This is a genomic window from Acidovorax sp. LjRoot38, from assembly GCF_964252975.1.
Lineage (GTDB): Bacteria > Pseudomonadota > Gammaproteobacteria > Burkholderiales > Burkholderiaceae_C > Acidovorax > Acidovorax facilis.
On sequence record NZ_CAXUPT020000006.1, the window covers coordinates 1 to 57,671 of the forward strand.

At 65.8% G+C, this 57,671-nt stretch carries 42 protein-coding genes and 2 pseudogenes; 27 read left to right on the top strand and 17 right to left on the bottom strand.

The features are described 5' to 3' along the window. Nucleotides 1-4 precede the first annotated feature (4 nt). Together recJ and ACSQ22_RS12450 are read right to left on the bottom strand one after the other, a co-directional pair. Nucleotides 5-1,720, bottom strand: coding sequence for a single-stranded-DNA-specific exonuclease RecJ (gene recJ, locus ACSQ22_RS12445; RefSeq protein ID WP_436130481.1), 1,716 nt, complete (start codon nucleotides 1,718-1,720; stop codon nucleotides 5-7). Then, the gene (locus ACSQ22_RS12450) at nucleotides 1,717-2,673 is read right to left on the bottom strand and encodes a phosphoglycerate mutase (protein ID WP_436130482.1); all 957 of its coding nucleotides are present in this window, start codon (nucleotides 2,671-2,673) and stop codon (nucleotides 1,717-1,719) included. The genes recJ and ACSQ22_RS12450 overlap by 4 nt, the downstream gene beginning before the upstream one ends. A 346-nt stretch (nucleotides 2,674-3,019) precedes the next feature. On the opposite strand from ACSQ22_RS12450, the gene ACSQ22_RS12455 reads away from it, so the two are divergent. After that, nucleotides 3,020-4,273 (top strand): lipoprotein-releasing ABC transporter permease subunit, encoded by a 1,254-nt coding sequence (locus tag ACSQ22_RS12455; RefSeq protein WP_121422572.1) that lies wholly within the window; start codon nucleotides 3,020-3,022, stop codon nucleotides 4,271-4,273. Then, nucleotides 4,266-4,955, top strand: coding sequence for a lipoprotein-releasing ABC transporter ATP-binding protein LolD (lolD, locus tag ACSQ22_RS12460; protein WP_121422573.1), 690 nt, complete (start codon nucleotides 4,266-4,268; stop codon nucleotides 4,953-4,955). The genes ACSQ22_RS12455 and lolD overlap by 8 nt, the downstream gene beginning before the upstream one ends. Nucleotides 4,956-5,846: 891 nt before the next feature. On the opposite strand, the gene xdhB is transcribed toward lolD, so the two are convergent. Then, nucleotides 5,847-8,279, bottom strand: coding sequence for a xanthine dehydrogenase molybdopterin binding subunit (xdhB, locus tag ACSQ22_RS12465; protein ID WP_436130483.1), 2,433 nt, complete (start codon nucleotides 8,277-8,279; stop codon nucleotides 5,847-5,849). Further along, the gene (gene xdhA, locus ACSQ22_RS12470; protein WP_436130484.1) at nucleotides 8,276-9,784 is read right to left on the bottom strand and encodes a xanthine dehydrogenase small subunit; all 1,509 of its coding nucleotides are present in this window, start codon (nucleotides 9,782-9,784) and stop codon (nucleotides 8,276-8,278) included. Before xdhA ends, xdhB begins: the two co-directional genes overlap by 4 nt. Before the next feature lie 104 nt (nucleotides 9,785-9,888). On the opposite strand from xdhA, the gene ACSQ22_RS12475 reads away from it, so the two are divergent. From ACSQ22_RS12475 to ACSQ22_RS12530, 12 genes are all read left to right on the top strand, one after another. After that, nucleotides 9,889-10,821 carry a LysR family transcriptional regulator gene (locus tag ACSQ22_RS12475; protein ID WP_431152146.1) on the top strand — a complete coding sequence of 311 codons (933 nt, stop codon included), beginning with the start codon at nucleotides 9,889-9,891 and terminating at the stop codon, nucleotides 10,819-10,821. A 79-nt stretch (nucleotides 10,822-10,900) separates the two neighbouring features. Then, the gene (locus tag ACSQ22_RS12480; RefSeq protein WP_436130485.1) at nucleotides 10,901-12,487 is read left to right on the top strand and encodes an ABC transporter ATP-binding protein; all 1,587 of its coding nucleotides are present in this window, start codon (nucleotides 10,901-10,903) and stop codon (nucleotides 12,485-12,487) included. Further along, on the top strand, nucleotides 12,480-13,550 hold the full coding sequence (locus ACSQ22_RS12485; protein WP_055401941.1) for an ABC transporter permease: 1,071 nt from the start codon (nucleotides 12,480-12,482) through the stop codon (nucleotides 13,548-13,550). Before ACSQ22_RS12480 ends, ACSQ22_RS12485 begins: the two co-directional genes overlap by 8 nt. Beyond that, on the top strand, nucleotides 13,550-14,470 hold the full coding sequence (locus ACSQ22_RS12490) for an ABC transporter permease (protein WP_409883971.1): 921 nt from the start codon (nucleotides 13,550-13,552) through the stop codon (nucleotides 14,468-14,470). Before ACSQ22_RS12485 ends, ACSQ22_RS12490 begins: the two co-directional genes overlap by 1 nt. A 110-nt stretch (nucleotides 14,471-14,580) precedes the next feature. Continuing rightward, on the top strand, nucleotides 14,581-15,747 hold the full coding sequence (locus ACSQ22_RS12495) for a BMP family ABC transporter substrate-binding protein (RefSeq protein ID WP_055401936.1): 1,167 nt from the start codon (nucleotides 14,581-14,583) through the stop codon (nucleotides 15,745-15,747). 159 nt (nucleotides 15,748-15,906) lie between these two features. Further along, nucleotides 15,907-16,887 carry a Rieske 2Fe-2S domain-containing protein gene (locus ACSQ22_RS12500; protein WP_431152151.1) on the top strand — a complete coding sequence of 327 codons (981 nt, stop codon included), beginning with the start codon at nucleotides 15,907-15,909 and terminating at the stop codon, nucleotides 16,885-16,887. Beyond that, entirely contained in the window at nucleotides 16,887-17,939 is a 1,053-nt protein-coding gene (locus ACSQ22_RS12505; RefSeq protein WP_121507273.1) for an adenosine deaminase, read from the top strand. Before ACSQ22_RS12500 ends, ACSQ22_RS12505 begins: the two co-directional genes overlap by 1 nt. A 224-nt stretch (nucleotides 17,940-18,163) precedes the next feature. After that, entirely contained in the window at nucleotides 18,164-19,738 is a 1,575-nt protein-coding gene (locus ACSQ22_RS12510) for a methyl-accepting chemotaxis protein (protein WP_436130486.1), read from the top strand. Between the two features lie 158 nt (nucleotides 19,739-19,896). After that, entirely contained in the window at nucleotides 19,897-20,997 is a 1,101-nt protein-coding gene (locus ACSQ22_RS12515; protein ID WP_436130487.1) for a BMP family ABC transporter substrate-binding protein, read from the top strand. Nucleotides 20,998-21,086: 89 nt separating this feature from the next. Beyond that, nucleotides 21,087-22,385, top strand: a complete 1,299-nt coding sequence (gene guaD, locus ACSQ22_RS12520; protein WP_436130488.1) for a guanine deaminase — start codon at nucleotides 21,087-21,089, stop codon at nucleotides 22,383-22,385. Nucleotides 22,386-22,466: 81 nt separating this feature from the next. Next, nucleotides 22,467-23,039: a dCTP deaminase gene (gene dcd, locus ACSQ22_RS12525; RefSeq protein ID WP_055401412.1), complete on the top strand. Its 573-nt coding sequence runs from the start codon at nucleotides 22,467-22,469 to the stop codon at nucleotides 23,037-23,039. A 153-nt stretch (nucleotides 23,040-23,192) separates the two neighbouring features. Further along, on the top strand, nucleotides 23,193-23,561 hold the full coding sequence (locus ACSQ22_RS12530) for a hypothetical protein (protein ID WP_436130489.1): 369 nt from the start codon (nucleotides 23,193-23,195) through the stop codon (nucleotides 23,559-23,561). A gap of 71 nt (nucleotides 23,562-23,632) precedes the next feature. Here ACSQ22_RS12530 and ACSQ22_RS12535 read toward each other — a convergent pair whose 3' ends face one another. From ACSQ22_RS12535 to pcp, 3 genes are all read right to left on the bottom strand, one after another. Further along, a complete protein-coding gene (locus ACSQ22_RS12535; RefSeq protein WP_436130490.1) occupies nucleotides 23,633-25,330 on the bottom strand; it encodes a diguanylate cyclase in 1,698 nt (565 codons plus the stop codon). Next, the gene (locus ACSQ22_RS12540; RefSeq protein ID WP_436130491.1) at nucleotides 25,327-26,292 is read right to left on the bottom strand and encodes a delta(1)-pyrroline-2-carboxylate reductase family protein; all 966 of its coding nucleotides are present in this window, start codon (nucleotides 26,290-26,292) and stop codon (nucleotides 25,327-25,329) included. Before ACSQ22_RS12540 ends, ACSQ22_RS12535 begins: the two co-directional genes overlap by 4 nt. A 66-nt stretch (nucleotides 26,293-26,358) precedes the next feature. After that, the gene (gene pcp / locus ACSQ22_RS12545) at nucleotides 26,359-27,036 is read right to left on the bottom strand and encodes a pyroglutamyl-peptidase I (RefSeq protein ID WP_436130492.1); all 678 of its coding nucleotides are present in this window, start codon (nucleotides 27,034-27,036) and stop codon (nucleotides 26,359-26,361) included. A gap of 144 nt (nucleotides 27,037-27,180) precedes the next feature. On the opposite strand from pcp, the gene ypfJ reads away from it, so the two are divergent. From ypfJ to ACSQ22_RS12560, 3 genes are all read left to right on the top strand, one after another. Then, the gene (gene ypfJ, locus ACSQ22_RS12550; RefSeq protein ID WP_121422587.1) at nucleotides 27,181-28,053 is read left to right on the top strand and encodes a KPN_02809 family neutral zinc metallopeptidase; all 873 of its coding nucleotides are present in this window, start codon (nucleotides 27,181-27,183) and stop codon (nucleotides 28,051-28,053) included. A gap of 168 nt (nucleotides 28,054-28,221) precedes the next feature. Then, a complete protein-coding gene (locus tag ACSQ22_RS12555; RefSeq protein WP_436130493.1) occupies nucleotides 28,222-30,357 on the top strand; it encodes a SulP family inorganic anion transporter in 2,136 nt (711 codons plus the stop codon). A gap of 162 nt (nucleotides 30,358-30,519) precedes the next feature. Beyond that, nucleotides 30,520-32,010 carry a DEAD/DEAH box helicase gene (locus ACSQ22_RS12560; protein WP_121422589.1) on the top strand — a complete coding sequence of 497 codons (1,491 nt, stop codon included), beginning with the start codon at nucleotides 30,520-30,522 and terminating at the stop codon, nucleotides 32,008-32,010. 81 nt (nucleotides 32,011-32,091) lie between these two features. Here ACSQ22_RS12560 and ACSQ22_RS12565 read toward each other — a convergent pair whose 3' ends face one another. From ACSQ22_RS12565 to ACSQ22_RS12600, 8 genes are all read right to left on the bottom strand, one after another. Beyond that, nucleotides 32,092-32,733 carry a nitrous oxide reductase accessory protein NosL gene (locus tag ACSQ22_RS12565; RefSeq protein ID WP_436130494.1) on the bottom strand — a complete coding sequence of 214 codons (642 nt, stop codon included), beginning with the start codon at nucleotides 32,731-32,733 and terminating at the stop codon, nucleotides 32,092-32,094. 19 nt (nucleotides 32,734-32,752) lie between these two features. Continuing rightward, a complete protein-coding gene (locus tag ACSQ22_RS12570; protein ID WP_055393506.1) occupies nucleotides 32,753-33,328 on the bottom strand; it encodes a nitrous oxide reductase accessory protein NosL in 576 nt (191 codons plus the stop codon). Continuing rightward, nucleotides 33,325-34,140, bottom strand: coding sequence for an ABC transporter permease (locus ACSQ22_RS12575; RefSeq protein ID WP_436130495.1), 816 nt, complete (start codon nucleotides 34,138-34,140; stop codon nucleotides 33,325-33,327). The genes ACSQ22_RS12570 and ACSQ22_RS12575 overlap by 4 nt, the downstream gene beginning before the upstream one ends. Nucleotides 34,141-34,142: 2 nt before the next feature. Further along, on the bottom strand, nucleotides 34,143-35,087 hold the full coding sequence (locus ACSQ22_RS12580; protein ID WP_436130496.1) for an ABC transporter ATP-binding protein: 945 nt from the start codon (nucleotides 35,085-35,087) through the stop codon (nucleotides 34,143-34,145). Further along, nucleotides 35,062-36,339: a nitrous oxide reductase family maturation protein NosD gene (locus ACSQ22_RS12585; protein WP_436130497.1), complete on the bottom strand. Its 1,278-nt coding sequence runs from the start codon at nucleotides 36,337-36,339 to the stop codon at nucleotides 35,062-35,064. The genes ACSQ22_RS12580 and ACSQ22_RS12585 overlap by 26 nt, the downstream gene beginning before the upstream one ends. Continuing rightward, nucleotides 36,339-38,960, bottom strand: coding sequence for a 4Fe-4S binding protein (locus tag ACSQ22_RS12590; RefSeq protein ID WP_436130498.1), 2,622 nt, complete (start codon nucleotides 38,958-38,960; stop codon nucleotides 36,339-36,341). Before ACSQ22_RS12590 ends, ACSQ22_RS12585 begins: the two co-directional genes overlap by 1 nt. A gap of 206 nt (nucleotides 38,961-39,166) precedes the next feature. Then, the gene (gene nosZ, locus ACSQ22_RS12595) at nucleotides 39,167-41,092 is read right to left on the bottom strand and encodes a TAT-dependent nitrous-oxide reductase (RefSeq protein ID WP_436130499.1); all 1,926 of its coding nucleotides are present in this window, start codon (nucleotides 41,090-41,092) and stop codon (nucleotides 39,167-39,169) included. A 21-nt stretch (nucleotides 41,093-41,113) separates the two neighbouring features. Next, entirely contained in the window at nucleotides 41,114-41,470 is a 357-nt protein-coding gene (locus ACSQ22_RS12600; protein WP_436130500.1) for a DUF2946 family protein, read from the bottom strand. A gap of 238 nt (nucleotides 41,471-41,708) precedes the next feature. Here ACSQ22_RS12600 and ACSQ22_RS12605 point away from each other — a divergent pair, with 238 nt between their 5' ends. Together ACSQ22_RS12605 and ACSQ22_RS12610 are read left to right on the top strand one after the other, a co-directional pair. After that, on the top strand, nucleotides 41,709-42,119 hold the full coding sequence (locus tag ACSQ22_RS12605) for a c-type cytochrome (RefSeq protein WP_055393536.1): 411 nt from the start codon (nucleotides 41,709-41,711) through the stop codon (nucleotides 42,117-42,119). Nucleotides 42,120-42,130: 11 nt separating this feature from the next. Continuing rightward, complete coding sequence (locus ACSQ22_RS12610; RefSeq protein WP_436130501.1) at nucleotides 42,131-43,177, top strand: FAD:protein FMN transferase; 1,047 nt, start codon at nucleotides 42,131-42,133, stop codon at nucleotides 43,175-43,177. Nucleotides 43,178-43,193: 16 nt separating this feature from the next. Here the strand turns inward: ACSQ22_RS12610 and ACSQ22_RS12615 are convergent, their stop codons facing one another. Next, nucleotides 43,194-44,036 (bottom strand): symmetrical bis(5'-nucleosyl)-tetraphosphatase, encoded by an 843-nt coding sequence (locus ACSQ22_RS12615; RefSeq protein ID WP_436130502.1) that lies wholly within the window; start codon nucleotides 44,034-44,036, stop codon nucleotides 43,194-43,196. 113 nt (nucleotides 44,037-44,149) lie between these two features. Here ACSQ22_RS12615 and ACSQ22_RS12620 point away from each other — a divergent pair. The 3 genes and pseudogenes from ACSQ22_RS12620 to ACSQ22_RS12630 form a co-directional block, all read left to right on the top strand. Further along, nucleotides 44,150-44,369, top strand: a pseudogene (locus ACSQ22_RS12620) (hypothetical protein); the annotation flags it as partial. 156 nt (nucleotides 44,370-44,525) lie between these two features. Continuing rightward, nucleotides 44,526-44,936: pseudogene (locus ACSQ22_RS12625) on the top strand (hypothetical protein); the annotation flags it as partial. Further along, nucleotides 44,933-45,235 (top strand): H-NS histone family protein, encoded by a 303-nt coding sequence (locus ACSQ22_RS12630; RefSeq protein ID WP_055393525.1) that lies wholly within the window; start codon nucleotides 44,933-44,935, stop codon nucleotides 45,233-45,235. The pseudogene ACSQ22_RS12625 and the gene ACSQ22_RS12630, both read left to right, overlap by 4 nt. A 276-nt stretch (nucleotides 45,236-45,511) precedes the next feature. Here the strand turns inward: ACSQ22_RS12630 and ACSQ22_RS12635 are convergent, their stop codons facing one another. Next, nucleotides 45,512-46,393, bottom strand: coding sequence for a helix-turn-helix domain-containing protein (locus ACSQ22_RS12635; protein WP_121508796.1), 882 nt, complete (start codon nucleotides 46,391-46,393; stop codon nucleotides 45,512-45,514). 114 nt (nucleotides 46,394-46,507) lie between these two features. Between ACSQ22_RS12635 and ACSQ22_RS12640 the strand changes: the two genes are divergently transcribed. The 5 genes from ACSQ22_RS12640 (at nucleotide 46,508) to ACSQ22_RS12660 (ending at nucleotide 57,368) form a co-directional block, all read left to right on the top strand. Then, nucleotides 46,508-46,915, top strand: coding sequence for a hypothetical protein (locus ACSQ22_RS12640; protein ID WP_436130503.1), 408 nt, complete (start codon nucleotides 46,508-46,510; stop codon nucleotides 46,913-46,915). A gap of 214 nt (nucleotides 46,916-47,129) precedes the next feature. Beyond that, on the top strand, nucleotides 47,130-50,069 hold the full coding sequence (locus ACSQ22_RS12645) for an aconitate hydratase (protein ID WP_121507255.1): 2,940 nt from the start codon (nucleotides 47,130-47,132) through the stop codon (nucleotides 50,067-50,069). 160 nt (nucleotides 50,070-50,229) lie between these two features. Beyond that, complete coding sequence (locus ACSQ22_RS12650; protein ID WP_436130504.1) at nucleotides 50,230-53,550, top strand: EAL domain-containing protein; 3,321 nt, start codon at nucleotides 50,230-50,232, stop codon at nucleotides 53,548-53,550. Next, nucleotides 53,547-56,060, top strand: a complete 2,514-nt coding sequence (locus ACSQ22_RS12655; protein WP_055401741.1) for a putative bifunctional diguanylate cyclase/phosphodiesterase — start codon at nucleotides 53,547-53,549, stop codon at nucleotides 56,058-56,060. Before ACSQ22_RS12650 ends, ACSQ22_RS12655 begins: the two co-directional genes overlap by 4 nt. 96 nt (nucleotides 56,061-56,156) lie before the next feature. Then, nucleotides 56,157-57,368: an FAD-dependent monooxygenase gene (locus ACSQ22_RS12660; protein WP_436130505.1), complete on the top strand. Its 1,212-nt coding sequence runs from the start codon at nucleotides 56,157-56,159 to the stop codon at nucleotides 57,366-57,368. Nucleotides 57,369-57,671 lie beyond the last annotated feature (303 nt).

A 57,671-nucleotide genomic window follows, 5' to 3' on the forward strand; every position in this document is an offset into this window, starting at 1 on the left:
ACTCCTAGATCTGAGCCCCTTCGACCAAAAACTGTACCTTCCGCTCGCCTTTCCACTCGTTCACATCGAGCCGAAAGGCCAGCAGCACGCGCGCAGGCAGCTGCTCGGTGTGGCCGAACCAGATGGCGTCCACCGGGTTGCCCTGGTGCATGAGCTTGATCGACAGGTGATTTTTGGCCTCGCCCACCAGGCGCTGGCTCACGATCTGCACTTCCTCGCTGAAGGTGGGGGGCGCAAAGCCCTGGCCCCACACCTCGTGGTGCAGGGTGTCCACCATGTCGGCGCGGCAGTATTCGGGCGATAGAGGTCCGTCGGTCTCGATGCGGCGGGTGAGGGTGGCGGCGTCCAGCCATTCCTGGGCGACCTGGGCCAGCGCCTGCTCGAAGGTATCGAACGAGTCTGCGTCCACCGTGCAGCCGGCAGCCATGGCGTGGCCGCCAAATTTCAGCAACACGCCCGGGTGGCGTTTGGCCACCAGGTCGAGCGCGTCGCGCAGGTGAAAGCCGGGGATGGAGCGGCCGGAGCCCTTCAGCTCGTGCTCTTTGCCCGGCGCGCTGCTGGCCGCGAACACAAAGGTGGGGCGGTGCAGTTTGTCCTTGATGCGGCTGGCCACGATGCCCACCACACCTTCGTGAAAGTCCGGGTCGAACACGCTGATGGCCGGGGGCGGTTCTTCGTCTTCCTGGAACAGGCTTTCGGCCATCAGCATGGCCTGGTCGCGCATGCCGCCTTCGATCTCGCGGCGCTCGCGGTTGATGCCGTCGAGCGTGCCCGCCAGTTCGGCGGCGCGGCCTGCTTCGTCGGTGAGCAGGCATTCGATGCCCAGCGTCATGTCGGCCAGGCGCCCTGCGGCGTTGATGCGCGGTCCTAAGGCGAAGCCAAAGTCGAAGGTGGTGGCCACGGGCGCCTTGCGGCCGGCAGCGGTGAACAGCGCGGCTACCCCGGCGGGCATTTGCCCTGCGCGGATGCGCTTCAGGCCCTGGGCGACCAGGCGGCGGTTGTTGGCGTCGAGCTTGACCACGTCGGCTACCGTGCCCAGCGCCACGAGGGTGAGCAGCGGGTCGAGCTTGGGTTGGGTGGCCGCATCGAATATCCCGCGTGCCCGCAGCTCTGCCCTTAGCGCCAGCAGCACGTAGAACATCACGCCCACACCGGCCATGGACTTGCTCTCGAAGGTGCAGCCGGGCTGGTTGGGGTTGACGATGGCATCGGCCGCGGGCAGCTCGGGGCCGGGCAGGTGGTGGTCGGTGACGACGACCGTGAGGCCCAGCGCCTTGGCCTCGGCCACGCCGTCCACGCTGGCGATGCCGTTGTCCACGGTTATGAGTACGTCGGCGCTGCGTTCGGCTACGCGGCGGGCGATGGAAGCAGTGAGGCCGTAGCCATCGGTCACGCGGTCGGGCACGAGGTAATCCACGTTCTGCGCGCCCAGCAGCCGCAGCCCGCGCACGCCCACGGCGCAGGCCGTGGCGCCGTCGCAGTCGTAGTCGGCCACGATGACGAGGCGCTTGTTCTGCGCCATGGCGTCGGCCAGCAGGCGCGCGGCGGTGTCAATGCCTTTGAGGCCCGAGGGGGGCAACAACCTGCCCAGGCCGTCGTCCAGCTCGTCTTTGGCACGCACACCGCGCGCGGCATACAGGCGCGCCAGCAGCGGGTGCACACCGGCCTGTTCCAGCGCCCAGGCGGCACGGGGGGGAATGTCTCTTGCTACTATTTTCATAGCTTATCGCACATGTCTGTAAAGCGCTGGGGCCTGAAAAGGCTTTGAAAACGCTGGGCCAGGGTGCGGGGGGCGGTGTGGAAGGCCAGCGTATTGCGCTCGCCGCACAGGGTCAGCTGCACCGGCACGCCGCCTTCGGACTTGCGCAGCAGATCGGCCACCGGGCCTGCGTCCAATGCGGTCCACGCGGCGGCCCAGGCGCGCCAGTCCTCGTTCAGTGCCGCATCGCGCAAGGTGGTGGGCACCGTCGGCGTTGGGAGGGCAGACGGGGCTGGGGTGGGAATTGGGCCGGTACCATGCACCCAGAACGAGTTGATCACCGGCAGCCCGCGCTCCGAGCGCTCGTCGTTGAAGGCGTGGGTGTAGAGCAGCATCTGCATCTCGCTGTGCAAACGGTGCAGGGTCCGGGCCGCCTTGGCGTCCGGCATCCAGGCGCGCACGTCGCGCTGCAGCACGCGCTCCAGCGAGGCGGTGGCCAGGTCGGCAAACAGGGGGCTGCTGGCCAGCCAGCGTGTGGGCTGGTCGTAGTGCAGGGTGATGCCGTCTTCGGCAAACCAGGGTGAGACGATGGCCAGCAGCGCGCGCGACGCGGCTTCATCCAGCGCGAGGTGCTCGGGATTGCGCAGCGTGACGTGGTCGGTGCTGACCTGCCACTGGCAGGGCGTGACAAACGCCCAGGCGTCACCGTTGGGTGACTGGCCTTGCTGGTGGCGGTGCCACGCGGCCCAGGGGATGCGCCCGTCCTGCGCTGGCAGTCCCAGCGCGCGCGCCAGGGCGCGTTCGTGGGGGGCGGAGAAGCTGGTCTCCTCGCCGCTGTCACTGTGGGTGGGATGGGGGCTGAGCCGGGCCAGAAGCCGGTCCAGGTGGGGCAGGGCCAGGCCCTGCAGGGCTTGCTGGCATCCGGTGGCTGCGCTGGCGGCGTAGGGAATGAGCAAATGGTTGGTGTCCGACATGGCTAGAGCGAGTGGAACACTTTTACGTGCCCACGAAAGCCGGGGAAAGGCCCGGCAACAAGGCGCAGGACGCGCAGCGGTTGGGATACCGCAAGCGGACTGCAACGCAGTGGCCGGGCCTTTCCCCGGCTTTCCCGAAGGGTTGGGCCTCCAGGCCAGCGCTCGCGGCGTTGCGGACCTTGCCAAGGCATCCAGCCTTGGCAGCGGTCCGCGCCTTGCGATCACTGGCCTGGAGGCCCAACGTGGGTATGTAAAAGTGTTTCACTCGCTCTATTGTCCGGGATGCCACAATCTGGCCGGCCTGTGGCGTGCATTCCGCACTCTGCAGTGCCTTCTTTCCTTATCCATGCAAATCCCCTACGAACTGGCCCTGGGCTGGCGCTACACGCGCGCGGGCCGCGCCACGCGGCGCAATGGCTTCATCTCGTTCATCTCGGGCGTGTCCATGTTGGGCATTGCGCTCGGGGTGGCGGCGCTCATCATTGTGTTGTCGGTGATGAACGGCTTTCAGAAAGAGGTACGCGACCGCATGCTGAGCGTGGTCTCGCACATCGAGATTTTTGCGCCCCAGGGCGCTGCGTTGCCCGACCCGGCGCGCACGCTCGCCGAGGCGAAGCAAAACCCCAACGTGGTGGGCGCCGCACCGTTCGTGGCCGCGCAGGCGCTGCTGGCGCGCGGCGAGGACATGAAGGGTGCGCTGGTGCGCGGCATCGACCCGGCGCTGGAAGGCGCCGTGACGGACCTGGCCGCCACCAACGAAAAGACACTGAATCTGCTGGTGCCCGGCGAATTCCGCGTTGTGCTGGGGGGCGAGCTGGCCCGCATGCTGGGCGTGCGCGCTGGTGATGTGGTCACCCTGATCGCGCCCGCAGGGCAGGTCACCCCGGCGGGCGTGGTGCCGCGCCTCAAGCAGATGACCGTGGCGGGCACGTTTGATTCGGGCCACTACGAATACGACTCGGCCTTGGTGCTGCTGCACCACGAGGACGCGCAGCGCATCTTTCGCCTGGAAGGCCCGACGGGCGTGCGGCTGAAGCTCAAGGACCTGCACCAGGCGCGCGAGGTGGCCCAGCAACTGGCGGGCAGTCTGAGCGGCCAGTTGCTCATCCGCGATTGGACGCAGCAGAACCGCACCTGGTTTGCGGCCGTGCAGCTCGAAAAACGCATGATGTTCATCATCCTCACCCTCATCGTGGCGGTGGCGGCGTTCAACCTCGTATCGACCCTGGTGATGACGGTGACCGACAAGCGCGCCGACATCGCCATCCTGCGCACCCTGGGCGCCAGCCCCAAGAGCATCATGGGCATCTTTGTGGTGCAGGGCGCCATGGTCGGCGTGATCGGCACGGCCGTGGGCCTGCTGCTGGGCCTGGGCATCGCGTTCAACATCGATGTGATCGTGCCCGCCATCGAGAAGGCGCTCAACGCGAGCTTCTTGCCCAAGGACATCTACCTCATCAGCAAGATGCCGAGTGAACCCCAGAGCAGCGACATCATGCCCATCGGCATCATCTCGCTGGTGTTGGCTTTTGTGGCCACCCTGTACCCCAGCTGGCGCGCCAGCCGTGTGAACCCCGCCGAGGCGCTGCGCTATGAGTGATCAGAAAGTTGGAGTGGTGGTATTGGAGGCCAAGGGCCTCACCAAGCGATTCACCGAAGGCCGCCTTGATGTGACGGTGCTCAAGGGCGTGGATCTTCAGATCCGCGCGGGCGAAACGCTGGCCATCGTCGGCGCATCGGGCTCGGGCAAGAGCACGCTGCTGCACCTGCTGGGCGGGCTGGATGCGCCCACGGCAGGCACCGTGCGCCTCAAGGGTGAAGAGATGTCTTCGCTGTCAGCAGAGCGCCAGGGCCAGCTGCGCAACCAGCACCTGGGTTTTATCTACCAGTTCCACCACCTGCTGCCCGAGTTCAGCGCGCTGGACAACGTGGCCATGCCGCTGCGCATCCGTCGTCTGCCGCTGGCGCAGTGCCATGCCGAGGCTGAGCGGGTGCTCACCTCTGTGGGTTTGAAAGAGCGTCTGATGCACCGGCCCGCCGAGCTATCGGGCGGCGAGCGCCAGCGTGTGGCGATTGCGCGTGCCTTGGTGACGCGGCCCGCGTGTGTGCTGGCGGATGAGCCCACGGGTAACCTGGATCGCAGCACCGCCGACGGCGTGTTTGACCTGATGCTGCAGCTGGCGCGCGACCAAGGCACGGCGTTTGTGATGGTGACTCACGATGAGTCGCTGGCGGCGCGGTGTGATCGCGTCTTGCGGCTGGTGTCTGGGGTTCTGGGCTGATTTTGGACCCTGGCGCTTGTCTGGAGAGCGCTGGGTGCTATTGTTTTTGTAGTCTTGTGGTGCCCTCCTGTCCGTTCGGGCTGAGCTTGTCGAAGCTTGTTCTTGCTGGTTGGGACAGCATGCTTGGGTTGAGTGCGGAGGCCGGGAGTCGCCCGGCATGCGAGTAACTTTCTTTTGCTTCGCCAAAAGAAAGTCACCAAAGAAAAGGCGACCCCCAGTCTGCGACCCCTGCGCTTCGCTACGGGGCAAACCTGCGTCGGGGCGGTTGCGGGGTGCGCCGCAGAACTCACTGCGCGCCTGCGGCGCTCCGCTCGAACAACTGCGGCGAGTCAGAGCACGAAGCATGGGCGCTCCGACGCCCATGCCACCCCGCAACCGCCCCGCCGCAGGCGCAGCCAGCAGGGGGTTGGGCACCCGAATATCCAACAGCCGAACAGCCACACGGGCCTTTGTTTCGCTCGGCCTCACCTCGCGGGCGCAAGCGCCACGCGCTGCGCAAACTGGGCCGAGCGAAGCAATGGCCCGAACGGATGTCCGCTCCCCGGGTTCCCTTCAGGATGCGCCGAGGAGCGCAGCGGCCAGCGGATCAGGGCTCGCGATTGTCTGAGCGCAACGAAGTGGAGCGAGTTCGAGCGAGACCCCGCTGGACGCGAGCACCGCAGGTTTCCCCACACGCCCGCAAGGGCGTGTGGGGACGCAGCGTGTAGGGTCGCCTTCTCTTTGGTGACTTTCTCTTGGCGACGCAAGAGAAAGTTACTGCGCCGCCGGGCGCACACCCCGGCCTCCGCCCTTCAACCGGGCATGCTGCCAGATTAGCGAGCGTGCCTGCCCTGGCTTCGACCAACTCAGCCCGAACGGATCGTGCGGTGAAACGGTCGGGAGGCAGGCCCTTCACGCGCCCAATTTACCCAAGGCGCGCAACACATTCTCCGCAGTCGCCGGTGCCATCAACACCACGGGCTCCGTAGCGTCCCGCCCCTCACGTCCCGCAGCCACCGCATTGCGCAGCGCCTCGTACACACTGATCGCCAGCATGAACGGCGGCTCGCCCACCGCCTTGCTGCCTCCCACGTTGTCTTCCTGGTTGGCCTCGGGCCACAGTTCCACCTTGAAGTGTTGGGGGATGTCCCCCGTCGCCGGGATCTTGTAGGTGCTCGGCGCGTGCGTGGCCAGATACCCTTTGTCGTTCCACACCAACTGCTCCGTGGTCAGCCAGCCCATGCCCTGCACAAAACCACCTTCTATCTGCCCGATGTCGATGGCCGGGTTGATGCTGTGGCCCACGTCGTGCAGGATGTCCACGCGCGCCACGCGGCTTTCGCCGGTCAGCGTGTCGATGACCACCTCGGAACAGGCTGCGCCGTAGCTGAAGTAGTAGAACGGCCGGCCCGTGAGCGTGGCCTTGTCGTAGTGGATCTTTGGCGTGCGGTAAAAGCCATCGCTCCACAGCTGGATGCGGTTGGCGTACGCCTCCTTCACCACATCGTCGAACGGGCGCACCTTCTTGGGCGAGATCACCTGGCCGCCCTCGAAGCGGATGGCGCCCGCGCCGCAGCCATCGAGCCCGCACACGAACGAGGCCAGGTTGTCCCGCACATTGCGGGCTGCGAACTGCGCCGCGCGGCCGTTCAGGTCGGTGCCGCTGCTGGCGGCGGTGGCGCTGGCGTTGGGCACCTTGCTGGTGTCGCTGGCCGTGACCAGCACGCGGTGCAGCGGCACACCCAGCTCGTCGGCCACGATCTGCGCCACCTTGGTGTGCAGGCCCTGGCCCATTTCGGTGCCGCCGTGGTTCACCTGCACGCTGCCGTCGGTGTACACATGCACCAGCGCGCCCGCCTGGTTGAACAGCGTGGCGGTGAAGCTGATGCCGAACTTGACGGGCGTGATGGCCAGGCCGCGCTTGAGCACCGGGCTTGTGGCGTTCCACGCAGCGATGGCGGCCTGGCGCTGGCGGTAGTGGGCATCGCGCTCCAGCTGGGGCATCAGCGCGTGGAGGATGTTGTCCTCCACCGTCATCTGGTAGTGCGTCACGTTGCGGCCGCTGCTGGCGTCCTGGCCATACAGGTTGACCATGCGCACGTCCTGCGCATCGCGACCCAGCGCGCGGGCGATGTCGCCCAGGATGGCTTCGATCACGATCACGCCCTGCGGTCCGCCGAAGCCGCGAAACGCCGTGTGGCTCTGCGTATTCGTCTTGCAGCGGTAGGAGGCGATTTCCACATCGCTCAGGTAGTACGCGTTGTCGGCATGGAACACGGCCCGGTCGGCCACCGGGCCGGACAGGTCGGCGCTGAAACCGCAGTTGGCGGCCATCTGAAGCTTCAGGCCCGTGATGCGGCCGGTGTCGTCAAAGCCCACGTCGTACTCGTACGCAAACGGGTGGCGCTTGCCGGTGACCATGAAGTCTTCATCGCGGTCCAGCCGCAGCTTGACGGCGCGGCCGAACTTATTGGCAGCCACGGCGGCCCACACGGCCAGGTGACCGGCCTGGGTCTCCTTGCCGCCAAAGCCGCCGCCCATGCGGCGGCATTCCACCTTGACCGCGTGGTTGTCGATGCCCAGCGCGTGCGCCACCCAGTGCTGCACCTCGCCGGGGTGCTGGGTGCTGGAGTAGATCCACCACTGCTTTTGCTCCAGCGGCAGCGCGTAGGCGATCTGGCCTTCCAGATAGAAGTGCTCTTGCCCGCCCACCTCGAACGCGCCTTGCAGGCGGTGCGCCGATTGGGAAAGGCCTGTCGCAGCGTCGCCCCGGCGCACGAACACGGGGGGCAGCACGTAGCTTTCGGCTTTCAGTGCCTCGTGCACGGAAAGCACGGCGGGCAGTGGGGCGATGTCGAGCTTCACGGCACGCACCGCACGCCGCGCCTGCATGACCGAGTCGGCCACCACCAGGCCGATGACCTGGCCGATGTGCTGCACGGTGTCGACTGCAAAAACGGGCTCGTCGTGCGCAAAGGCGGCCAGCAACTTGTCGCCTGGCACGTCGGACGAAAGCACCACGCCGCGCACACCGGGCAGGGCCAGGGCGGCGCTGGCATCCACGCTGTTCAACGTGCCGTGGGCCACGGTGGAGAGGATGGGCGCAGCGTACAGCGTGCCCTTCACCTCCGGCAGGTCGTCGATGTAGTGGGCGGCACCGGCCACCTGGGCGCGCGCGCTTTCATGGATGTGCGACTGGCCCATGGCGCGGGGACTGGCGGGTGCGCTGGTCTGCTGCGGGGCTTGGGGCTCGGCGGCGTGGGCGTCGGCGGTGGCAGCCACCGGGTCGTCCACGGCGTCGCGGCTCACCGGGAGGCCCGTGGGGAGAGATTCGCGCTGGTTCATATCGCAGCCTCCAGTCGTAAGTTCTCCACGCTCACGGCCTCTTCGCCCTGGCTCTCCAGCCAGAAGCGCTGCAGCAGGCTGGCCAGCACCGTGCGGCGGTAGGTGCCGCTGGCGCGCATGTCAGAGATGGGGTTGAACTCGCCTTGCAGCGCTTGCGCAGCGCGGGCGATGGTGTCGGCATTCCAGGGCTGGCCGGTCAGCGCGGCTTCGGTCTGGCGCGCGCGGGCTGGTGTGGCAGCCACACCGCCCGCGCCGATGCTGGCGCGGCGCACCACGTCGGCTTCGATGTCCAGGTTGATGACAAGGCAGACGGCAGAAATATCGTCGTCGAAGCGCTTGGAAATCTTGTAGGCCCGAAGCACTTCCGTGACACCCGGCCTGGGCACCACGATGCGTGCCAGCAGTTCGTCGGGCGCCATCACGTTCTGCCGGTAGCCGGTGTACAGGTCTTCCAGCGCCATGGCGCGTTCGCCGCGCACGCTGGCTAGCACCACCTGGGCGCGCAGTGCGATCAAAAGCGGCATCGAGTCGCCAATGGGCGAGCCGTTGGCCACGTTGCCCCCCAGCGTGCCCGAGTTGCGCACGGGCAGGCCCGCAAAGCGCGTGGCAAAGCTGTGCAGCTGTGGCCACTGCGCGGTCAGTGCCGCAAAGGCGTCGGTCAGCGTGACGGCGGCGCCGATGGTGATGTGGTGTGCGTCCTGCTGGATCTGCTGCAGCTCTGCCGCGCGAGTCACATCCAGAATCTGCGCGTACTGTTTGTGCTGCTTGGTCACCCACAGGCCCACATCGGTGCAGCCTGCCACGACCTGCGCCGCAGGGTGCGCGGCGCGTGCGGCCAGCAGGTCGGGCAGCGTGGTGGGTGAAATATAAGAAGAATTGGCATCTGGCGCTTGATGGTCAAGCGCAAGCAGCTCTAATTTTTGTAGCAAAAGCGGCTCGTTCACCGCCATCGCTGGCAGGGCGGCCATCTGCTGTGCGGCGTCCAGGATGGGGCGGTAGCCGGTGCAGCGGCACAGGTTGCCCGAGAGTTCTTCCTGCGCCAGCTCGCGGGTGATGGGTTGGCCATGGCACACATGGTTTTGGTACATGCCAAAGAGGCTCATCACGAAGCCGGGGGTACAAAAGCCGCATTGCGAGCCGTGGCACTGCACCATGGCTTCTTGTGCTGGATGGAGCGTGATGGTTTGACCAGGAGCCGTTGCGGCATCGCCCACTGGCTGGATCAGTGGGTCTTCCGCCAGGTCCTCCACCGTCCACAGCGCCATGCCATCCACCGAATGCGCCAGGCGGATGCAGCTGTTCACCGCGCTGTAGTGCAGCTTGCCGTCCCGCGCCTCGCCCAGCACGACGGTGCAGGCGCCGCAGTCGCCTTCGCCGCAGCCTTCCTTGGTGCCGGTGCAGCCCAGGTCTTCGCGCAGCACCTCCAGCAAGGTTCGGTCGGGTGGTACATTGCCCAGCGCCACGGGCTGGCCTCGGCGCAGGAATTGCAAGGGTCTTGTTGTCATGACAAACGCCACTTCGATCTTGGATGGAAAGGTTCAGCAGAGGGTAGAACGCAGTACCGTTACCGGCATATGCGCAAGCTTATGGCACCCATGCCCACACCGCTATGAGAGACCACGCCCTTTTCGACAAGATAGACCTCCATCTCATAAGGGTCTTGCACACCGTGCTCACAGAACGCAGCGTATCGAGGGCCGCCGTCCGCCTGGGCATGCACCAGCCGGCGGTGTCGGCTGCGCTCAAGCGGCTGCGCGACCTGGCGGGCGACCCGCTGCTCGTGCGCTCGGGTGCCAGCATGATGCCCACCGATGCTGCGCTGCGCATGGTGGAGCCTGCAGGGGCCATCCTGCGTTCCGCAGAAGCCTTGTTTTCGGATGCACGGGGATTTGATCCGCGCACTGCCACCCGCACCTTCCGCGTCGCCGCCAGCGATTACCTCGACCCCCTTTTTCTACCCCAGCTCGTGGCCCGCATCAAGGTCGAGGCCCCTTTGTGCCCCATCGAGATCCTGCCCCTGTCGGCCGACACGCACTATCACGCGCATCTGGCGCAGGGCGAGGTTGACGTGGTGATCGGCAACTGGCCGCAGCCGCCGGACGACCTGCACATGGGCCGCCTGTTTGGTGACGAAGTGGTCTGCCTGGTCGGCAAAGACCACCCCGCCGTGCGGCGCGGCTGGGACGTGGAAAACTGGCTGGCCGCCGAACACATCGCGCCCACGCCCACCCACCCCGGCGCGCGCGGCGTGATCGACGCCCACCTGGACAGCCTGGGCATGCAGCGCCACATCACGGCGCGCTGCGCACATTTCAGCCTCATCCCCAGCATCGTGGCATCGAGCTTGCTTGTGCTGACCACCGGCCGCCAGTACTGCGAGCGGTATGTGGAGCAACTTCCGCTGGCCATATTGCCGTGCCCGGTGCCGTTTCCTCGGCTCATGTACTACCAACTGTGGCACGCCCGCACGCACCACTCGGCCGCAGCGGCCTGGCTGCGCGACTGTGTGAAAACCGTGGCTGCTTCGCTACGAAAAGAATAGCTGCTTGGGTATGCTGAACAAGCGCAAGAAGGCTTTTTCATTCTTATAACAAGTTGTAAAACTGAGAGACAATCCCCGCATGAGTTCTCCCTCCAATCCTTCAGCGCCTGGTGCGGCGCCGCCACGGCTGCAGCTGGTGGGCATCACCAAGCGCTACCCGGCCGTGGTGGCCAACAGCGGCGTGTCGCTCACGGTGCTGCCGGGTGAAATCCACGCCGTGCTGGGCGAAAACGGCGCGGGCAAGTCCACGCTGATGAAAATCATCTACGGCTCGGTCAAGCCCGATGAAGGCAGCGTGTTCTTCAACGGCCAGGCCGTGCAGGTGCGCAACCCGCAAGAAGCGCGGGCCCTGGGCATCGCCATGGTGTTCCAGCATTTCAGCCTGTTCGACACCCTCACGGTGGCCGAGAACGTGTGGTTGGGCCTGGACAAGAGCCTGACGCTGGCCGAAGTGACCGGCCGCATCAGCGCCAAGGCCGCCGAATACGGCCTCGACATCGACCCCCTGCGCCCCGTGCACACCCTGAGCGTGGGCGAGATGCAGCGGGTGGAGATCATCCGTGCGCTGCTCACCAACCCCAAGGTGCTGATCCTGGACGAGCCCACCTCGGTGCTCACGCCCCAGGCGGTCGAAAAGCTTTTTGTGGTGCTGCGCAAGCTGGCCAGCGAGGGCTGCAGCATCCTCTACATCAGCCACAAGCTGCACGAAATTCGCGCGCTGTGCACTGCCTGCACCGTGCTGCGCGGCGGCAAGGTGACGGGCGTGTGCAACCCGGCCGAGGAATCCAATGCATCGCTGTCGCGGCTGATGATCGGCGCCGAGCCGCCGGCGCTGGAACACCGTGCCGTGCAGACTGGCGCCACGGTGCTGCGCGTCAAGGGCCTGTCGCTGCCGCGTGCCGACCAGTTCGGCGTGGACTTGATCGACCTGCAGTTCGAGGTCAAGGCGGGCGAAGTGGTGGGCATTGCCGGCGTGTCGGGCAATGGGCAAAAAGAGCTGCTGTATGCGCTGTCGGGTGAAGACCAACGGGCCGAGCCTGCGAGCATCCAGGTCTCGGGCCAGAACGCAGGCCGCATGGGCCCCGGCCAGCGCCGTGCGCTGGGCCTGCACTTTGTGCCCGAAGAGCGTTTGGGCCGGGGCGCCGTGCCCACCATGGGGCTGGCGCACAACCTGCTGCTCACGCGCACCAATGCGGTCAGCGGCAGTGGCTGGATCAAGGTGGGCGCGCTGCAAAAGCATGCGGCGGACATCATTGCCCGCTTCAACGTCAAGGCGGGCGGCCCCAATGCAGCGGCCAAGTCGCTGTCGGGCGGCAACCTGCAGAAGTTCATCGTGGGGCGCGAGATTGATGCCAACCCGAAGCTGCTCATCGTCTCGCAACCCACCTGGGGTGTGGATGTGGGCGCCGCCGCACAGATCCGGGGCTCCATCCTGGCCCTGCGCGATGCGGGCTGCGCCGTGCTTGTGGTGAGTGAGGAGCTGGACGAATTGTTTGAGATCTGTGACCGGCTGCACGTGGTGGCCAAGGGGCATTTGTCGCCTTCCGTGCCGCGCGCCGAGGCCACGGTAGAGCGCATTGGCGAATGGATGAGCGGGCTGTGGCATGCCGATGTCCAAGCGCACCTCGCACAACAGGCCCAGGCAGCGGAGGTGCAGCATGCTTAAGCTGGAACCGCGCCCCCAGGCTTCTGGCTGGTGGACCTATGGCTCGCCGCTGCTGGCGCTGGCCGTCACGGTGTTGATTGGTGTGGCCTTGTTCGTGGCGCTGGGCAAAGACCCGGTGCGCGGGCTGCAGGTCTTCTTCTGGGAGCCGATCAAGACGCCCTATGCCGTCGGTGAACTCATGGTCAAGGCCACGCCGCTGTTATTGATTGCGCTGGGGCTGGCCGTGTGTTTTCGCTCCAACGTGTGGAACATCGGCGCCGAGGGCCAGTTCGTAATCGGTGCCGTGGTGGCGGGCGGCGTGGCGCTGCTGGCCGACAAGACCACCGGGCCGTGGATCGTGCCCGCCATCCTGCTCGCCGGGGTGCTGGGTGGCATGGTGTGGGCGGGGCTCACGGCACTGCTGCGCGACAAGTTCAACGCCAATGAAATCCTGGTGAGCCTGATGCTGGTCTATGTGGCCACGCTGGTGCTGGGCTACCTGGTCTATGGCCCATGGAAAGACCCCATGGGCTACAACTTTCCGCAGACCAAGACGTTCGAGAAAGTCACGCAGATCCCGCGCCTGATGCAGGGCTCGCGCGTGTCCATCGGGCTGCTGCTGGCGCTGGCGGGTGCTGCGGCCTTGTGGGTGTTTCTGTTCCGCACGCGGGCCGGTTTTGCCCAGCAGGTGGGCGGACTGGCCCCCGCTGCGGCGCGCTACGCGGGCTTCTCGTCGCGCAAGGCGTTGTGGACGGCGCTGCTGATCTCAGGCGGCGCGGCGGGCCTGGCGGGCGCGCTGGAGGTGGCCGGGCCCATTGGCCAGCTCACGCCGTATGTGCCCGCAGGCTACGGCTTTGCCGCCATCATCGTGGCCTTTGTGGGGCGGCTGCACCCGGTGGGCATGATTTTGTCGGCCATCCTCATGAGCATGTTCTACATCGGCGGCGAGCTGGCGCAGTCGCGCATGGGCCTGCCCAAGTCGCTCACGGGCGTGTTCCAGGGCCTGCTGCTGTTTACGCTGCTGGCCTGTGACACCTTGATCGCCTACCGCATCCGCTGGGTGGCCGCGAAGGGAGGCAAGTAATGGAATCCTATGCACTCCTGATTGGCGCCACGCTGAGCGCGGGCACCGTTCTGGCCATCGCGGCCCTGGGCCTCTTGATCAATGAAAAAGCTGGCATCGTCAACCTGGGGGCCGAGGGCATGATGCTCTGCGCCGCCATTGCAGGGTTTGCCACCGTGGTGCACACGGGCAACACCTGGCTGGGGTTTGCGGCGGGCATGGCCGCTGGCGCGCTGCTGGCGGCCATCTTTGGTGTGCTGGTGATCTGGCTCAACACCAACCAGTACGCCACGGGGCTGGCGCTCAGCCTGTTCGGCGTGGGTTTTTCGGCCTTTGCGGGCATCAGCTACGTCCAGGCCAAGCTGCCAGAGCTGCCCAAATACGTGATCCCGGTGCTGGGCGATGTGCCGCTGCTCGGCCCCGCGCTGTTCCGGCAGCACCCGCTGGTGTATATCACCATGCTGCTGGTGGTGGGGATGATCTGGTTCCTGTACCGCACGCGCGCCGGGCTGGTGCTGCGCTCGGTGGGGGAATCGCCCGAGTCGGCCCATGCACTGGGCTACCCCGTGCGCCGTATTCGCTTGGCCGCCGTGGTGGCCGGTGGCTCGCTGTGCGGGCTGGCCGGTGCGTACATCTCTACTGTTTACACCCCGCTGTGGGTGGAGGGCATGGTGGCCGGGCGCGGCTGGATCGCGCTGGCGCTCACCACCTTTGCCACGTGGCGCCCGGCACGGGTGTTGCTTGGTGCTTACCTGTTTGGCGGCGTGACCATGCTGCAGTTCCATTTGCAGGCCACGGGCGTGCAGGTGGCCAGCCAGTTGCTGAGCATGCTGCCCTATGTGGCGACCATCGTGGTGTTGGCGCTGATCTCGCGCAATCCGGCGTGGATCCGCATCAACATGCCGGCATCGCTCGGCAAGCCGTTTTATCCGGGCTCGTGAACAAGCACTGGTCCCAAGAATTGCTGGTTACCCGGTGGTAGATCGCCCCATAATTAGTGTTTTCGTCCCTCAACCTTTGCAAGTCTTACTTCTTCAATAAGGAAACCGACATGACTGATCTGCAGAAACGCTCCATGCTCAAGGTGGCAGCGCTCTCCGCCGTGGCCGCTGCTGCCCTCGTGGGCTGTGGCAAGAAGGAAGAACCGGCACCGGCCCCCGCGCCCGCACCGGCTCCCGTGGCAGAAGCACCGGCGCCCAAGCCCGAGCCTCTGAAGATCGCGTTTGCCTACGTCGGCCCGGTGGGCGATGGTGGCTGGTCGTTCGCCCACGACAACGGCCGCAAGGCCATCGAAAAGGAATTCGGCGACAAGGTCGTGACGAGCTTTGTGGAAAGCGTGCCCGAGTCCGCCGACGCCGAGCGCGTGCTGCGTGACCTGGCCGGCCAGGGCAACAAGCTGATCTTCGGCACGACCTTCGGCTACATGGAGTCCATGCTCAAGGTCGCGGAAGACAACAAGGGCGTGAAGTTCGAGCATGCCACCGGCTACAAGACGGCCGAAAACATGCGCACCTACGACAGCCGCACCTACGAAGGCGCGTACATGGCGGGCATCATTGCCGGTGCCATGACCAAGTCCAATACTCTGGGCGTGGTGGGCTCGGTGCCGATTCCTGAAGTGATCCGCAACATCAACAGCTTCACGCTGGGTGCGCAGTCGGTCAACCCCAAGATCAAGACCAAGGTGGTCTGGGTGAACGAATGGTTCAGCCCACCCAAGGAAACCGAAGCCGCCACCAGCCTGATCAACGGTGGCGCGGACGTGTTGTTCCAGAACACCGATTCGCCTGCTGTGCTCAAGACCGCACAAGAGAAGGGCAAGCGCGCCTTCGGTTGGGACAGCGACATGACCGCCTACGGTCCCAAGGCCCACCTGGCTTCGGCCGTCATCAACTGGGGCCCGTACTACATCAAGGCCACCAAGGACGCACTGGAAGGCCAGTGGGCCACCGGCCAGAGCTGGTGGGGCGTGAAGGAAGGCGCCATCGACATCGTCTCCATCGCCGAAGACGTGCCTGCCGACACCAAAGCCAAGGTCGAAGCCGTGAAGAAGGGCCTGGCCGACGGGTCGTTCCAGATCTGGAAGGGCCCGATCGTGGGTCAGGACGGCAAGGAAGTGCTGGCCAAAGACACGGTGGCCGATGACAAGTTTCTGGGCGGTGTGAACTTCTACGTCAAGGGCGTGGAAGGCAAGATCCCCGGCGGCGAGAAGAAGTAAGTCCATGGGTTGGTCAGCGGGCCTGACGGCTTGCTGCATACAGTGAGGGGGCCGCCTGCGGGTGGCCCTTTTTCATTTCTGTTTTGTTTTTAGAGCCTGTTTACGATCTCGCAGCGGTCGCCTGGGAGATCGTAAACAGGCTCTTAGAGGTACTGGCAGATGGTCGAATCAAGCTTGTGGCATCCGGTGGCCTTGGTGGGCAATGTGGCGCAGGCCACTGTTGCCGTGCGGCTTCTGGAACAACCGGTGGTGGTGTGGCGCGACGCGGCGGGTGCGGTACAAGCTTTTGCCGACCAGTGTCCGCACCGTGGAGCCCGGCTTTCGCTGGGCCGCGTGACACCGCAAGGACAACTGGAGTGCCCGTACCACGGCTGGCAGTTTGCGGCGGGCGGCCGCTGCACCCACGTGCCAGCGCTACCCGCGTTTGTTCCGCCGCCCGGGCACTGCGCACGGACCTTTGAGGCGCGGGAGGCCTATGGCCTGATTTGGGTGCGCATGGAGCAGGGCAGTGCAGCGCTCCCCGAGTTTGTGGCCGAAGGCGACGCGCGGTTGCGCAAGCTCAACTGCGGGCCGTACGATGTGGCGGCCAGTGCTCCGCGCATCATCGAGAATTTTCTTGACATGTCGCACTTTGGTTTTGTGCACGAAGGCTGGCTGGGCAGCCGCGACGTCCCTGCGATTGATGACTACCGCGTTGAGGCCACAACCACTGGCTTGCTGGCCACCGGCTGCAAGGCCTGGCAACCCCAGTCCAACCTGCACTCCACCGCCCCGGCCCAGGTGGAGTACACCTACGAAGTCACGGCACCCTACGCGGCCGTGCTGACCAAGGTGCCCGAGGCGGGCACCACGGCCGTGGATGGCTGGCGGGAGTCCATAGCGCTGTTCATCTGCCCGATCACCCCGGTGCGCAGCCGCGTGTGGTTTCGCCTGGCCGTGGCAGATTTCGATTCGCCCGATGAGAAGCTGCAGGCCTTTCAGCACACCATCTTCACGCAAGACCAGCCCGTGCTGGAGTCGCAGACGCCACAGTGTCTGCCGCTGGACCTGCGGGCGGAGTTGCATACCGCCGCCGACAAGGCATCATCTGCCTACCGCCGCTTTTTGCGCCAGAGCGGCATCACCTTTGGAGTCTGCTGATGTTTAAAGTGCCCCCCATTTCCGCCGAGCGCCTGCCCACGCTGCTGCGCGCCATGCCCAAGGCCGAGCTGCATATCCATATCGAGGGCTCCCTGGAGCCTGAGCTGATCTTTGCACTGGCGCAGCGCAACGAATTGACCTTGCCCTATGCCAGTGTGGAGGCACTGCGCAGCGCCTACGCGTTCACCAACCTGCAAAGTTTTCTGGACATCTACTACGCGGGTGCCAGCGTGCTGCTGCACGAGCAGGACTTTTATGACATGGCGCGCGCCTACCTGGGGCGAGCAGCGCGCGACAACGTGCTGCACGCTGAAATCTTCTTCGACCCGCAGACCCACACCGCACGCGGCGTTGCCATGGAGACGGTCATCAACGGCCTGTACCGGGCCTGTGAAGATGCACGCAGGGAGCTGGGCATCAGTGCCACGCTCATCCTGTGTTTCCTGCGCCACCTCAGTGAGGAGTCCGCCTTCGAGACCCTGGAGCAGGCGATGCCCCTGCTCGACAAGATCGTTGGCGTAGGGCTGGATTCCAGCGAACTGGGCCACCCACCCGAAAAGTTTGCCCGCGTGTTCGCCCGCTGTCGCGAACTGGGCCTGCACCTGGTGGCCCATGCAGGCGAGGAGGGCCCTCCTGCCTACATCTGGAGCGCGCTCGATGTGCTCAAGGTCGAGCGCATCGACCACGGGGTCCAGGCGGTGCACGACGCGGCACTGATGCAGCGCCTGGCGCAGGATCGTATTGCGCTCACGGTGTGCCCCCTGTCCAACCAGAAGCTGTGCGTGTTTCCCAACCTGGCGGACCACAACCTGGGCAAGCTGCTCGACGCCGGGCTGGCCGCCACGGTCAACTCGGATGATCCCGCTTACTTTGGCGGCTACATGAACGAGAACTTCACCCAGGTGTTTGCCGCCACGGGCCTCACGGCGAAACACGCCTACCAATTGGCGTTCAACAGCTTTGAGGCGAGTTTTGCCAGCAATGCCGACAAGCGTGTGTGGGAGCACAAGCTCAAGGAAACCTTTGAGCGGTGTGTGGAGCACGACTACTGAGCTGTGTGCGGCGGGCATAGCGCGGATTGCCAGTGCGAATCGGCGGGTTGGTGCGCTGTCACCCGCGCGGCAGGGCGGCGGCGTGGGTAAACCCTTAAAATAGTAAGTATTCGTTCGAATTGCGTCCGGCCCAGGCCCACGGGGTGATCCACCACCATGGCCCTTACCCAGCGCTCCTTGCGGAGTGCACGGGTGCCGTGTTGCCCCCTTTTTTGGAGCCTTCCATGTTTCTCAGTCAAATCTCCATTGGCAAGCGCCTGACCCTGGTGCTCGGCCTCATCCTGGCGCTGTTTTTTGCCAGCAGCGTGGTGGCCGTGGTCAAGCTCAGCCAGTTGGGCAAAGAGATCGACGCCATGGTCAACGACAACATCAAGACCGAGCGCGCTGGCTCGGACTGGCTGCGCCACACCACATCGGGCGTGCAGCGCGCGGCAGCCATTGCCAAGAGCAGTGATGCCAGCCTGATCCCCTACTTTGCGCCCGCCACGGCCGCGTCGATCCGCGATACCAACGAGCTGCAGAAATTCATCGAATCCAAGATGGACACGCCGGAGAAGAAGCAGCATTTTGCCAAGGTGGGTGACCTGCGCAAAGACTACCTGGCGGCCCGCGAGGAAGTGAGCAAGTTCAAACAGGCGGGCGATGCCGAGAACGCCAACAAGGTTTTCACCGAGCGGTTTGAGCCCACCTCCCGCAGCTACCTGGCGGGTGTGCAGCAGATGGTGGATGGCCAACGTGCCGAGCTCGATGCTGCCGGCAAGCGCAGCGAAGAGCTGCGTGCCCAGACCACGCTGCTGCTGCAGATCTGCACCGGGGTGTCGCTGCTGCTGGGCGCCTTGCTGGCCTGGCTGCTGACCACCAGCATCACGCGCCCGCTGCGCAAGGCCGAGTCCATTGCAGAGACCATCGCCAACATGGACCTGACGGGTGCCCCCCAGGCCAGCTACGCCAATGACGAAACCGGCCACCTGCTGCGCGCCCTGGATGCCATGCGCAGCGCTCTGCACCGTTCGCTGCAGCAAGTGCGGGGTGTGGTGGACAGCATCTCCACCGCCAGCACCCAGATCGCCATCGGCAACCAGGACCTGAGCGCACGCACCGAGCAAACGGCCAGCAGCCTGCAGGAGACCGCCAGCTCGATGGAAGAGCTGACCAGCACCGTGCGCCAGAGCGCCGATTCGGCCGTGCAGGCCAACCAGCTGGCGGTGTCGGCCGCACAAGTGGCCCAGCGCGGCGGTGAAGTGGTGGCGCAGGTGGTGACCACCATGGACGAGATCAACACCAGCAGCAAGAAGATTGCCGACATCATCGGCACCATCGACGGCATTGCGTTCCAGACCAATATCCTGGCCCTCAACGCCGCCGTGGAAGCCGCCCGTGCGGGCGAGCAGGGCCGTGGCTTTGCCGTGGTGGCCAGCGAAGTGCGCTCACTGGCTCAGCGCTCGGCCCAGGCGGCCAAGGAGATCAAGACACTGATCGGCGTGTCGGTGGAGAAGGTCGAGTCGGGTGCTGCCCTGGTGCAGAACGCTGGCACCACCATGGGCGAGATCGTGAGCTCCGTGCGCCGCGTGACCGACATCATTGGCGAGATCAGCGCAGCCGCTTCGGAACAGAGCCAGGGCATTGGCCAGGTGAATGTGGCGGTGACCCAGCTGGACCAGATGACCCAGCAGAATGCCGCCCTGGTGGAAGAGTCCACCGCCGCCGCCGAGAGCCTGAAGGACCAGGCGTCGCGCCTGGCCGAGGTGGTGGGTGCCTTCCGCCTGGGCGCAGGCCCGCAGGCGCTGCGGCTGAACTGAGTTCCTATGGAGGGCTCTGCGCACTGCCGCAGGGCCTACCCTCCGGCTTCAATCCATACAGTTCCAACCTAGTTTCAGCGCAGTTTGATTCCCCTCGGCAGCACCGTCGTCCTGCGGTGCTGCCGTTCCATTCCATCAGGGCCATGTAGAGGAACACCATGTACAAAAACCTCGCAGCCACGCTCGTGGCCGCCTGTTTTTTCTCCCCCGTTTTTTCCCAGACCACGCCCGCCAAGGGCAGTACGGCCGAGCCTGTCAGAGCAGGTTTTGTCTATGTCTCGCCCATCACCGAGGCAGGCTGGACGCGCCAGCATGACGAAGGCCGCAAGGCCGTCGAGGCCGCGCTGGGCAACCAGGTGAAGACCACCTTTGTCGAGAACGTGGCCGAAGGCGCCGATGCCGAACGCGTGATCCGTGATCTGGCGGCCACGGGCCACCAGATCATCTTCACCCCCAGCTTTGGCTACATGGAGCCCACGCTCAAGGTGGCGCAGGACTATCCACACGTGAAGTTCGAGTCCATCACGGGCTACAAGACCACGCCCAATGTGGCCGCTGCCAACGCGCGCTACTACGAGGGGCGTTACCTCGCCGGTATTGCAGCGGGCCGCATGAGCAAGACCGGCGTGGCCGGTTTTGTGGCGGGCTTCCCCATCCCGGAGGTGCTCCAGGGCATCAACGCCTTCACATTGGGCATGCGCTCGGTCAACCCGCAGGCCGCGGTGAAGGTGGTGTGGCTCAATGTGTGGTTCGACCCACCCAAGGAGCGTGATGCGGCCATGGCGCTGTTCAACCAGGACGTGGACGTGATTGCGTTCCACACGGGTTCCACCGCCGTGATGGCCGCCGCGCAAGAGCGCGGCAAGATGGCCGTGGCCTACCACTCCGACATGCGCAAGACCGGGCCTGACGCCCAGATCGTGGCCGTGACGCACCAGTGGGGCAGTTACTACACCGAGCGCGTGCGCGCCGTGCAGAACGGTACCTGGAAGAGTGCCAACCTGTGGGGCGGTGTGCGCGAGGGCATGATCCGCGTTGGCGACTTTGGCCCCAAGGTGCCTGCCGCCGTGCAGCAGGAGGTCCTGAATGCGCAAAAGGCCATCGGTGCTGGCAAGCTCCAGCCCTTCCGCGCGGGCAAGGCGCCGGTGCGCGACAACGACGGGCAAGAGCGCATCGCTGCGGGCCAGGCGCTGACTGATGCACAGATACTGCAGATGAACTGGCTGGTGGAAGGGGTGGTGGGCAAAGTGGCGCGTTGAGCGTTCCCGTACCCTGCCAACTGCCTTCCATAGCCACTATGGGGCGCGCCGTATGCTGGCGCCAGGCGGTGCCGCTAAGCTAGCGCACCATGCCTGTATACCGTTCCGCCCTTTTGCGATTTGCCGACGATGGCCGCGCCCTCTATGACGAAGATGGCCTGCTGGCCATTGGCCCGGATGCCCATGGCCGCCAGCGGGTGCTGGCAGCCGGCGCCTGGCAGGCGCTGTCGCACCAGTATGCCCACGAGCCCGTCACGCACCTGCCGGGTCGCATCCTGGCCCCTGGGTTTGTGGACATGCACATCCACTTTCCGCAGACCGACGTGATTGGCTCGCCCGCGGATGGTCTGCTGCCTTGGCTGGAGAACTACACCTTTCCCCATGAATCGCGCTTTGTCGCATCCGACTACAGCGCGCAGGTGGCAGAGTTCTTTGTGGCCGAGCTGCTGCGCCATGGCGTGACCACGGCGCTGGCTTTTGCCACCTCGCACCCCGCCTCAGTGGATGCCTTGTTCACCGAGGGGCAACGCCAGCACATGCGCCTGATCACCGGCAAGGTGCTGCAGGACCGCCACTCGCCCGATGGCGTGCGCGACGATACCGAACAAAGCCTCATCGACACCGAGGCGCTGATCCAGCGCTGGCACGGCGTGGACCGCCTGGGCTATGCCATCACCCCGCGTTTTGCGCCCACCAGTACCCATGAACAACTGCGCGGCGCGGGCGAGCTGGCTGCGCGCTACCCCGATGTTTGGATTCAGTCCCACGTGGCCGAGAACCGCGACGAGATCCGCTGGGCGCGCGAGCTGTTCCCCGCCGCACGCAGCTACCTGGGCGTGTACGACGACTTTGGCCTGATGCGCGAACGCGCGGTGTATGCGCACTGCATCCACTTTGACGATGACGACCGCGCGCTGATGCGCGACACCGGTGCGGTGGCGGCGGTCAGCCCCACCAGCAACCTCTTTCTGGGCAGTGGCTTTTTTGACTACGCCAGCGCCGACCGCGTGGGCTTTGGCTACGGCCTGGCCAGCGATGTGGGCGGGGGTACCAGCTTTAGCCCGTTCCACACCATGCTGGCGGCGTATTACGTGGGGCGTGAGGGCCAGACCAAGCAGGGGCTGAGCCTGTCGCCGCAGCAGCTGTGGTGGCAACACACGGCCGGGGCGGCCAAGGCGCTGGGTCTGGCGGGTGAGGTGGGCAATTTGCAGCCGGGCTGCGAGGCCGACTTTGTGGTGCTCAACCCTCGGGCTACGCCTCTGCTGGAGCGCAAGACCTGCCAGGCGCGCAGCCTGGATGAGCTTTTGTTTGCGCTGATCGTGCTCGGCGATGACCGTGTGGTGGAGCAAACCGTGATTTCTCAAGCAAAATACGGCCCCAGCGCTTGATCATCAAGCGCTAATAGCTACATATTTAATAGCGCCCGGCTGTTTGCCGACGGCCAGGGCCACAGCGCAGGAAATTCAGCCATGAGCATCAAGAGCGACAAGTGGATCCGCCGCATGGCGGCCGAGCACGGAATGATCGAACCCTTCGAGCCGGGCCAGGTGCGCGAGGTGGAGGGCCGCAAGATCATCAGCTACGGCACCAGCAGCTACGGCTACGACATCCGCTGCGCACCCGAATTCAAGGTGTTCACCAACATCCACAGCACGGTGGTGGACCCGAAGAATTTCGACGAGAAGAGCTTTGTGGATTTCGAGGGCGACAGCTGCATCATCCCGCCCAACAGCTTTGCGCTGGCCCGCACGATGGAGTACTTCCGCATTCCACGCAACGTGCTCACCATCTGCCTGGGCAAAAGCACTTATGCACGCTGCGGCATCATCGTCAACGTGACCCCGTTCGAGCCCGAGTGGGAAGGCTATGTGACGCTGGAGTTCTCCAACACCACGCCGCTGCCCGCACGCATCTACGCGGGCGAGGGCTGCGCGCAGGTGCTGTTCTTCGAGAGCGACAAGGACGATGTGTGTGAGGTCAGCTACCGTGACCGGGGCGGCAAGTACCAGGGGCAGGTCGGCGTGACGCTGCCCAAGGCCTGACCTCCCGTCCGCCGGACCTTCGGCATGCGCTGGAACTTGTTCGCAGGGGTTGCGTCCTACAGCGCCAGTGCCCATTGGCTGAAATGCAAGCGCAGGTAAGGTTCTTAGCATGGTGTCATGCCGCCGGGCCCTCCGGTGGCCACGGAGTCCACCATGCTGACCTTTGCTGCGATGACCACACCCGCCAAGGCCCGGGGTGCTGCGCTTTCTCTACATGACCCTGCACGTGCCACAGGCGACTTGGCCTCGGACCACGGCGCATTGCGCCCGGCAGCCGTGTCCCACGCCCACTATTGGCCCTGCGAGCTTCTCAACGCTTTCGTTCTGAAGATGGCCGCCACGGGCCACTGTGTGAATACCGCCATGATGCTGGGGCACCGGCCCTACGCGCTCGAACAGCTGGCCGTGGCGCGGGCCGTTCAGGACCACAGCCTGAATGCGCTGGCCTTGCGGCTGCAAGCCTATTTTGATGTTGCCGCGCCCCAGGGCTGCGCCGTGGTGGCCGAGATCAGCGAGGCTTAGAACAGGTTACTGGCGGGGCTCTTGCACGCCGCTGGCCTTGGTGTGCGCTGACCGCTGTTCATGGACTGTGGTCACGCCTCCACGCAGACCCTGTTGCGCCCCTGGCCCTTGGCTTCATAAAGCGCCGCATCGCCCCGGCGCAGGATATCGAGGCCGTTGTCCTGCAGGCCGCGCATGCTGGCCACCCCCGCGCTCACGGTGATGCGGCCCACGACCGGGTCGTGTTGTTCGGCCATGGCTTCGACCAGGGCCTGGGCGATGGCTTGGGCCCCCAGAAGGTCGGTGTCGGGCAGCAGCACCACAAACTCTTCACCCCCCAGCCGTGCGATCACATCCGAGTTGCGCAGGCGCATTTCCAGCGTGCGGGCCAGCCGGCGCAGGACTTCGTCGCCGGTTTCGTGTCCATAGGTGTCGTTCACGCGCTTGAAATGGTCCACGTCGACTGTGATCAGGCTCAACGGCCGGCCGCTGCGCCGCGCCAGCGCCAGGGCAAACGCCATCTGCGTTTCAAAACCCCGGCGGTTGAGCAGGCCCGTCAGAGCATCGGTGCGGGCCTGCAGGTCCAGGGCGCGGTTGGCAGCCTCCAGCTCCAGCGTGCGCAGGCGTACTTTTTCCTCCATGGCTTCGTGGGCTGTCAGAAGCCGGTGCGTCATGCGGCCCAGTGCGCCTGAAAGCTTGCTCACTTCCCGGCTGCTGTGGGCCTGGGGAATGCGGGTGCCGGGCTTGTCGGCCTCCACGGCGCTGGCGGCATCGGCCAGCGCGTACAGGTCATCGCTCAGGCGGCGTGCCGCCAGCCACGCCAGCACCGAGGCCAAAAGCGCGGCGCCGAGCCCGATGGCCAGTGCCAGTTGCACGGTGCGGTGGGCCTCGGCGAAGGCCAGTTCCACGGGTTCGCGGGCGACAATGCGCCAGCCGAGGTCGCTGGTGCTGTTGCGTGCCTGCATCGGTGCGGTGGCCGTGAGGTAGCTGCGGCCATCCAGCCACCTCGCCACGACGGCCCGGCCTGCGGCGCGGTCAGACGCCACCGGGTTGTTGGCCTCGACGGGCAGGCGCTGCCCGGCTACTTGCAGGGCCCGGGTCTGGCCCCCAGGGGCGTAGATAAGCTCGCCTTTGCGGTCGAAGACGAATAGTTCTACCGCCTTGTCGTCCGTACGTACCGGGGTCAGGCTTTCCATGACCTCATGGGTCCATTCCCAGCTGCCGTGGATACCCACCACGCCGATGGTGGTCGGGCCCAGGCGAATGGGCGCCGCAAAATCCACAAACCGGTAGGGCTCGCCCGAAGGCGGCGGGGCCAGCAGCTGCTCCAGCAGCTTGGCCGGGTGGACATCTCCCACGTGCAGTGTTTGCAGGCCTTCCTTGAACCACGGGCGCTCTGCGACGCTCTGGCCCACCAGCAGTCCGCCCGTGGCGGCGCGCACCACGCCCTGGGCATCGGCCACACCGATCCAGGCGCTGTGGGGGTGGGTGGCCTGACTGCGTGCCAGCATGTGGTGGGCTTCGGCACTGTCGAGCCCTTTGGTCCAGACGGCCTCGGCGGCCGCCAGGACCTCGGCCTCGCGGCTGCGCTCCTGCAGGCCGTTGGCCAGCAGCTTGCCTGCATTTTCGGCAATGACCTGCAGGGCAGTCCCGGCATCGCGCTCGATGCGCAGCTTGAGCAGTTCGCCAAATCCCAGTGACAGCAGCACCGCCAGGCCCACCACTAACGTACCGAACACCAGCGCGATCTGCGAGCGCAGGCTGTGGTCCGAGAACCGGAGCAGGCTCATGGCGTGGCCTGCGAGGGTGGTGCGCCCTCTGTGTCCAGGCGCATCGCCAGGCGGGCCGCAGCCAGGTCCCAGCCGGCCCAGCCGCAGCTCTTGAACAGCACCGGCCCTGCGGACGGAGCGCGCAGGCGTTGCAGAGCTTCCCGCAGTGTGGGCAGCATGCCCACGTCGAGGCCCGCCTGCAGCAGATCACCCGCCTCGTGGCGTGCGTCTTCACTGTCCACCACGATATGCCCGTGTGCGGCCACATGGCGGCAGAAGGCGGGGGCCAGTTCTGCCATGGCCGGGGTGAAGGCTCCCACCGCTGCCACAAAGGCGTCGGGGCGTGGTGGCGCGCTCAGCGCCACGCTGTGCGCCGGGGTGCACACGGCAATCAGCGGGCAATGGGGCACCGCAGCGTCTGCATCGGCCACCGTGCGTGCCTGGGCGCCCAGCGCCTGGGCGCGCAGGACCAGGGCCTCGGCGCTGGCGGCACTGCGCGAGGCCACCCACACATCACGCACCCCCAGGCCCTGCACAAAGGCTTCCAGGTGGGCCAGGCCCTGCACGCCCGCGCCGACGATGAGCAGCGGCCCCTGGGCCTGCGGCGCCAGATGCTGTGCCGCCAGCAGCGACACCGCCGCTGTGCGCCGTGCAGTGATGGTGGGGCCGTCCAGCACCAGGCGGCGTTCGCCCGTGGTCACGTCAAACACCACGACGTCGCCCTGGATCGCGGGGCGGCCGGTGCCCGTGTTGGCAGGGGTCAGCGTGATGAGCTTGGCCATCGCCACGCGGCTGTCGGTGGCAGGCATGACAAACAGGCTGCCGCCCTGGGGCAGTGGCAGCACCGTGCGGGCAGGCACCGAGACGGTGCTGTCCCGCAAGAGGGCCGCAATCTCGGTGGCCAGCGCGTCCCATGGCAGACACGCCGCTGTGGCTGCTGCGTCCAGCGTGCCGGGGGCCGGGGAGAGGGAGGTGAAGGACATGCGCCGACTTTACACAGCGAGGGCGGAGCCGGGGAGCGGGCAAGTCCCCAGTCCAAGGCCATGATTTCAGTGCGTGGCACCCGCCCCGAGCGCTATGTCGCTCTGGTGAAGCACAGCGGCCCACAGGGCTGCGTGGATGCCGCGCACCATGTCCCACAGTGCCAGGGAGGGTGTGCCTTGCCCGGGCAGCCAGGGCACGTGCACAAATCCGCCCCGGGCGCCCGCAGGGCCAACGCCTTGTGCCTGCAGCATGTGCATCAGTCCGTACAGCACATGGTTGCAGACAAAGGTGCCCGCTGTTTGTGAAACCTCGCAGGGCACGCCAGCCTGCTGTACGGAGCGCAGCATGGCCTTGAGTGGCATGCTCGCAAAGTAGGCGGCAGGCCCGCCGGGCACCACCGGCGTGTCGATGGGCTGGGCGCCCACGTTGTCGGGAATGCGGGCGTCGTTGATATTGATGCCCACCCGCTCCAGCGACAGCGCGCTGCGCCCCCCTGCCTGGCCCAGGCAGACGGTCAGCGCGGGCCGGTGGGCCGTGGCCAGCGCCCGCAGCTGTTGCAGCGATTCGCCAAACACGGTGGGCAGTTGCGCCGCCACCACGCGGTGGCCCGCGATGCGCTGCCCGTCCAGCGCCTGTGCCACCAGCCAGCTGGGGTTCAGGCTGTCGCCGCCAAAGGGGTCAAAGCCTGTGATCAGAATCACCTTGTCGCCGATGGGGGCGTAGTGCGAGGCGTCGTGGAGCATGGGGCGGTTCGGGTGGGGCGTGGAAGGGGGGAATCGTGCCAGCGGGCGCCGACAGGCAGGCCATCGTAATCGGCCCCTCCGGTTCCTGCACCGCGCGTAATATGCGCCATGCCCTCCGCACGTTGAGGGCGCTGGAGATACGGCATGAAATGGGAAGGCAATCGCGAGTCGGACAATGTGGAAGACCGGCGCGGTGGGGGCGGCGGCTCGCCGATTTTCGGAGGGCGCAGCATTGGCATTGGCACCATCGTCATCGCACTGGTGGGCGGGTGGGTGCTGGGCATCAATCCGCTGACGATCCTGGGGCTGCTCAGTGGCGGCGGGCCACCTGCGCAGGTGCAGTCGCAGGGGCCTGCCCAGCGCCCCCCGGCCGACGACACCATGGCCCGTTTTGTATCGACCGTTCTGGCCGATACCGAAGACGTGTGGCAGGCCGTGTTCCGCCAGGGTGGCGGCACCTACCAGGAGCCGCGCCTGGTGCTGTTTCGGGGCGCTACGGCCACGGCTTGCGGCACCGGGCAGGCGGCGATGGGCCCGTTCTACTGCCCGGCGGACCAGAAGGTCTACATCGACCTGGGCTTTTATGAAACCCTCAAGAACCGCCTGGGCGCGCCCGGCGATTTTGCCCAGGCCTATGTGATTGCCCACGAGGTAGGCCACCATGTGCAGAACCAGCTGGGCATCAGTGGCAAGGTGGACCAGATGCGTGGCCGCGTGAGCAAGGCGGAGTACAACGCGCTCTCGGTGCGGCTGGAGCTGCAGGCCGACTGTTTTGCCGGGGTGTGGGCACACCATGCGCAGAACGCGCGCCAGATTCTGGAGCAGGGCGATGTGGAAGAGGCCATGAACGCAGCGGCCAAGATTGGTGACGACGCCCTGCAGCGCTCGAGCGGTGGGGCGGTGGTGCCCGAAAGCTTCACCCACGGCACCAGTGCTCAGCGGCAGCGCTGGTTTCACAACGGACTGCAGAATGGCAGCGTCAAAGCCTGCGATACCTTCGCGGCGCGGAGTCTTTGAAACACCCCCCTGAGCCGCTTCGCGGCTTCCCCCCGCTCTCGCAACACTGCGCGTTGCGGGCAGGGGGACGCAGCCAGCGCGGCGGGGCGGCCCTTGCGCGGCTGCCCGGGCATGGGCCGCGCCGGTTTTGTGGGGTGTGGGTGACCTATGGCGCTATGGAGAACCGAGATGTCCCCGGCTGAGTCCCTGCAGCCTCTCCGGTCGCCGGGCATCGCCGCCGCGTGGTCGGCGGCGGCGGTCACGGTGCCGCATGCCGTCGGCCTGGGCCTGCTGGCTTTTGCACCCCTGGCGGCCGACCATTCCCTCGCAGCGCTGGCGCTGTGGTCGGCGGCCCTGCCGGGCCTGCTGCTCACGCTGGTGGTGCCACGTGCCGGGGTGGTCTACGCACCCACCACGGTGGTGGCGCTGCTGTTTGCGGTCGTGCTGGCGACCGCCCATGGTGCGGCCCCTGCGCTGGGCCTGAGTGCGCGCCAGGTGTTGGCCGTGAGCGGCGCCACGGTGGCGCTGGCGTTTGTTTTTCAGTGGCTGCTGGGGGTGCTGCGGCTGGCCTCGGTGGCGCGGTTTCTGCCCGTTTCGGTGACGCATGGTTTCGCGGCCGGGGTGGGGCTGTCGATGGTGGTGGGCCAGGTGCGCAACGGCTTTGGCGCGGGGGGCGACACCCTGTGGAACGCCCGCACCGGCTGGCACCTGCTGGCGGCGCTCGCCGTGGTGGGGCTGGCCTGGGCGTTGCGCTGGCGCTGGCCCCGCATGCCGGGGCTGCTGTCGGCTGTGGTCCTGGTGGCGCTGGCCGTGGCGGTGGCGGGGGTGTGGGGTGGTGGTCTGGGGGATGTGTTTGCACCCGCCGTGCAGCCCAGCCAGTTTGCGGGCCCGCTGTGGCCCGACTGGACTGGTGTCCCCTGGATGGCGCTGGCGCAACAGCACGGGTCGGATCTGGTGGTGCTGGCGCTGTTGATGGCGCTGGTCAACAGCCTGGAGATACTGGTGTTCAACCAGGAGCTGGAGCTGGACCACGGTCTGCGTGGCAACGCCAATCTGACCCTGCGCCGCGAGAGCCTGTTGGGCGTGTTGTGCGGGCTGGCCGGGATGATTCCTGCATCCACCAGCGCATCGCGCTCGCGCATTGTGCTGGCGCAGGCGGGCCCCTCCCGCGACGCTCCGCGCTGGCATGCCGGCATCATGCTGGGCGTGGCAGTGACGGGCGCCTGGTGGCTGCACTGGGTGCCCATGGCCTGCCTGGCGGGTGGGCTGGTGCTGGCCGGGCTTATGCAGGTGCCGGGTCTCATGTGGTCGCTGCGCTACGCGCAGCGCTCGCGGGTGACCTGGGCGCAAAGCTGGCTGGTGGCGCTGGTGTTTGCCGTGATGGGCGGCGTGGGCGCGCTGGTTGCGGGCCTGGTGGTGGCCACCTTTGTGTTGCTGCACGACTCAGCCGCCAAGGTGCTGCGCCATGTGCGGCTCGATGGCGAACTGCGCTCGCGCCGGCTGCGGCGCGCGGGCTCGGACACCTGGCTCTCGCCGCGGATGAACCAAGTGGCTGTGTTTGAACTGCAGGGCGTGATGTCGTTCGGCGTGGCGGCCCACTTGGCCGAGCAGGTGCGTTTGCTGCTGCAGCCGCGCCACCGCTGGGTGATTCTGGATGCGGGCCGCGTGCCCGCCTGGGACAGCACGGCACTGGCGCAACTGCGCGCGCTGGTGCGCGACCTGGGCCAGCAGGGCATTGCCGCTGCCGTGGCCGCGCTCGATCCTGTGGCCGCTGAACATGCAGGCGACCAGGTACGCGCCTTTGCCGACCTGGACCGCGCCTTGGAATGGGCCGAGGCCGGCATCCTCTCGCAGCGCCCCATTGAGCAACGCCCCGCGCGTCCCGAAAGGGATCTGCTGGGCGAGATCGGCGAGGGCGTTCCCCGGGCGGCGGCCAATGCCCTGATGGCCTTGCTGGAGCCTCTGGCCGTGCCGCCCCACGGGGTGGTGTTCAGCGCGGGAGACACTGACCACGACCTGCTGGTGGTGAAGTCGGGCCACATCACGCTGGTGACCCAGTGGCCGCCCGACAAGGGGCTGCGCTTGGCCACGGTCGGGCCGGGCATGGCGTTTGGCGAGATGGCGTTCCTCAACGGCGCTGCGCGCAGCGCTTGTGCGGGGTCTGAGCGGGGGCCTGCGCACCTGGTGCGCCTGTCGCGGGCGCACTTTGATGCCTGGGCCCGACAATACCCCGAGGCAGCGCTCACCGTGATGAATAACCTCGCCCAGATCGGGGCGAGGCGTCTGGCGGTGACCACACGCCAATTGCGGGCGGTGTTGGAGTAATTTTGAATAAAAAATGCCATTAGCGCTTGATGGATGAGCGCTGATAGCTATTAAAAATGTAGCTTATTGCTGTGACTTGCTCAATGAATAAATGCGCTCTGTACCACGCCCCCATGGTGAAAAATCGCTTTTTGGGCCACCGGTGCGACAATAGAGGGCTAAATGACAAGTTCCTTTTCCAATCTATCGCTGGCTGAACCGCTCGCGCGCGCCGTAGCCGAAATGGGCTACGAGTCCATGACGCCCATCCAGGAGCAGGCCATTCCGGTGGTGCTCACAGGGCAAGACGTGATGGGCGCAGCCCAGACCGGCACCGGCAAGACGGCGGCTTTCTCGCTGCCCCTGCTGCAGCGCCTGCTCAAGCACGAAAGCAGCTCCACATCCCCGGCTCGCCACCCCGTGCGTGCCCTGGTGCTGTTGCCCACGCGCGAGCTGGCCGACCAGGTGGCCCAGCAGATCGCGCTGTACGCCAAGTACACCAAGCTGCGCAGCACCGTGGTGTTTGGCGGCATGGACATGAAGCCCCAGACCATCGAGCTGAAAAAAGGCGTCGAAGTGCTGGTGGCTACACCAGGCCGCCTGCTGGATCACATCGAAGCCAAGAATGCAGTGCTCAACCAGGTCGAGTACGTCGTGCTCGACGAGGCCGACCGCATGCTGGACATCGGTTTCCTGCCCGACCTGCAGCGCATCCTGAGCTACCTGCCCAAGCAGCGCACCACGCTCCTGTTCAGTGCCACGTTCTCGCCCGAGATCAAGCGCCTGGCCAGCAGTTACCTGCAAAACCCCATCACCATCGAGGTGGCCCGCCCGAACGAAACGGCCTCCACCGTGGAGCAGCGCTTCTACAGCGCCAATGACGACGACAAGCGCCGCGCCATCCACCAGGTGCTCAAGACCCGGGGTATCAAGCAGGCGTTCATCTTCGTCAACAGCAAGCTCGGTTGTGCCCGTCTGGCGCGCAGCCTGGAGCGCGAAGGCCTCAAGACCACCGCGCTGCATGGCGACAAGAGCCAGGACGAGCGCCTGAAGGCGCTCGAAGCCTTCAAGAGTGGCGAGGTCGATCTGCTGGTGTGTACCGATGTGGCCGCGCGCGGCCTGGACATCAAGGACGTGCCTGCGGTGTTCAACTTCGACGTGCCATTCAACGCCGAAGACTATGTGCACCGCATCGGCCGCACTGGCCGTGCTGGCGCCTCAGGCCTGGCGGTGACGCTGGTGTCGGGCAGCGATGCCCGCCTGGTGGCCGACATCGAGAAGCTGATCAAGAAGAAGATCGATCTCGAAGCCATCGAATACGAAGAAGACCAGCCCCGTGGCCGCATCAACGACGGCCGCCGTGCCTGGCGCGAAGCCGGTGAAACGGGCGACGGGCGCGATGCGCTGCCGGCCGCCCCCGCCGCGCCACGGCGCGAGCGTGACCAGCGTGTCGGGCGCGAGGGGCGCGAACAACACCGGGGCTTTCGCCCGGCCGTGGCATCGCGCGACCCCTTCTTCGAGAAGCCGTATGAGGCCAGCGCAGCTGCCGACGCAACCCCCGCCTGGGAAGCTGCCAAGTCGGCCCCGCGCAGCAGCGTGTCGGCCAACATCAAGCCCAAGCGCAAGGTGGCAGCGCTGTTCAAGGCTGCCCAGCCAGAGACTTCAGTGCAGTGATGAAATACAGGCCTTTTTGGGCCTGTAGCGCTTGATGGATAAGCGCAAGAAGCTATATTTTCAATAGCAACTGAGGCCCCGTCAGTCTGAATGCAAACGGTGGTCGGCCCGGAGGTTCGGGGCCAGCCTGCGCAGCAAGGCCACATCGATGGCGCCGAAGGGGACCGCCCGCCCCCCACGCTGCTGCACAAACGCCTGTGCAGCCTCCGCATCTGCAAACGCGGGCAGATTGCCCGCCCGCATCGGCCCCATGGCCGAAGACTCTGCCACGTACACCGCCTCCAGCGCATTCAGCCAACCACCCGAATCGGTATCGGTCACATACCGGGCCACGATGGCGTCTGCCGTGCGGCCCCGCGTGTAGTGGGCCACGTTGCCCAGGTACAGCATGAGGCTGAGCGGTGAGTCAAAAAAATACGCATCCCCGTCCGCAAAAATGACCTGCGCCGCCCACGCCCGTGCGCGGGCCGGGTACATGCCACACACCGGGCAGCGTGCGTCGGCGGGCACCTCGCGGGCGGCGGTCAGGGGCTGGCCCAGCGCAGGGTCGTAGGGCGTGGGCGGCGCCACCACGCACACATCGTCGCCGATGCCCTCCAGGGCGGCGTTGCCGGATGGGCGGGGCGGAGTGCGCTGGGGCCATTGCCATGCCACCAGGCCTGCCGAGCCCAGCAGCAGGGCTGCAAGGGCTGTGCGCCGGGTGGTTGCGTGTGGGCGGGGCATCAGCGCAGGTATGGGCGGCTCACATCCGCGTGTCGTGCAGTGCCCCGCCGCTCAGGTCCACCATGGCGGGCGTGATCTCGGCAAAGCGCAGAACCTTGCCGCCATATTCAGCAGCAAACTTCTTCGCATCGGCCTCTTGCGCAAAGCTGCCGATGGTGGGACCCATGGAGCCGTGGCGCTTGCCGCCCACCACATAGATCGCACTTTTGCCGTCGATCCAGTGGCCCTGCGGTGCATTCCAGTCGGCCTGGCCCATGTCCTGCACATACACGGCCTGCACGGCACGCACCTGTTCGCCCGCCAGCAGGGTGCTGAACAGCTCCACCGTGTCGCAGAAGAACGAAGGCTTGTCCTGCCCTGCAAAGCGCACCTGCGCCTTGGGGCCGGGGTAGTCGGCCAGCAGCATGCCGTCGAGTTCGCAGCTGGTGGTGCGGTCGATCTCCTGGGGTTGGAGAGATTGCGCGCTGTTGTCCGCTTGGCTGCAGCCCGTGAGGCCAGTCAGGCCCGTGAGTGTGCCGAGCGAAGCGAGTGCGGCCCAGCCCAGCAATTGCCGGCGCGTGGTGCAGCCGCACCGGGGTTGGTAAGAATGGTTCATGGTTTGAATCTCCAGCTTGCAAGACCGAGCGGCACCACGATCCAGCCCGCCATCACCGCGCCCATGAGCCATGGCTTGGCCAGGGCAGGGGGCACGATGCTGGTCAGGCCGTACAGGGTGCGCACGTCGTCGAGCGAGAACACGTTGAGGATGCGGAAAACGTCGGCCGGGTTGAGCAGCAGCAGGTAGGCCATGGCCTCGCCGCCCACGCTGCCGCCCGTGGCCACCAGGGCGCCCAGCAGCAGCAGGTCAAACACCAGCACAAAAAAGAACCAGGCGGCAATCGCCAGGCCGGAGGCGCGTGTGCGCTCGTGCGTGAGCACCGACAGCAGCACCGCCATGCTCAAAAAGGCCAGCCCCAGCAGCACCGAGCTGATCATGAAGCCGCCGTAGTGGAATAGCGCAGCCCCGCTGAACTGCCGCACCAGCAGCACGGCCACCAGCCCGAACCCCGCCAGCGTGGAGAGCGTGAGCGCCGCCGCCAGCCCCAGGTACTTGCCCAGCAACAGCTCCAGCCGCGTGATGGGCAGCGACAGCAGCAGATCGAGCGAGCGGCGCTCGCGTTCGCCCACGATGGCGTCAAAGCCCAGCAGCAGCGCGATCAGCGGGATCAGGTAGATCACCAGACTGACCAGACTGGCGATGGTGAACTCGATGGAACGAAAGCCCACCGTGCCCTGCTGCGCGCCGCCAAAGTAGGCGATGGCCAGCGAGAACACGGTGAACACCAGCGCCACGGCCAGCACCCAGCGGTTGCGCATGCGGTCGCGGAACTCTTTGCCCGCGATGGTGAAAATTTGTTGAAATTCCATGGCTAGCCCTTGCGCAGGTCAAAGTACACATCCTCAAGCGAGGGTTCCTGGATCTGCAGGTCCTGCAGCGCGGTGCCCAGCGGTGCCAGCGCACCCAGCACGGCCATCTTGCTGCCGCGCGGGCAGTCCACATGCAGGCCTTCCGGCGTTTCCGTCCCCGTGACGCCGGGCACGGCAGAGAGCAGCCCCAGCGCGGCAGGCCGGTCGGTCGCAGCCAAGGTGAGGTGGATGGTCAGCGGCATGTGCGCCTGCTCGCGCAGCGCCTGCACGCTGCCCAGGGCCTGCAGCTTGCCGGAGGCCAGGATGGCAAGGCGGTCCACGCGCTCCTGCAGCTCGGCCAGGATGTGCGAAGTGATGACGATGGTCACGCCACCCGCCTGCAGCTCGCGCAGTGTGGCGTAGAAGTCGCGGATGGCCTGCGGGTCCAGGCCGTTGGTGGGCTCGTCGAGCAGCAGCACCTGGGGCTCGCCCAGCAGGGCTTGCGCAAACCCCAGGCGCTGGCGCATGCCCTTGGAGTATTCGCGCACGGCGCGGTTGCCCGCGTGGGCCAGGCCCACGCGTTCCAGCAGCGCGGGGCATTGTGCGAGGGGCGCACCCTTGAGGCGGGCGAAGAAACGCAGCGTTTCCAGTCCGTTCAGGTTGTCGTAGAGCACCACGTTCTCGGGCAGGTAGCCCAGGTGGCGGCGGGCGGCGCGAAAGTCGCGGCCCTGCACGGTGGCGCCGCCCACCCGGATCTCGCCCGAGGTGGCGGGCGTGAGGCCCAGGATCATCTTGAACAGCGTGCTCTTGCCCGCGCCGTTGTGGCCGATGAGGCCGAAGATCTCGCCGCGCGCAATGCGCAGGTCGATGCCGTCCACGGCGTGCAATGCGCCGTAGTGCTTGTGCGCGCCCTGCACCTCGATGGCGGGGGGCTCGTTCAGGTCAATGGGGGGAGGGTTGCGTGTCACGCTGAAAATTCCGTTGGGGTTGGTTCGGTTGCATGCGGGGCTTTGGGTCCACCACGGTGGGCACGCGCAGCACCGGAAACTGCTGGCCCACCAGGCGCAGTGCCTGCACGGCGGGGCTGGCCAGCAGCAGCTTGATGGCGGGGTGGCGCCAGGTCAGGCGGTCCACCATGTCGTTGGCCTCGTAGGGCACGTCGCCCACGCCGTTGCCGTCGCGGTCCCAGCCCAGGTAGTTGCTCCAGTGATTGCCGCCTTCGGTGCCCCAGCGCTCGTCGCGGGCGCCCACATAGCGCACCTGCTCGCGGTTGCCGATGAAGTCGTTGCCTTCGACCTTGTTGTTTTTGGAGCCGGCCGACAGGTGCACGCCTACTGTGTTGCGGGTCACCAGGTTGCCGCGCAGGGTGATGTACTCCACGTCGTAGATGAAGAAGCCTCGGGAGTTCTCGGCCACCACGTTGTTCTCGATCACCGAGTCCTGCAAGGTGCGCAGCATGATGCCGTGGTCGCTGTTGCCCCACGCGCGGTTGTTGCGCACCACCTGGTCGCGCACCTCCATCAGCGCCAGGCCGCCACGGTTGAGGTAGGTATCGTTGTCTTCCCACAGGTTGTAGTAGGAGTTCATGTAGTGCGTGCCGTAGCGGCTGTGGTGCAGCCGGTTGCCGCGAAACACCGCGTGGTGCGACACGTCCACATACAGCGCGTCGCGCACAAAGCTGATGTGGTTGCCCTCGATGCGTGCGCCCGTGGTGTTGTACAGCTGCACGCCATTGCCGCGCTGCGACGAGTTCACATCGCGCAGGCCGGTGATGGTGTTGTGCAGCACCTGTACATCGTTGGCCTTCTCGATCCACAGACCAAAGAGGTTGTAGGTGAGGTCGTTGTGGCGCACCACGGCGCGGTGCGCGCCGGGGTACACGTAGATGCCTGCGTTCTGGTCCTTCAAGCTGGTGCCCGAGTCGCGCACGATCAGACCCTCGACCACCACATCGGGCGCGGTGATGCGGATGGTGTCGCCCGCCTGCCCGCCGCTGAGCGTGGGGCGATCGATACCGCGCAGGGTGAGCTGCTTGTCGATGCGCAGGTTCACGCGGTAAAAGCCCCGCTGCACCTCCACCGTGTCTCCCGGCGCCGCAGCCGTGATGGCGGCCTGCAAGTCCTGGCCAGGGCGCACCTGCACGGTGGCAGCCGCCGCAGGAAGTGCTGTCCACAGCGCCAGGGCCGTGGCGACCGCAGCGAGTGCAAAGGGGGACTTCATCACGCCAGTCCCACCACGGCCTTGATGGCCAGGAAGAGTGCTGCTCCGATCAGCAGGTTCTTGAAGCCCACATAGCTCAGCATGTCCATCACGCCCGCCCGACGGTACTGGTCGCGCCACCACGGGCCGTCCTTCACATAGCGCTTGCCCGACAGGCGGATCAGCACCTCGTACACGCTCCAGCCAAACCACCAGCCGATGATGGCGCCCGTCGACAACGTGCCCAGGGCGGTCATCACCCAGGCCACGCTGGCAGCCAGGGCGAGCGAGAAGCCCGCGATCTGCAGCGCGCGCCGCGAGGCCCAGCCTTCGCGGCTCCAGGGCCATAGGTGGTCCACCAGCTCCAGCCCGATCCAGCGCAGGCCTTGGCTTCCAGCCTTGTGGGCGGGGTGTGCAGGCGTTGTGGGCATGCGTGGGTCGGGTCCCTTGGCGGCCTTGGCCGAGATCTGGTCCTGCACCGTGGCAGGGTGGATCGGGATGAAATAGCCGTTCTTGCCGATGGGCGTGATTTCCAGGCCATCTTTCTCGCGGCGCTTGCGTTCCTTGGCCAGGGGCGGGCAGCCCTTGGTGTCGGTGTAGAGAATCATGCAGTCGAGGCAGTGCAGGCATTCGCGGTGGTCGATGCGGCCGTCTGCGTCGATGGCCTGTGCACCGCAACCCACGGCGCAGGCCTTGCAGCTATTGCAGTCCTGCTTGCGCTTCAAACCAAACCAGCGGAAGGTGCTGGGCATGGCCAGCGAGGCGCCCAGCGGGCAGATGTATTTGCAGTAGGGCCGTTCGATGAAGATCGAAACGCCCAGGATGGCGGCCACAAACAGGCCGTAGGGCCAGGCACGGTTGAGCACGCCCACCAGGAAGGTGGTTTTGAACGGCTCTACCTCGGCCAGCTTCTCGGCCAGGCCCATGGAGAACATCGACACCGCGAGCAGCCCGAAAAACACGGCGTACTTGACCCACTTGAGCCGGTCGTGCCACTTCTGCGGCAGCTGGGTCTGGAACCGCTTGAGGCCCACCGCGCGCGCGATCTTGTAGATGCCCTCCTGCAGCGAGCCAAACGGGCACATCCAGCCGCAGAACAACCCGCGCCCGAACAGGAACACGGTGACGATGATGAAGATCCAGAACAGGAAGATGAACGGGTCGGACAGGAACAGCGACCAGGTCCACTGGAACAGCAGCGCGTGGAACCAGGTCAGCACCTGCGTGATGGAAGGCTGGGCCATGGCGCCGAAGCCGATCCAGCCGATGCTGAGGGCCCAGAAGCTGTACTTGAAGGCGTTGACCGGCCACTTGTTCTTGTGGGTGGACAGGCGCGTGAGCTTCTCGCGCAGGGCGTACACCACGGTGACGGCAATCAGCAGCGCGGCGAACAGCGCAATCTCTACCGCACGCGACTTCCACACGCGCACCCAGGGGGCGTCGGGCTCGTTGATGGTGGGGCGCCCGCCTTGCAGCATGGCGGCGGGCAGCCAGTAGGGCGTGTCAAAGCTGGTGAAGCTGCGCGTGCCCGTGGCCCGGTCCACGCGGTTGCCCAGAAAGCTCAGCTTCCACGGGTAGGCGGCCGAGAAGGCGGGTGAGCGGATGATGAAGATGACCGATTCGTTGTAGCTGGGTGCGCCTGCGGCCTCGATGCCATACAGGTTGAGCGCGTCCAGGTCGCGGAAGGTGAACGAATCTGCGCCTTGGCGCACCTGCACACGGTCGTAGATGCCGCCGCGCACAAAGCCCGAGCCCTTGAACGATTCCTTGCCACCGGTACGGACGATGAAGAAGGCGTGTTCGCCCTCCTTGAGCTGCAGGCGCAGGTTGTTCCAGCCGTTCTCGCCCAGAAGGCTCTTGCCAATGTCCGGGTGGTTCAGGTCGCCAAACCACAGCTCGATGAACGGGTCGGGGCCCTTGTCCAGGCCCACCTGTTCGGGCTGCACGCGCAGGCGCTGCACGGTGCCTTGTTGCACCAGCTCGGCCCAGCTCAGGCGCCTGCCGGTTTCGGCATAGCGTGCGGGCTCGCGCACCGTGGGCGCGAGGATGCCCACCTGCCGCGCCACGGCGGAGCCCGAGGCCATCATGACCTGGTTCTGAGCGATGACGGTGACGGTGGCGCCCGAGATGGCGTCGAGACCCAGCACGTTTTCATCAGGGCGCGACTGGCCCACCTCGATCTTGTCGGCCACCGACTTGCCCAGGTACTGGGCGTTGAACTTGAGCAGTGCGGATTCAGGGATGCCCAGCAGCAGGATGGGCTCGGAATGCTTGAGCACCTTCACGCCCACAAAGCGGCCTTGCGTGTCCATGCCGATCAGCGTGACCACAGGCTTGCCGGAGTAGGCGGGGGTGTCCGTGATGTCGGTGGAGAGCATCACATAGCCCAGCAGCTTGCGCGGCTCGCTGGCCTGGTCGTACGCCTCCACGTAGGGCGGCTGACCCTTGCGTTCTGAGAAATGGCTGGCGCCGGGAAACACGTCCTTGCACGGCACCAGTGCGCACATGTCGCGCGCGGTAGAGAGTTCCGCAGGCAGCTCGGCCTCGTAGGCGCCTGCTGCAGCATGCGCGCGCGGCGCCAGCCAAAGTGCTGCCAACAAGACCAGAAGAAGCGTGGCGAACTGCCGACGGAGGGAAATCATGGGACTATCTTTTTGATAGCTGCTAGCGCTTATTCATCAAGCGCTAGCGGCCAATATGATGCGAAGTGGAGCGCAGTCGTCGCAACTGGCGCGCCCCAGGCCAGGGATGCAGAGCAAGGGCCGCCCCGCAGCGAGTGCATCGTCCCCCTTCCCGGCGAAGCCGAGAGAAGGGGGAAGGCGCGCAGTGCCTCAGGGGGATCGCCCTATCACCCCTCCACGATCATCCGAGTGCGCATTTCCAAATGCAGCGCATGGCAGAAGTGCGTGCAGTAGCACCAGAACACACCGGGCTTGTCGGCCACAAAGCTCACCGACTTGGTCTCCAGCGGGTTCACGATGAAGTTCACGTTGTAGTTCGGAATCGCGAAGCCGTGCGTCAGGTCTTCGATCTTGTCCAGGTTGGTCAGGATCAGCGTGACCTCGTCACCCTTCTTGAGCTTGAACTCGCGCAGGCTGAAGGCCGGGGCTTGCGAAGTCATCTTCACCGTGACCTTCTTGCCGCTGCGGAACACGCCGGACTCCTTGGGGTCCTTGACCGCCAGCGGGAACTCGTCGAGCGTGTAGACCTGCTTGGGGCGCACCAGGTCGCGCTTGAAGATGATGAAGTCATGGGGCTCGCCGCGCACGGGGTGGTCGGCCATCAGCACCATCTTCTCGCCCGAGATGTCGATGAGCTGCTCGTTCTCGGGGTGCAGCGGGCCCACGGGCAGGAAGCGGTCCTTGGAGAACTTGCAGCCCACGGCCAGGTACTTGCCGTCGGCGGCCTTGGTCTCGGACTGCGAGGCGTTCAGGTGGCCCGGCTGGTATTGCACGTCCAGGCGGTCCACCACGTACTTGGCGGTCTTGTCGCCCGCGTGGAACTTGATGGCAGCCTCCACGTTCCACTTCACGACCTGGCTGTCCAGGAACAGGGTGGTGTAGGCATTGCCACGGCCGTCGAAGGCGGTGTGCAGCGGGCCCAGGCCCAGCTCCACTTCGGCCACGATGGCGGAGTCCAGCTTTTCGAGCTTGCCGTCGAAATAGTCCAGCACCTTGGCCAGCTCGATCACGGTGCCGGTGGGCGACAGCTTGCCGGCGCAGATGAAGTATTTGCCATCGGGGCTGGCGTTCACGCCGTGGGGGTTCTTGGGCACCGAAACGTAGGCGGTGAGTGCTGTCTTGGGGTCCTTGTTGGCTTCATGGGTGCCGTCCACCACGGGCACCTTGCTGGTGCCGATGGTCTTGAACTTGCCAGCCTTCACGGCAGCCTCGATGCGGCCCACGTTGAAGAACAGGCAGGCATCGCGTTCGGCGGACATCATGTCCTCGTACTTCGCGCCCATTTCCACGTTGTACTGGTTGGTGGCGGCCAGCTTGCCGTCGTATGACGTGGCGACCAGATCGCAGTTGCCGTCGATCAGCACTTGCCAGCGCACTTCCATCGTTTCTGCATCGACGCAGCTGAACATCGAACGGTATTTGCCCGAGTCTTCCGTGCCCGTGTTGGGCAGGGGGATGGCGAACTCGCCGCCGCAGAACACGCGCGTGGTGTAGTTGATGGCAGGGTCCACCGGGTCGGCCTTGTCCGGGAAGATGCCGTGAAAGCCCTGCACGTTGGGCAGCTCGGTGATCTTGTCGCACACGAAGTAGTCGAGGCGTATGCGCGCGATGCGGCTGTTGATCTTGTCGTTGATCCAGGCGTAGCGGCCGTCGTAGTTGCCGTCCTTGTACGAGGCATGTGTGTGGTGGGTGTCGGCCACGGTGTACTTCAGGCTGCCATCGGCCTTGGTGCCCATCACAGCTTTGGATTCATTCGTGATACCCCAGCCCACCAGGGCGTCGGGTACGAAGCAGGGGATGCGGGTGATCTCGCGGCCCGAGGGCAGGCCCAGGACGCGCATGTCGCCCGTGTGGCCGCCGCTCCAGAGGCCGTAGTAGGTGTCCAGCTCGCCGGGCTTGAGGTGCACGTTGGCGCCAGCGGCGGCATGGCTGGCCGCAGGTGCTGCAGGGGCGGGGGCCGCAGGCGTTGCAGCGCTGGGCTTTTCGTTGCATGCGGCGACGCCTGCAGTCAGCCCGACCAGGGCCGCCGTGTTGATGAAGCTGCGTCGGCCCAGGCCAGCAGCGGGAAGGTGACTGTCTTTTCTCTCGGTCATGGTTTTCCTCTTTGGGATCGCTCAGTTGAAAAGGGGTGGTGCGCGTGCAGGGGGTCTGAACGCCACCCCTGTGCGTGGAAAAAGTGGTGTGTGAAAACGGGGCTGGAAGGTGGGGGCTGCAGCAGTGGTTGCCGCTGCGAGATGGGTGGTGGGTGGCGTGTCGGCCGCGAGGCACACAGGGCAATCGAGGCCCGTGGCGTCTGCCGCTACCAGGCCCTCAGCGGTCTTCACCACCAGCTTGGCGCTGCCTGTGCCGGAGCAGACCAGCTCCATGCTTCGCGGCACTACCAGCGGTGAAGCCACCGCAGCAGCCAGCGCCATGACAAACCACGCCAGCACCCAAAGGCGCAGTGTTCGCAGGTTGTGATGGCTTTGCATGGCACGAATAATAGATTCACGTAATATGAATCAATTTGATCTGGATCATGCTTTGGCGGCGCTCGCCTCTGCCCAAAAGTGCTTCTTGCACCTACAGTCAATGCACCAGTCTGAAGCGGTGCCTGTGCAATGCCCGTAGGTTTTTTCAGGCCAGGTGCTGGACGCATTTCGTCGCATTTCTCGCGCAGCCACAGGCCCTCTCAGATTTTTTTTAACCCCCAAGAACAGGATGTATGCGATGCAAAAGAAAACCGTGATGGTCGCCGTAGCGATCTTGGCCACACTGCTGGCCGGTTGTGGCGACAAGAAGTCGGAACCTGCTCCGGTGGCTGCACCCGCTGCGGTGACGGCCCCAGCGCCCGCAGCGGCCCCCGCCGCACCGGCTGCCGCAGAGAACGAACTGGGCAAGAGCGTGTTTGGCAAGACTTGCGCCATGTGCCATGCCGCTGGCGTGGCCGGTGCCCCCAAGCCGGGCGACAAGGCCGACTGGGGCCCGCGCATTGCCCAGGGCAAGGACACGATGTACAAGCACGCGATCGAGGGCTTTACCGGGGCGAAAGGCATGATGCCTGCCAAGGGGGGCTCCGCCAATCTGACCGACGCCGAGGTCAAGGCCGCCGTGGATTACATGGCCGACAAGTCGCTCTGAGCGGAGGCGCCATGCAGCAAGCTTCTCTGCCCCCTCAGGGTCTGTCGCGTCGTCGCATGGTGATGGCATTGCCCTTGCTGGGTGGTGCGGTCTGGGGTGGTGGCGCGTCAGCGGGCGCACGGGTGGTGTCTGAACGCAGCTCGCGTCCCCTGATGGGAACGCAGGTGGATATGGCGGTGGAGGGCGTTGATGGCCCGCAGCTGCGCCGCGCCATGGACCGGGCCTATGCAGAGATGCAGAGGCTGGAAGCGCTCATGAGCCGCTACCAACCCCGCAGCGTGGTCAGTCGTATCAACCTGGCTGCAGGCGTGACGCCAGTGATGGTTCCGGCCGAGGTCATGGCGGTGCTGCAGGGTGCGCAGCGTGTGTCGGCAACAAGCCGTGGGGCCTTTGATGTGACCGTGGGGGCTTTCAAGTCCTGGAACTTTGGCCCTGGCGACAAGGTGGTGCCCGGGGCCAGCGAGATCGCGCGGCAACTGCCCCTGGTGGATGCGGGCAGCCTGGTGCTGGACGTGGCCGCTGGCACGGCCTTCCTGGCCCGCCAGGGCATGGCGCTGGACCTGGGGGGCATCGCCAAGCTACCGATCCTGGAAGCCGGCATGAACATGCTGCGCTCCGAAGGGGTTGAGAACGCCATGATCAACGGTGGTGGCGACGTGCTGACCCACGGGCTGTGGCAAGGCAGGCCCTGGCGTGTGGGGCTGCGCGACCCGCGTTCCCCCGAGCGCCTGCTGGGTGTTGTGGCCGTGGCGGGCGCCGGTGTGGTGGCCTCGTCGGGCGACTATGAACGCTTCTTCTTCCACCAAGGCCAGCGCCAGCACCATGTGCTCAATCCGCGAACAGGGCGCCCGGCATCGGGCGTGCATGGCGTGAGCCTGGTGGCGCGCGACGTGGCGGCCGTCAACGGACTGGGCGCCGCGCTGATGGTGCAGGGCCCGCAGGCGGGCAGGGCACTGGCGCAGCGCATGCCGGGGCTGGCCGTGCTGATCGCCGGGCAGGACGGTGGTGTCTGGCAGTCCACCGCGATGTCGGCATTGCTGGAGCCAGTGCCGTCCTGAACCTGCTGCGGTTTATTCAGCCCGGGGCCTGTGCCTGCTCGCAATGCACCTGCAGCAGCTCACGCTCGGCCAGTGTCGCGCCAAAACGCACGGCGCTCAGGCAGCCGCCCCACACGCAGCCTGTGTCCAGCCCGAGCAGATCGCTGCGGTTGAGCCAGCCCAGCGTGGACCAGTGACCGAAAGCCATCAACGTGCCCGCTGTGCGCCGCCCCGGCACATCGAACCAGGGCATGAGGCCGGGAGGGGCGGCGCTGGCGCTTTCGGTGCTTTCAAAATCCATCACGCCGTCGGCCGAGCAAAAGCGCAGCCGGGTGAGCGCATTCACGATTACCCGCAGGCGATCCGTGCCGGTCAGGTCGTCACTCCAGCGGTCGGGGATGTTGCCGTACATGGCGTGCAGAAAATCGGGCAGGTCAGGGCCGCGCAGTACTGCATGGACTTCGTCCGCGTACGCGAGAGTCTCTGCGGCCGTCCAGGTGGGCAGCACACCGGCATGCACCATCAGCAGCGTTTGCCCCGCATGCATGTGGGTGCGGGCCAGGGGCTGCTGGCGCACCCAGTCGAGCAGGGCAGCGCGATCGGGGGCGTCCAGCACCGCGCCCAGTGTGTCGCGCCGCGAGGGCTTGCGCGCACCGTGTGCGGCGGCCAGCAGGTGCAGGTCGTGATTGCCCAGCAGGCATCGGATGGCGTCGTCATGGCGCATGCAGCGGCGCAGCACGGCGGCCGAGTCAGGCCCTCGGTTGACGAGGTCACCCAGCAGGTAGACCGTGTCGCGGCTAGGGGAAAAGCCGATGGTGTCCAGCAGGCGGCCCAGCGCGGCGTCGCAGCCCTGGATGTCGCCGATACAGTAATGCGCCATGGTGATCTTTATGAGTGAAGCACGGATTTTCTGCTGATCGCGTCGCCGACCTTGCTCAGCATGTGCCGGAGCTGGGCGTTGAGGCCGGGGACGCGCGGTGTCCGCATGGACGGGCGGCGAAATTTCTGCCCGAAACCCTCGGTGGGGTGGAGTTGCTGGAGCAGTTACGGGCGCCGTTCTGGGCGCATGGTGTTTGTGGGCGATGAATATGGTGTGGCGCAATGCACCATGACCCGCGCCATTTACTGAAAGCCATTCCCGTTGAATTGCAGCCCGGGGGGCCGCGATGCCTGGGCCCCGCAGCGCGATGACGGAGGCTGGCTGTTGGATGGCTGGGGATGTCCTGCATAACCCTCGCGAGGCGGTGGTAGTGCGGATCGGGATGGGACGCAAGGCGTCTTTTCTTGCCAATAGCCCAGCTATTGGCAAGAAAAGCAACGCAGCGAACCGCCCGAGGCCGCGCTATCACAGACCGCGGGGAGTTATGCAGGTCATCCCTGGATACCGGTGTCGGAACTCAAGGCGCGCCTGGATATTCGCAATTTACCGGGTGAGGGCCGTGGTCGCTATAACACGCGGGCGGCCCGTTTGAGGGAAGAAACGGGGCATTTGATGGAAGTGGGCGACCGCATTCGGTGCATGGGCTGGGTATTTGAGGTGCTGGCGCTGGAATGCAATCGTATCGACAACGTATTGCCCCAGCCAGAAGACGGAACCGCGGTCGCCTCCAGCAAGCATCAATACCCCGGTTGTTCAGCCAGACGCAAACCATGCATCAATGGGTGTTGGGGGTTAATGCCAAGAATTTTTAATGAAATTCTGAAAGTGGTTGCACAAAAAAGGCACATTATTCTTATAATTCGCGGGTCTTCACCCTTATCCAAAATCCAGACACCATGACCAGCTACAAAGAACTGTTGAAGCAGCGCGAAGCCCTTGAGCAACAAATCAGTGAAGCCCGGCGCCGGGAACTGTCGGACGCTGTGTCGCAGGTCCGCTCACTGGTGGCCGAATATGGGCTGACTGCCCAAGACGTGTTCCCCACCGGCAAGGCGTCTGGCAAGACAGGCCGCAGTTCTACGGCCGGCACCAAGGTGGCGCCCAAATACCGCAACCCCGCCACCGGCGAAACCTGGACAGGCCGTGGCAAGGCTCCCAAGTGGATTCAAAACGAAAACCGCGAAAAGTTTGTGATTTAAGGGTCTTTGCCCTGCATTAAAAGAGCCCGCTGATGCGGGCTTTTTTAATGGGCTACTCTTGGCCAGGACAAAAGGTGCTCAGGCGGGTGGCGCCTCGACAACTGTACGCACTGTGCGACGAACAGGAAATGCATGTGCGGTAACTTCGCGCGCAGTGTCTGCGATTTATCGGCAGCGCAATGTACTTTGTGGAGCCATTTGGTGAATCGGATGGTCATCGTTTTAATTTTGCACTGCGCGCATTGATTGCACCCTCACAGTGCACAGGCATTACGTTCAGCCTTCTGCAACCCCGGGGTTTTCCTGCGCAATCTTGCGCAATACCTGTGCCGTGAAATCGTCCGCCGGAAAGAAGGATTCCACAGCCAGCTCCTGCAAGGTCACATCCACCGGCGTTCCGAATATCGTGGTGGTGCTGATGAGGGAGAGCATTCCATGCACGCTTTCAAAGCAGAACGGCATTACCACGCCCAGCATTTCACCTGCCAGTACCAGGGCATCGGATTCCGGCGGGGCGGGATATTGCAGCAGTTCTGCCTGCAGTGCGATCAGTGCCGGGTCGGCCGTGGCCTGTATCTGCTGGCGCAGGCGTTCAAACAGGTGCGCCCGCCATTGCGCCAGATTGGCGATGCGCGGCGCCAGCCCCTGGGGGTGCAGGCTCAGCCGGAACACGTTGACAGGTGGCGCCAGCAGTTCGGGACTGACGTGGGCAGACAGCAGGGCCAGCGCGGCGCGGTTGGTGGCCACCACGTTCCAGCAGCGGTCGAGGGCAATGGCGGGGCAGGGTTCGTGGCCCTTGAGCACCAGTTCCACCGCTTGGCGCGCCGCGGCCAGCGCAGGGTCGTCCAGCGCGCGTTCGCGGTACATGGGGGCGTAGCCGGCGGCCACCAGCAGGGCGTTGCGCTCACGCAGTGGAATGGCCAGGCGCTCGCACAGGCGCAGCACCATGTCGCGGCTGGGGTTGGTGCGGCCGGTTTCCATGAAGCTCACATGGCGCGTGGAGATGTCCGCCTCGTCGGCCAGCTCCAGCTGGCTCAGGTGCCGCTGCTGGCGCCAGGTGCGCAGGTGGTCGCCAAACGAGGTGGGCCCCGCCGGTGCCACGCGGTGCGGCAAAGGATGGCGTGGAGAGCGGTGAGAGGACGGTGCGGTGGAGGTCATGGCCGCCATCCTAGGCGCTAACCGCACACGGGCCATTACCTGGCAGGTCATCGACGCGGTGCGCCAGGGCGGGAACGATGGAGCCTTCTTTCTTCCTCAACCAAGGAGCTTTCCATGTTCAAGCTGATGTCCTCCCCTCGATTCCTGCGTGCCGTGGTCTGGTTCGATGCCTCCACGGGGGTTCTACTCGGTGCCCTGCACCTGCTGCTGACAGCGCCCCTGGCCGAGTGGCTGGGCCTGCCGCCCGGGCTGCTGCAGGTGACGGGCGCCATGCTGATGGGCTATGCCGCCCTGGCGATAGCGATTGCCCGGTCTGAGCCCATGCCGCGTGGCTGGCTGTGGGTGCTGATCGTGGGCAACTTGGCCTGGGCGTTGGCCAGCCTATTGCTGCTGCTGGGCTCCACGCTCACGCCCACCTTGCTGGGCCAGGCCTATTTGCTGGTGCATGTGGTCTCGGTGGCCATGCTGGCCGAGCTGCAGTGGTTTGGCGTGCGCCGCCTGCCAACCTGGGCTGCGGCGTGATGGAGATGGTTGTTTGCTCCTGAAAATATAGCTGCTTGCGCTTGTCCATCAAGCGCCAGGGGCATTTTTTATGCCGATATCGGGCACGGGTGGCGTGGATCGGGCGACCCGACCACGCCACACAGGGTTGGGGGCCGCGTTTGCATAGCCCCACGATTGCACCGCCATGCAGGACTGCCAGAATAGGCTTTGTTGCCTTTCACAGGAGTTTGCCATGGCCGTATCACGCAAGTTGTCGCCCAAGCCCGCCCGCCACGCGTTTGCCAACACCCTCAAGAGTTTCAAAACGGCGTCTGGCAAAGAAGGCCAGTTCTACTCGCTGCCCGCGCTGGCCAAGCAGTTCCCCCAGATCCAGCGCTTGCCAGTGTCGATCCGCATCGTGCTCGAATCGGTGCTGCGCAATTGCGATGGCCGCAAGGTGACCGCCGAGCATGTGCAACAGCTTGCGCACTGGGCGCCCAATGCCGCGCGTACCGACGAGATTCCGTTTGTCGTCTCCCGCGTGGTGCTGCAGGACTTCACCGGCGTGCCGCTCTTGGCCGACCTGGCCGCCATGCGCAGCGTGGCCGTGAAACTGGGCAAGAACCCCAAGAAGATCGAGCCGCTGGTGCCCGTGGACCTGGTGGTGGACCACTCCATCATGGTCGACCACTACGGCAAGAAGAATTCGCTCGACCTGAACATGAAGCTCGAATTCCAGCGCAACCGCGAGCGCTACGAATTCATGAAGTGGGGCATGCAGGCCTTCGACACGTTTGGCGTGGTGCCGCCGGGCTTTGGCATCGTGCACCAGGTCAACCTCGAATACCTGGCGCGCGGCGTGCACAAGCGCAAGGACGGTGTGTACTACCCCGACACCCTCGTGGGCACCGACAGCCACACCACCATGATCAACGGCATTGGCGTGGTGGGCTGGGGCGTGGGTGGCATTGAGGCCGAGGCCGCCATGCTGGGCCAGCCGGTGTACTTCCTCACGCCCGACGTCGTGGGCTTTGAGATGACGGGCCAGCTGCGCGAGGGCGTGACCGCCACCGACTTGGTGCTCACGGTGACCGAACTGCTGCGCCAGCACAAGGTGGTGGGCAAGTTCGTGGAGTTTTTTGGTGAAGGCACGCGCACCCTGGCGTTGCCCGATCGGGCCACCATCGGCAACATGGCACCCGAATACGGCGCGACCATGGGGTTCTTCCCGGTGGACGAAAAGACCATCGACTACTTCAAGGGCACGGGCCGCACCAAGGCCGAGATCGAAGCGTTTGAGGCCTACTTCAAGGCCCAGGGCCTGTTTGGCGTGCCGCTGGCGGGCGAGGTGGACTATTCGCAGGTGGTGAAGCTCGACCTTGGCAGCGTCACCCCCAGCCTGGCTGGCCCCAAGCGCCCACAAGACCGCATCGAGCTGGGCAAGGTCTGCAGCCAGTTTGCCGACCTGTTCAGCAAGCCCAATGCACAAAATGGTTTCAACCGCCCGGCCGAGCTGCTGCACACGCGCCACCATGTCCGGGCCAGTGATGCTCCTGTCGATGTGGGCGCTCCGGCAGAGGTGCCAGCACCATCGGGTGCACCGCGATTCATCGTGGAGATGGAGCAGAACAAGCCCACGCTGGCGGCCGCGCATGCCGAAGTCCCCGCCCAGCAAGCCAGCCGCACGGGTGACGTGACCGTGGGCAATGGCGACGTGCTGATTGCCGCCATCACCAGCTGTACCAACACCAGCAACCCCAGCGTGCTGCTGGCCGCAGGCCTCTTGGCCAAGAAGGCAGTGGAGGCGGGGCTCAAGGTCAAGCCGCACATCAAGACCTCGCTCGCCCCTGGCTCGCGCATCGTCACCGAATACCTCACGCAGACCGGCTTGCTCCCTTACCTGGAAAAGCTGGGCTTTGCGCTGGCGGGTTACGGCTGCACCACCTGTATCGGCAATGCGGGCGACCTCACGCCCGAGCTGAACGAGGCCATCACCAGCAACGACCTGGTGTGTGCCGCGGTGCTGTCGGGCAACCGCAACTTCGAGGCGCGCATCCATCCCAACCTCAAGGCCAACTTCCTGGCCAGTCCGCCGCTGGTGGTGGCCTATGCCATCGCCGGCACGGTGCTCAAGGACCTGATGACCGAGCCGGTGGGCAAGGGCAAGGGTGGCAAGGACATCTACCTGGGCGACATCTGGCCCAGCAGCGAAGAGGTGCACGCCCTGCTCAAGTTCGCCATGAACGGCAAGGCCTTCCGCGAGAACTACGCCAAGGTGGCCACCGACCCTGGCAAGCTGTGGGAAAAGATCAAGGGCGTGAGCGGCACCGCCTACACCTGGCCCGCCAGCACCTACATTGCAGAGCCTCCGTTTTTTGCACAGTTCGCTCTTGAAAAAGGAGCTGCTAACGCAGATCCATCAAGCGCTGGAGGCCAAAATGATGCCAAACTTCCATCGGTGATCGGTGCCCGCATCATGGCGCTGTTTGGCGACTCCATCACCACTGACCACATCTCGCCCGCAGGCTCCATCAAGGAAAGCTCACCCGCTGGCCAGTGGCTGCGGCAGCATGGCGTCCAAAAGGCCGACTTCAACAGCTACGGCGCGCGCCGGGGCAACCACGACGTGATGGTGCGCGGCACCTTTGCCAACGTGCGCATCAAGAACCTGATGATCCCGCCCACAGCCGACGGCTCGCGCGAAGAGGGGGGGGTGACCGTGTTCCAGAACGAAGGCGCGCTGCAGGGCGAGAAGATGTTCATCTTCGATGCCGCCATGCAGTACATGGCGCAAAAGACGCCCACGGTGATCTTTGCGGGCGAGGAATACGGCACCGGCTCCAGCCGCGACTGGGCCGCCAAGGGCACGCAGCTGCTCGGCATCAAGGCCGTGGTGGCGCGCAGCTTTGAGCGCATCCACCGCTCCAACCTGGTGGGCATGGGGGTGCTGCCGCTGCAGTTCAAGGCGGGCGAATCGTGGGAGACGCTGGGCCTTACGGGCAATGAGCTGATCGATGTGGTGCCCGACCCGGCGCTCACGCCACAAAGCGACGCGCAACTGGTCATCCGCCGCGCGGACGGCTCGCGCCAGGAAGTCACCGTCACGCTGCGCATCGACACGCCCATCGAGGTGGACTACTACCAGGCCGGCGGCATCCTGCCGTTTGTGCTGCGCCAGTTGTTGCAGGGGTGACACTGCCCTGTCGGCGGTGCAGGGCACCGGCATCGTCGGCAACGGGGCTTCGGCCCCGTTTTGCATGGAGCCCGATGGTGGGGGGAAACACGCACCCCCGCGCCTTACTCGTCGATACACTTGTGACGCTATGTAGAACCCGGTAGAAACACTCCAGACCATGCCGCTGTCGTCCTCTCCCACCCGCACTCCGCCTGCGCGTTCACCGTGGGCGGATGCGCCCGCCCTGACGGTGGTGCTGGTGGTCGCAGCATTGACGCTGGTGATCGTGCCAGTGGCCCAGATGCTGGGGCCGGGGGCGGGTTCCCAGCACGGCCTGGAGCCATTTATGGAACTGGTGGCGGTTCTGTTGGGGTTGCTGGTGGTATCGGTATCCCTGCACACACTGGACCCGTCCGAGCAGGCCCGGGCCAATGTGCTGGTGGCAGGCTTTGGTGTCGCGGCGGTGTGCAATTTTCTGCACGGCGTGCTGGCACATTCCACGCCCGTGCACATGCCATCGGGCACGGCCCACATCTCACTGTGGCTGAGCAGCTGGGCGCGGGTGGTCGAAGTCGTCACCCTGCTGCTCACAGCCGCTCGGCTGGCAATGCCCGGCCCGGCCAAGGTTTGGCTGGCCGCCTCGGGCGTGGTGGCGCTGCTGCTGGTGGGCTCGGCCATGGGGCCCCTGCCGGGCTGGTTTGCCGCTGCAGCGGGCGGGTCATTGCGGCAATACCTGGCCTTTGTGCTCGTGGTGGCGCTGGGCGTAGCCGCAGTATGGCTCCACCGCAATCCGGGCCGGCGCGAACGGGTGTTTGCCTGGGCAGCCGTGGCCTTTCTGGGGGGGGAGCTGGTGGTGGGCCTGATGGGTGGGCATTCGTCCATCGGGGGGCCGTTGGCGCACGGTCTGCGGGTTTTGGCGTATGCGTTGTTGTACCAGGCCGTTTTTGATGCGGGCATACGGGCGCCGTTCGCCCGTGTGCAGGAGGCCGAGCGGCGCCTGCGCGAGAGTGAAGGGCGTCTGTCGCTGCTTGGGCGCAACCTGCCCCACAGCGTGTTGTTCCAGGTGGTGCGCGAGCTGGATGGCAGCTCACACTTTGTGCACATGGGCGATGCGATCGAGCGGCTCAATGGGGTGACGGTGCAAGAGGTCATGGCCGATTTCCGGGTGTTGTATCGCCAGGTGTTGCCCGAAGACATCGACCGCCTGCGACAGGCCGAGCGGCAGTCTTTTCTGACCATGACCAGCATGGAGGCCGTTTTTCGCGTGCGCCGCACCGATGGCCAGATACGCTGGATGCACCTGAGTTCATCGCCCCGTCTGCTCGACGACGGGCGTGTGCTGTGGGATGGTGTACAGACCGACATCACGGCCCACCGCCTGGCCGAGGAGGCTGCGCATGCCCACGAAGCCCTGATGGCCAACATGCTGCGCCAGGTGCCCGGCGGTGTGGCGCGCTTGGACCGGGATCTGCGCGTCTTGTATGTCAATGCGCAGCAGGCCAGCTGGCTCTACCGCAAGCCCGAGGAGCTGCAAGACCGCCTGCTGCAGGAGGTGATCCCGGCCGATGTTTTCGCCCGCATGCAGCCCCATTTCGCCAAGGCCTTTGCGGGCGAGACGGCCGTGTTCGAGAACCGCATGGACGGGCCTGACGGCCTGCAGGTTCGCCACACCACCATCGCGCCCGAGAGCGTTACCGAGCAAGGCGTGCCTGCCGTTGTGCTGTTTGCCTACGATCTGACCGGGCTCAAGCGCGTGGAGGCCGAGCTGGCCGACCAGAAGGCCCATCTGGCCCGCGTGGTCAACGCCATGCCCGACATGGTGTTCTTGAAGGATGCCAGCGGCGTGTACCTGTCCGTCAATCCGGTGTTCGAGCGATTTGCGGGCAGGTCGGAGCGGCAGATCGTGGGCTGCAACGATTTTGACCTGGTGGCCCCCGCCGAGGCTGAGCGCTTTCGCAAATACGACCAACGCGCCATGCAGGCCTGGCAGCCGCTGGTTTACGAAGAAACACTGACCTTTGCCGAAGATGGCTACCGAGGCCAGTTCGAGACCATCAAGACCCCCATCCGTGACCTGACCGGCCGGGTGACGGGGGTGCTGGGGGTGTGCCGCGACATCACAGACCGCAAGCGCGCAGAACAAGAAATCGAGCGCCTGGCCTTCTTCGACGCCCTCACAGGCCTGCCCAACCGCCGCCTGCTGCTGGACCGCCTGCAACGCTCCATCGCCGCCTGCCAGCGCACCAAGAACCTCGGCGCCCTGCTGTTCATCGACCTCGATAACTTCAAAGACCTCAACGACACCCTGGGCCACGACATGGGCGACCAGCTCCTGTCCCAGGTCGCCACCCGCCTGGTGGGCAGCGTGCGCGAAGCCGACACCGTGGCCCGCTTTGGCGGCGACGAATTCGTCGTCATGCTCGAAGCCCTGGCCCCCGACCTGCAAGACGCCGCCACCCAGGCAGAAACCGTGGCCGAGAAACTCCTGGCCAGCCTGAACCAGCCCTTTGAGCTCGACGGCGCCCAGCACTACAGCACCCCCAGCATCGGCATCACCCTCTTTGGCGACGAACGCCTCACGGTGGACGAACTCCTCAAGCGCGCAGACCTGGCCATGTACCAGGCCAAAGCGGCAGGGCGCAACACCCAGCGCTTCTTCGACCCCGACATGCAAGCGGCCGTCAACGCCCGCTCCAACCTGGAAGCCGACCTGCGCCAGGGCCTGGCCCGGGGCGAACTGCTGGTGCACTACCAGCCCGTCGTGGACCACCAATCCCAGCTCATGGGCGCAGAAGCCCTGGTGCGCTGGCGCCACCCCCAGCGCGGCATGATCAGCCCCGGCGACTTCATCCCCCTGGCCGAACAGACCGGCCTGATCCTCCCTTTAGGCCAATACGTGCTGCAAACCGCCTGCGAACAACTGCAGCGCTGGGGCCAGCACGAAGCCACCGCCCACCTGTCCATCTCGGTCAACGTCAGCGCCCGGCAGTTCAGGCAACCGGGCTTCGTGGCCGAAGTGCTGCAGACCCTCAAGAACCACCACGCAGACCCCCGCAAACTCAAGCTCGAACTCACCGAAAGCCTGCTGCTGGGAGACATCGAAGACACCATCGCACGCATGGTGCAGCTCAAGAGCGAAGGCGTGGGCTTTGCACTGGATGACTTTGGCACCGGCTACTCCTCCTTGAGCTACCTCAAGAGATTGCCCCTGGACCAGGTCAAGATCGACCAGAGCTTTGTGCGGGACGTGCTGACGGACCCCAACGACGCGGCGATTGTGCGGACCATCCTGGCGCTGGCCAAGAGCCTGGACCTGGAGGTGGTGGCCGAGGGGGTGGAGACGACGGGGCAGCTGAGTTTCCTGAGGCTGCATGGGTGTGAGGGGTTTCAGGGGTATCTGTTTGGGCGCCCGGTACCCATGGATGTGTTTGCGCGCGAACACCAGCTGGGCCTGTTTGCCCAGCCCGCGCTGGCCCTGCCGGAAGGACGCAAGCCATGACCGAGCCGGGCATTCTCTGGGTGGACAGCGACACGCAGCATGCAGCGGCAGCGCGGCATCTGATCGCCACCCGCTACCCCGACTGGCGTGTCGTGAACAGCCCCACGCCCGAGGCCGCCCGGGCGCCGCTGGCGTCGCAGGCCTGGGATGCCGTGGTGTTGTGCCTCAAGCCTTCAGTGCAGGACCTGCCTGGCGTGCTGGAGCTGTGCGCGGGCCGTCCGGTGCTGATGTGCATCGACGCCCACCAGGAGGCATTGGCCGCACGCGCGTTTCGCTGCGGGCTGGGTGACTACATGGTGCGCGAGGCAGATGGTGTGGCACACCTGCCGGAGCTTTTGCACCGTCTGGCCGTGCTGCTGCAGGGAGCCCAGGGGCAGGGCCAGCCCGTGCGCATGGTGGACGCCCGCATCTGGCAAGAAGCGCTAACTTTGCTGCAGGAGCAGCGCACGGCCCTGCAGGCCACCCTGGCCAGCATGAGCCAGGGCATCTTCAAGACGGCGCCGGATGGCAGCATCACCGTCTACAACCAGCGTGTGCTGGAACTGCTCAATCTGCCCGAATCGCTGATGGCCACGCGGCCCACGCTGGCCGACTTGACCCGCATCCAGGCCGAGCGCGGAGACTTTGGCGAAGGCCACCGCCTGGTGGACCGGCGCGGGCATGACTACGTGGCAGGGGGGGCCGTGGCGCCTGCGCCCGCCGTCTACTGGCGCACCACATCCGATGGCCGCACGTTTGAAGTGCGCACCACCGGGCTGCCCGATGGGGGCCTCGTGCGCACCTTTGCCGATGTCAGCGACTACGTGCGCGTTGAGAACGAGCTGCGCGAGAGCGAGGCGCGCTTTCGATCGCTGAGTGACCTGTCGTCCGACTGGTACTGGGAGCATGACGCCGAAGGGCGCTTTGTGCAGCTGGCGGGCGACCTGAGCGTCAATGGCATCCCGCTGTCCAACGTGATGGGCCGCACGCGCTGGGAGATCGGCGCGCTCAACATGACCGAGACCGACTGGGCTGCGCACCGCGCGGTGCTGCAGGCCCACCAGCCGTTTCGCGACCTGGAGCTGCAGCGTCAGCGGCCCGATGGCAGCATGCACTGGATCTCGGTCAGCGGTGTGCCTGTGTTTGACGCGCAGGGCGCCCTGTGGGGCTACCGGGGCGTGGGCCGCGACATTACCGAGCGCAAGCGGGTCGAGAGCCAGATCGAGCAGCTGGCGTTTTACGATGTGCTCACCGGCCTGCCCAACCGCCGCTTGCTGGTGGACCGGCTGCAGCGCGCCACGGCGGCCGTGGCACGCTCAGGCGCGCAAGGGGCTCTGCTGTTCATCGACCTGGACAACTTCAAGGACCTCAACGACACCCTGGGCCACGATACAGGCGACCAGCTGCTGGTGCAGGCGGCCCAGCGTCTGAAGGCTTGCGTGCGCGAGGCTGACACCGTGGCACGGTTTGGCGGCGATGAATTCGTGGTGCTGGTGGAAGGCCTGAGTGCCGATGGCCCGCACGCAAGTGCCGAGGCCGCGCTGGTGGCCAGCCATATCGCCACCACGCTGGGCAAGCCCTACGCGCTGGGCGATACCAGCCACCACAGCACCCCGAGCATCGGTATTGCGCTGTTTGGCCAGCAGACCGTGAGTGTGGACGAGCTGCTCAAACACGCGGACCTGGCGATGTACCAGGCCAAGGCTGCAGGGCGCAACACCCAGCGCTTCTTCGACCCTGACATGCAGGCCGCAGTGAGCAACCGCGCGGCCCTGGAGGCCGATCTGCGCCGAGGTCTGCAAGACAAGGAACTGGTGCTGTACTACCAGCCCGTTGTGGACGGCAAGGGCCGCCTGCAGGGCGCAGAAGCCCTGGTGCGCTGGAAGCACCCCCGGCGTGGGCTGGTGTCGCCAGCTGAATTCATTCCGCTGGCCGAGCAGACAGGGCTCATCCTGCCGCTGGGGCAATGGGTGTTGCAGGCCGCTTGCGAGCAGCTGGTGGTGTGGTCACGCAGCTCGCTCACGCGACAGTTCTTCCTGTCGGTGAACGTGAGCGTGCGGCAGTTTCGCCAGCCCGATTTTGTGGAGCAGGTGCTGGGCTCGCTGCAGTCCAGCGGGGCCAACCCCGAGCGCCTGAAGCTGGAACTGACGGAAAGCCTGCTGCTGGCCGATGTGGAGGATGTGATCTCGCGCATGGAGTACCTGCGGCGCTATGGTGTGGGCTTCTCGCTGGACGACTTTGGCACCGGCTATTCCTCCTTGAGCTACTTGAAGCGCCTGCCGCTGGACCAGCTCAAGATTGACCAGAGTTTTGTGCGCGATCTACAGACCGACCCCAACGATGCCGCCATCGTGCGAACCATTCTTGCGCTGGCGCACAGCCTGGACCTGGCCGTGGTGGCCGAAGGCGTGGAGACCACGGGCCAGCTGGAGTTCCTGCAGCGCCATGGCTGCCAGGCGTTCCAGGGCTACCTGTTTGGCCGCCCCATGCCACCAGAGGTTCTGGAGCGGGCGCTGCGGCCTGCGCTGTGACGAGCGACGTATGGCGTGGTGTGGTGTCTGGATGTGGTTGCAGCGCCCCTGCGCCATGACAAACACCCAGGCACGCCCGCACGGCACAATCGGTGCATGAAGAAGCAGGTATTGGTCGCCGGTGGCGGCATTGGCGGCTTGGCCGCCGCGTTGGGCGCATCGCGCGCGGGGTGGGATGTGCGGCTGTATGAACGCGCGGCAGCATTCAGCGAAGTGGGCGCCGGCGTGCAGATCGGGCCGAACGTAGTGCGCCGCTTACAGGCCTGGGGCCTGCAGCAGCCGTTGCAGGCGGTGGCCGCGTTCCCCAGCCGCTTGCAGGTGCGCAACGCCGTCAGTGGCAAGGAACTGGCCGTGCTGCCGTTGGGCCCCACGGCGGTGCAGCGCTATGGTGCGGCCTACGCCACCATCCACCGCGCCGACCTGCATGGCCTGCTGCTTTCCGCGGTGACCAAATACACCGACACGCAGTTGCATCTGGAGCACGCCATCGACGGATTCACCGATGCCGAGGGCGTCGTGACTGTTCGCACCAGCCGGGGCAAGGAGGTGGAAGGCGATGCGCTCATTGGTGCCGATGGTCTGTGGAGCCGCACGCGCACCCAGCTGCTCGGTGCCGTGCCGCCCCGCGTGACGGGGCACCTGGCCTACCGCGCGCTGGTGCCGCAGCATGCGCTGCCCGATGCATTGCGCACAGGCCAGGTCACCGCCTGGCTGGGTCCGCGCCTGCATGCTGTGCAGTACCCCGTGCGCCGGGGCGAGCTGCAGAACATCGTCGTCATTGTGCAAGGCCCCGCGCCGCACGATCTGGAAAACTGGGACCACGCTGCCAATGCTGCGGGCCTGGAGCACGCCCTGCAAGGCACCTGCACGGCGCTGCAGGATGTCGTGCGCAGCGTAGGTGCCGCCGGTGGCCCCGGCTGGCGCCTGTGGCCGCTGTGCGACCGCCCTCAGGTGCGCGCTGCCGACGAGATGGCGCAAGGCCTGGTGGCCCTGTTGGGGGATGCGGCCCACCCCATGCGCCCCTACCTGGCCCAGGGCGCTGGCATGGCCATTGAAGACGCGGCCGAGCTGCACCGTGCGCTGGCCATGCACGACCTGGACGTGCCGCTGCGCCTTACCCGCTACGCCCTTAACCGCTGGGAGCGAAACGCCCGGGTGCAGGCGCGCTCCATCCGCAACGGCCGCATCTTCCATGCCACCGGGCCTGTGCGCTGGGGCCGCGATCTGTCGCTGCGCCTGCTGGGCGAGCGGTTGCTGGATGTGCCCTGGTTGTACCGGGGCGATGGCTCCAGCGCCAGTTCGTTGTGAGTTCATTGCAGTGGTCGGGGTGGTGGTAACTGCCCGCCCCGAGTCGCCCGGTTCATGACCCTGCAGGGTGGGTGAACAGCGCCGCCAGGTTGTCAGGATATTCCCTATCCGGGGCAACCCCTGCATGCGCTGCGCGGGATGAACTTTGCGCAGTGTGCCACGCTCTATCCCTGTGTGTGCAAAGCCCCGAAAAGGCAACGGATGCGCCAGCGAATTTGCTGTTCAACCGCACGCCGTGGTGCTACAAAGGGCCAAGCCGGTAGCGATTCCCACTGCAACACCGTGGCACCACCCGAGCACGCC

Coding starts and splice junctions, on each gene's coding strand:
- recJ (WP_436130481.1), bottom strand. CDS start 1,720: ATGAAAATAGTAGCAAGAGACATTCCCCCCCGTGCCGCCTGGGCGCTG.
- ACSQ22_RS12450 (WP_436130482.1), bottom strand. CDS start 2,673: ATGTCGGACACCAACCATTTGCTCATTCCCTACGCCGCCAGCGCAGCC.
- ACSQ22_RS12455 (WP_121422572.1), top strand. CDS start 3,020: ATGCAAATCCCCTACGAACTGGCCCTGGGCTGGCGCTACACGCGCGCG.
- lolD (WP_121422573.1), top strand. CDS start 4,266: ATGAGTGATCAGAAAGTTGGAGTGGTGGTATTGGAGGCCAAGGGCCTC.
- xdhB (WP_436130483.1), bottom strand. CDS start 8,279: ATGAACCAGCGCGAATCTCTCCCCACGGGCCTCCCGGTGAGCCGCGAC.
- xdhA (WP_436130484.1), bottom strand. CDS start 9,784: ATGACAACAAGACCCTTGCAATTCCTGCGCCGAGGCCAGCCCGTGGCG.
- ACSQ22_RS12475 (WP_431152146.1), top strand. CDS start 9,889: ATGAGAGACCACGCCCTTTTCGACAAGATAGACCTCCATCTCATAAGG.
- ACSQ22_RS12480 (WP_436130485.1), top strand. CDS start 10,901: ATGAGTTCTCCCTCCAATCCTTCAGCGCCTGGTGCGGCGCCGCCACGG.
- ACSQ22_RS12485 (WP_055401941.1), top strand. CDS start 12,480: ATGCTTAAGCTGGAACCGCGCCCCCAGGCTTCTGGCTGGTGGACCTAT.
- ACSQ22_RS12490 (WP_409883971.1), top strand. CDS start 13,550: ATGGAATCCTATGCACTCCTGATTGGCGCCACGCTGAGCGCGGGCACC.
- ACSQ22_RS12495 (WP_055401936.1), top strand. CDS start 14,581: ATGACTGATCTGCAGAAACGCTCCATGCTCAAGGTGGCAGCGCTCTCC.
- ACSQ22_RS12500 (WP_431152151.1), top strand. CDS start 15,907: ATGGTCGAATCAAGCTTGTGGCATCCGGTGGCCTTGGTGGGCAATGTG.
- ACSQ22_RS12505 (WP_121507273.1), top strand. CDS start 16,887: ATGTTTAAAGTGCCCCCCATTTCCGCCGAGCGCCTGCCCACGCTGCTG.
- ACSQ22_RS12510 (WP_436130486.1), top strand. CDS start 18,164: ATGTTTCTCAGTCAAATCTCCATTGGCAAGCGCCTGACCCTGGTGCTC.
- ACSQ22_RS12515 (WP_436130487.1), top strand. CDS start 19,897: ATGTACAAAAACCTCGCAGCCACGCTCGTGGCCGCCTGTTTTTTCTCC.
- guaD (WP_436130488.1), top strand. CDS start 21,087: ATGCCTGTATACCGTTCCGCCCTTTTGCGATTTGCCGACGATGGCCGC.
- dcd (WP_055401412.1), top strand. CDS start 22,467: ATGAGCATCAAGAGCGACAAGTGGATCCGCCGCATGGCGGCCGAGCAC.
- ACSQ22_RS12530 (WP_436130489.1), top strand. CDS start 23,193: ATGCTGACCTTTGCTGCGATGACCACACCCGCCAAGGCCCGGGGTGCT.
- ACSQ22_RS12535 (WP_436130490.1), bottom strand. CDS start 25,330: ATGAGCCTGCTCCGGTTCTCGGACCACAGCCTGCGCTCGCAGATCGCG.
- ACSQ22_RS12540 (WP_436130491.1), bottom strand. CDS start 26,292: ATGTCCTTCACCTCCCTCTCCCCGGCCCCCGGCACGCTGGACGCAGCA.
- pcp (WP_436130492.1), bottom strand. CDS start 27,036: ATGCTCCACGACGCCTCGCACTACGCCCCCATCGGCGACAAGGTGATT.
- ypfJ (WP_121422587.1), top strand. CDS start 27,181: ATGAAATGGGAAGGCAATCGCGAGTCGGACAATGTGGAAGACCGGCGC.
- ACSQ22_RS12555 (WP_436130493.1), top strand. CDS start 28,222: ATGTCCCCGGCTGAGTCCCTGCAGCCTCTCCGGTCGCCGGGCATCGCC.
- ACSQ22_RS12560 (WP_121422589.1), top strand. CDS start 30,520: ATGACAAGTTCCTTTTCCAATCTATCGCTGGCTGAACCGCTCGCGCGC.
- ACSQ22_RS12565 (WP_436130494.1), bottom strand. CDS start 32,733: ATGCCCCGCCCACACGCAACCACCCGGCGCACAGCCCTTGCAGCCCTG.
- ACSQ22_RS12570 (WP_055393506.1), bottom strand. CDS start 33,328: ATGAACCATTCTTACCAACCCCGGTGCGGCTGCACCACGCGCCGGCAA.
- ACSQ22_RS12575 (WP_436130495.1), bottom strand. CDS start 34,140: ATGGAATTTCAACAAATTTTCACCATCGCGGGCAAAGAGTTCCGCGAC.
- ACSQ22_RS12585 (WP_436130497.1), bottom strand. CDS start 36,339: ATGAAGTCCCCCTTTGCACTCGCTGCGGTCGCCACGGCCCTGGCGCTG.
- ACSQ22_RS12590 (WP_436130498.1), bottom strand. CDS start 38,960: ATGATTTCCCTCCGTCGGCAGTTCGCCACGCTTCTTCTGGTCTTGTTG.
- nosZ (WP_436130499.1), bottom strand. CDS start 41,092: ATGACCGAGAGAAAAGACAGTCACCTTCCCGCTGCTGGCCTGGGCCGA.
- ACSQ22_RS12600 (WP_436130500.1), bottom strand. CDS start 41,470: ATGCAAAGCCATCACAACCTGCGAACACTGCGCCTTTGGGTGCTGGCG.
- ACSQ22_RS12605 (WP_055393536.1), top strand. CDS start 41,709: ATGCAAAAGAAAACCGTGATGGTCGCCGTAGCGATCTTGGCCACACTG.
- ACSQ22_RS12610 (WP_436130501.1), top strand. CDS start 42,131: ATGCAGCAAGCTTCTCTGCCCCCTCAGGGTCTGTCGCGTCGTCGCATG.
- ACSQ22_RS12615 (WP_436130502.1), bottom strand. CDS start 44,036: ATGGCGCATTACTGTATCGGCGACATCCAGGGCTGCGACGCCGCGCTG.
- ACSQ22_RS12630 (WP_055393525.1), top strand. CDS start 44,933: ATGACCAGCTACAAAGAACTGTTGAAGCAGCGCGAAGCCCTTGAGCAA.
- ACSQ22_RS12635 (WP_121508796.1), bottom strand. CDS start 46,393: ATGACCTCCACCGCACCGTCCTCTCACCGCTCTCCACGCCATCCTTTG.
- ACSQ22_RS12640 (WP_436130503.1), top strand. CDS start 46,508: ATGTTCAAGCTGATGTCCTCCCCTCGATTCCTGCGTGCCGTGGTCTGG.
- ACSQ22_RS12645 (WP_121507255.1), top strand. CDS start 47,130: ATGGCCGTATCACGCAAGTTGTCGCCCAAGCCCGCCCGCCACGCGTTT.
- ACSQ22_RS12650 (WP_436130504.1), top strand. CDS start 50,230: ATGCCGCTGTCGTCCTCTCCCACCCGCACTCCGCCTGCGCGTTCACCG.
- ACSQ22_RS12655 (WP_055401741.1), top strand. CDS start 53,547: ATGACCGAGCCGGGCATTCTCTGGGTGGACAGCGACACGCAGCATGCA.
- ACSQ22_RS12660 (WP_436130505.1), top strand. CDS start 56,157: ATGAAGAAGCAGGTATTGGTCGCCGGTGGCGGCATTGGCGGCTTGGCC.